Origin of the sequence: Actinoplanes siamensis, assembly GCF_016862395.1 — a bacterium.
In the GTDB taxonomy this organism is placed as follows: domain Bacteria; phylum Actinomycetota; class Actinomycetes; order Mycobacteriales; family Micromonosporaceae; genus Actinoplanes; species Actinoplanes siamensis.
The window spans coordinates 1-55,205 of sequence record NZ_BOMW01000032.1; the positions used below are offsets into that span (position 1 = coordinate 1).

Below are 55,205 nucleotides of genomic sequence, written 5' to 3' on the forward strand. Positions count from 1 at the left end.
GAAGCCCGGCCAGGCATGCCCAGCCGGCAGTCGAGGTCCCGCAAGCCGCGCGAGGCGCCTCCCGGCGCCGGCGGCGACATGCGCGGCCGGCCGTCCGGGGTGTCTCGCCCCGCGCAAGGCGCCTATCCGGGCCGGCCGGGCGTGTGCGGCCGACGGTTCATCGGGACTCGTCGAGGAAGTCGGTGATCAGGGACGCCAGCACACCCGGCTGCTCGATCACCATCGCGTGCGAGGCGTCCGCCAGCCGGACATGCCGCAGATGCGGCGCCGCCTGCGCCTGAGCGAGCAGATACCGGCGGTACGCGGCATAGAGATCCGCGAACGGCTGCTGCTCCGGCAGATCCCGGGTGGCCAGCACGAGCAGCGCCGGGCACCTGATCGCGGCGTACACCGAAGACAGGTCCAGCTCGGTCAGCAGAGCGCGCAACCGGGTGGTCGCCTCGAACGACGGCCGGAACGTGGTCCGACCGTTCTTCCCGTGCACCAGGTTCCGCCGGAAGCTCTCGATCCACACCTTCTCGTTGGCGCCCATGTCCCGCGCCGCCATCCGCTGCCGCTCCACCAGGTCGGCGAGTTCGTCCGCCGGCACGGTCTGCCCGGCCGCGGCCTCCATCATGTCGAACACCGCCCCGAGCCGTTGCAGCTCGCCGGAGGCGTCGTCGAGGCCGGGCAGCTGGGACGGCCGGGTGGGCGGCGGGTTGCCGTCCAGGCTCACCACCCCGCGCGACTCCGGGTGCCGCTCGCCCCAGAGCGCGGCGAGCATGCCGCCCAGCGAGTGCCCGACCACGGCCGGCCGCTCCAGCTCCAGCTTCACGCAGACGGCGGCCAGGTCGCCGAGTGCGGCGTCCCAGCTCCACGGCCCGTCCGCGGACCGGCCGTGCCCGCGCAGGTCGAGCGTGACCACCCGGTGGTGTGGTCGCAGCTCGCGGGCCAGCGTGGTCATCTGCGCCAGGTTGCCACCCGCGCCGTGCAGGAGGAGCAGCGGAGGCCGGTCGCCTCCGAAGTCACGAACGGCGATCTGCACGTTCCCCACGTCGACAAGACTGTCGTTGATCATTGCCCCTCCTCCGGGGAAGAAAAAGATCGAAGCAGGCGTTCCCGGACCGCGCTCACCGGCACCCCGCCGTCCGGATGCCGCGGGAGCTTCCCCCGCCGCACCAGGTCGTGCACGCCCTGCCGGCTGATCCCGAGCATCGCCCCGGCGGTGGCCAGCGTGACCGACTCGGCGAACGGGTGCCCGACCCGCCGCGCCACCGCCTGCCCGAGCGGAGTGCCCCACCACTGCGCCGGCGGCGCGAACGCGTGATCGTCGGGGTACAGCGTGGCGATCAGCCGCGCGATGGTGCCGACGGCCTCCCGGGACGGCCCCTGCTCGATGACGAGCGCCCAGTCCAGCGCCCTGCGGCGGAGCCGGTCGCGGACCTCGTCCACGCAGCTGTCCCCGTCCAGCAGGATCTCCAGCGGGTCGGCGAGGCGCACGTCGAGCAATCGCACGATCTGTTCGGCCAGCGACTCCACCCCCCGATCCTGGCGATACTTGACAGCAGTTGTCAAGAACGAATCAATTACTGTGCGTACGGGCTGAGCCCACCACTTCCGCGAACCGCCCCGGGGCAATAAGGTGTGCCCGAACCCGGGAGGATCACAAGTGCGAACCGTCGTCGCCGCCCTCGGCGTCGTCACGTTGCTGGCCGTCGCCGGCTGCAACGAGAAGGACGACGCGGCCACGGTCACGCTGCCCCCGGTCGAGATCGCCGAGGCCCCGGCCGCCTCCGCGGGCGGCGCCTGCATCCTCTGGGACTGGGCCTTCATCGAGCAGAAGATCGGCGTCCGGTTCTCGGTCGCCGCCTCCGACCAGGTCGACGACACGTCCACCTGCGTGGTGCAGACGATGGACGGCTCGTGGCCCGATCTGTCACTGTCCGTGGTCGAGCAGACCACCGCGGACGCCAAGGTCTTCCTGTCCGACCGGATGCCGAAGAAGTCGGTCCAGCTCAGGGGCCTGGGCAAGGCGGGCTACCGGCTGAACGCGGCGGCGAGCGGCGGGCACGGCCCGTCCGTGGAGATCGGCTGGCTGAGCGAGGCCGAGCAGCTCCAGACGCTGAAGTTCACCTTCGCCAAAGGCGCGTCGAACTCGTCGGTGTCGCAGATGAACAGCCGGCTGCTGGAGCTGGCGAAGGCGATGGACACCACCGACGGCTGAGTGCCGGTGGTGTCCCACCGGAGAGCTAACGAGCGGCGACGAACACCCGCGACGCCACTTCACGCGGCAGCCGGATCCGGTCACCCGACTTGTCGATGGTGACCCCGTCCCGCTCCTGGGCGACCGTCACGGTCGTACCCGGATCGATGCCGGCGGCATGCAGCTGCCGCAGCACATCCGAGTTCGTCTGGACGCTCTCGCAGATCCTGGACACCACGACGCTGCCGGTCAGGCCCGGGAACGCCAGGTTGCGCTCACTGATCCCGATCTGCGGGACGTTGTTGTCCTCCGGCAGGCCCAGCTGCTCCAGACCGGGAATCGGATTCCCGTACGGCGAGCGGGTCGGCTTGTTCAGCAGCTCGTAGACCCGGCGCTCGACCGAGTCGCTCATCACGTGTTCCCACCGGCACGCCTCCTCGTGGGCTTCCTCCCAGGGCATGCCGATCACGTTGACCAGCAGTAGTTCGGCAAGGCGGTGCTTGCGCATGACGGAGATGGCGCTGCTGCGCCCCTCCTCGGTCAGCACCAGGTGACGGTCGCCCTCGACGGTGAGCAGACCGTCCCGCTCCATGCGGGCGACCGTCTGGCTGACCGTGGGCCCGCTCTGGTGCAGGCGCTCGGCGATCCGAGCCCGAAGCGGAGGCACGCCTTCTTCTTCGAGTTCGAGAATGGTCCGGAGATACATCTCGGTGGTATCGACAAGGTCATTCACGATGCGGTCCTCCCAGCAGCGATGTTACCGCGTGGCGGGGGGTTGACATCCGCCCCGAGCGAGTGCCAGGAGACCCTACCGGAGGGACCGTGGGAGCATGTCGGCATGGCGGACGACACGACGGCGGTGGTCTGGGACGAGGCTCTGCTCGGCTACGACATGGGTGATCACCCGATGAACCCGGTGCGTGTCGAGTTGACCATGGCCCTCGCCCGTGATCTCGGCGTCCTGGACCGCCCCGGAGTGCGGTTGATCACGCCCCAGCCGGCCACCGAGACCCAGCTCACCCGGGTGCACCGGGCGGACTACCTGGATGCGGTGCGCCAGGCCCCGATCGATCCGTTCTTTCTGGGCTGGGGGCTGAACACCCCGGACAATCCGGTCTTCGACGGCATGCACGACTCCTCGGCGCGGATCTGCGGGGCGAGCATCGCGGCCGTCGAGGCGGTCTGGCACGGCTCGGCGCGCCGCGCGGTGAACGTGGCCGGCGGCCTGCACCACGCCATGCCGGCGCGGGCGGCCGGCTTCTGCGTCTACAACGACCCGGCGGTGGCGATCGCCTGGCTGCTGGACCACGGCGCGCAGCGGGTGGCCTACCTGGACGTGGACGTGCACCACGGCGACGGGGTGCAGGCGATCTTCTACGACGACCCGCGGGTGCTCACGGTCAGCCTGCACGAGACCCCGCTGGCGCTCTTCCCGGGCACCGGGTTCTGCGACGAGACCGGCGGGCCGGGGGCCGAGGGCACCGCGGTCAACGTGCCGCTCCCGCCGGGCACCGGGGACGCCGGCTGGCTCAAGGCGTACCACGCGGTGGTCCCCTCGGTCGTCCGGGCGTTCGCCCCGGAGATCATCGTGAGCCAGTGCGGCGCGGACGCGCACCGGCTGGACCCGCTGGCCGATCTGACCCTCTCGGTCGACTGCCAGCGCGCGGCGTACCTGGCGATGCGCGAACTGGCCGACGAGCTCTGCGACGGCCGCTGGGTGGCGCTCGGCGGCGGTGGGTACGCGCTGGTCGAAGTCGTGCCGCGGGCCTGGTCGCATCTGCTGGCGGTGGCCACCGGTGAGCCGTTGGACCCGGCCACCCGCACCCCGGGGTCCTGGCGCAAGCTGGCCGCCGGCCGCCGCCCGGGCGTCCCGGTACCGGAGACGATGGGGGACGGGCCGCCGTCCGGGGAGATCCCGCAGTGGTCGCCGGGCCTGGCGAGCGACCCGGTGGACCGCGCCGTGCTGGCCACCCGCCTGGCGGTCTTCCCCCTGCACGGGCTCGACCCCTACGACCCCCGAGACTGACGATGGAGCGCAGCGCAGACGTCCTGCTGGCCGACGGCAGCACCGTGCACCTGCGGCAGATCCGCCCGGAGGACGCCCCGGCCATCGTGGAGTTTCACTCCCGGATGAGCGACCGCACCCGCTACCTGCGGTATTTCTCGCCCTATCCGCGGATCCCGGAACGCGACCTGCAGCGGTTCGTCAACGTGGACCACCGCGACCGGGAGGCGTTCGTCACGGTCGCCGCGGACGGCCGGATCACCTCGGTCGGGCGGTACGAGCGTCTCGGCGCCGGCTCCCCGGAGGCCGAGGTCGCCTTCGTGGTGGAGGACGCGCAGCAGGGCCGGGGGATCGGCTCGGTGTTGCTGGAGCACCTGGCCGACGCGGCCCGCGACCACGGCGTCACCCGGTTCGTCGCCGAGGTGCTCCCGGAGAACGGCGGCATGCTGCGGGTCTTCGGCGACTCCGGGTACCAGGTGCAGCGCCGCTACGCGGACGGCGTGGTCCACCTGGGCTTCCCGATCGCGCCCACCGAGAAGTCCCGCGAGGTCCAGGAGTCCCGGGAGCACCTGACCGAGGCGCGCTCGATCGCCCGGCTGATCGCCCCGCGAGGCATCGCCATCTACGGGGCCAGCGCCAGCGGGCACGGGATCGGCGCGGCCATGCTCGGCAACCTGCGCGACGGCGGGTACACCGGCGCGGTGGTGCCGGTGCATCCGAGCGCCGAGCGGGTGGCGGGGCTCCCGGCGTACCGGACGGCGTCGGATGCCGGCACCCCGATCGACCTGGCCGTGATCGCCGTGCCCGCCGACCGCGTCGCGCAGGCCCTGGCCGACGCGGCGTCGGCGGGCGCCGGAGGCGTGGTGATCGGCTCCGCCGGATTCGCCGAGTCCGGGGCCGAGGGCGCGGCCCGACAGCGGCAGCTGATCGAGAGCGCGCACGCGGCCGGCCTGCGGGTGATCGGCCCGAGTAGTTTCGGGATCGCCAACACCGACCCGGCGATCCGGTTGAACGCGACCATGGCGCCCCGGCTGCCGGCCGCCGGCCGGGTCGGCTTCTTCGCCCAGAGCGGCGCGCTGGGCGTGGCGCTGCTCGCCGAGGCGGACCGGCGCGGCCTGGGCCTGTCGAGCTTCGTCTCGGCCGGCAACCGGGCCGACGTGTCCGGAAACGATCTGCTGCAGTACTGGCGCGACGACCCGGGCACCGACGTGGTGCTGCTCTACCTGGAGACGTTCGGCAACCCGCGCAAGTTCGCCCGGCTGGCCCGCCGGATGAGCCGGGTGAAGCCGGTGGTCGCGGTGGCCTCGGCGACCCGCCCGCCGGGGCTGGCCGGCGACCTGCCCGGCCCGGACGCGCACGCGGTGACCGCGCTCTTCGCCCGCTCCGGGGTGATCCGGGTGGACACCGTGCAGGAGCTCTTCGACGTCGGCATGCTGCTCGCCCACCAGCCGCTGCCGGCCGGGCGCCGGGTGGCGGTGGTCGGCAACTCGTCCGCGCTGGCCGCGCTCGCCGAGGTGGCCTGCCGGGCGGCCGGCCTGGTGGTGGCCGAGGGCTATCCGCGTGACCTGAGCCCGATGGCGTCCGCGCAGGAGCTGGCCGACGCGCTCGCCGACGCCGCTGTCGACGAGCAGGTGGACGCGCTGGTGGTGGTGTCCGCCCCGGTGGTGCCCGGCCAGCAGGTGCACGAGGAGGACGCGGACTTCGCGTCGGCGCTGGCCGGTGTGGCGCTGGCCGGGGAGAAGCCGACAGTGGCGACGCTGGTCTTCGGCAAGGTGCCGCCGCGTGTGCCGGTCTATCCGTCGGTGGAGGAGGCGGTCCGCGCGCTGGCCCGGGTGGTGAACTACGCGGAGTGGCTGCGGCGGCCGCCTGGTGTCCTGCCGGTGATGTCCGATCTGGATCCAGCCGCCGCGGAGGCCGCGGAGACCGCGACCGAGCTGCTGGCCGCCTACGGCATCGAAGTGGTGCCCTCGACGCTCGCCCGCTCCACGGACGAGGCCGTCGCCGCCGCGGCCGAGCTGGGCTTCCCGGTCGCGCTCAAGGCGGCCGGCGGCGGATTGCGGCACCGGATCGACCTCGGCGCGGTCCGGCTGGCACTGCAGAACCACGACGACGTGCGTACGGCGTACCGCGACCTGGACACCACGTTCGGCCCCGAGGTGCTGGTGCAGACCATGGTCGCCCCGGGCGTGGCCTGTGTCGTCGAGGTGGTCGAGGATCCGGCGTTCGGCCCGGTGGTCGGTTTCGGGCTCGGCGGCGTGGCCAGCGAACTGCTCGGCGACCTGGCCTGGCGAGCCGCCCCGCTGACCGACCGGGCGGCCGAGGCGCTGGTCGGCGAGCCGCGGGCGGCGCCGCTGCTGCACGGGTACCGCGGGTCCACGCCGGTGGACCGGGCCGCGCTGATCGATCTGCTGCTGCGGGTGGGCCGGCTCGCCGACGACCACCCGCGGGTGCGGTCGCTGCTGCTCAACCCGGTGCTGGTGCGGCCGGACGGCTTCTCGGTGCTGCACGCCGCCGCGGAACTGGGCGAGCCCGGCGTCCGTCCGGACACCGGGCCGCGCCGCCTCAACTAGAAGGCCGTGGCGGGGTCAGACCGCGTACGCCTCGAGGCGGGACGCCCGCTCCGGGTCGCGCAGCTTGAGCATCGTCACCTTCTCGATCTGGCGGATGCGCTCGCGGCTGAGGCCGAACTCGCGGCCCACCTCGTCGAGGGTGCGCTGGCGGCCGTCGTCGAGGCCGAAGCGCAGCCGGATCACCGCGGACTCCCGCTCGGAGAGCGTGGCCAGCACGATCTCCACCTCGTTGCGCAGCTCGCCCTGGGCGACGCCCTCGCCGGGCTGGTTCGGGTCGACAGCGGCGACGAAGTCACCGAGGGCGCTCTCGCCGTCCTCGCCGACCGCCTGGTCCAGGCTGACCGGCTCCCGGTCGTACGAGATGAGCTCGATGACCTGGAACTCCGGGACGCCCATGGCCTGCGCGATCTCGGTGATGCCGGGTTCCCGGCCGAGCTGGGCGGACAGGTCGCGCCGGGCCCGGACCATCCGGTTGACCTGCTCGACCATGTGCACCGGAATGCGGATGGTGCGCGCCTGGTCGGCCATCGCGCGGGTGATCGCCTGCCGGATCCACCAGGTCGCGTAGGTGGAGAACTTGTAGCCCTTGGTGTAGTCGAACTTCTCGACCGCGCGGATCAGGCCGAGGTTGCCCTCCTGGATCAGGTCGAGGAAGGCCATACCACGCCCGGTGTAGCGCTTGGCGATGCTGACCACCAGCCGCAGGTTCGCCTCGAGCAGGTGGTTCTTCGCCGCCCGCCCCTCGGCGACGATGATCTCGAAAAGCGGCGCCAGGTCGGCGCCGGCGGTCGGCAGCTTCTCCTCGGCGTAGAGGCCGGCCTCGATCCGCTTGGAGAGGGTGACCTCCTCCACCGCGGTGAGCAGGCGGGTGCGGCCGATGCCGTTGAGGTAGGCCCGGACCAGGTCGGCGGAGACGCCGCGCTCGTCCGTCGCGTCGAGGTCGGCCACCGGCTCGATCTCGTCGGTCATGCTGTCCTCAACCGTCGCCTTCGTCGTCTCCAGGACCACTTGAGTCCCCTCCCCGTAATCGTGCCTGCCAGCCACTTCCGTGCCGGTGACGAGAAGCTTCGTCGCAGACGCGTTAAGCGGAGGTGAGGCCAGCGTCCAGGTGGCATGAATCAGGGAGAACCCTGACGTCGGCAAGCCGACAAGGGCGGTCGAAACGGGATAATGTCCGGGCAGGGCGAAGGGGCGAGGGAGGGGTGCGGAATGGTCTTCCGGAAGATGCTGCAGGCGCTGGGGGTGGGTGGCCCGTCCGTCGACACCGTGCTGACCGATCCGAACTGCCGCCCCGGCGGGGTGCTGGAGGGCCGGGTGCACGTGCTCGGCGGCGACCACGCCGTCGACGTGGAGTACGTCGCGATCGGCTTGACCACCAAGGTGGAGGTGGAGAGCGGCGACAACGAGTACCAGACCGATCAGGAGTTCCACAGGCAGCGGCTGACCGGCTCGTTCCGGCTGGAGCCCGGCGCGCGTCACGACGTGCCGTTCCGTTTCGAGGTGCCGTGGCAGACCCCGATCACCGAGCTGTACGGCCAGCATCTGCACGGCATGACGATGGGCCTGGCCACCGAGCTGGAGGTGGCCCGCGCGGTGGACAAGTCCGATCTGGACGCGGTGCGGGTGCACCCGCTGCCGGCCCAGGAGCGGATCCTTCAGGCGCTGCTGCGGCTGGGTTTCCGCTTCCACCGGGCCGACGTGGAGCGTGGCCGGGTCTACGGCGTCGAGCAGCAGCTGCCGTTCTACCAGGAGATCGAGTTCTACCCGCCGGCGCAGTTCGCGAGCGGGATCAACCAGCTGGAGCTGACCTTCCTGCCCACGCCGCGCCGGCTGCAGGTGGTGCTGGAGCTGGACAAGCGCGGCGGCCTGTTCACCGAGGGCCACGACGCGTTCGGCAGCTTCGACGTCGACTACGCCACCGTGGACCAGGTGGACTGGACCGGCAGGCTGGACGACTGGCTGCGCCAGTCGGCACAGCGCCGCGGGTTGTTTTTTTGATCCACTAGCATGTGCCGATGCGTAAGGCTTTGACTACTCTCATGACGCTGGCGCTGGCCGGGGTGGCCGCGATCGCGCCGTCTCCGGCGATCGCCGCGGAGCCCGATCCGGCGATCGGGTCGGCGGTCTTCAACAATCCGTCCGGCTCGGTGTCCGCGCAGTATGCGATCTTCCAGCAGATCGCCCGGATCATCGACCGGGTGCCGGCCGGCGAGACCATCCGCATGTCCTGGCTCGACTTCACGCTGCCGGGCGCCGTCGGGCAGGCCGACACGGCGGAGACGCCGGACCTCGTGGAGCGTCTGAAGGCCGCGCACCAGCGTGGCGTCAACGTGCAGATCATCCTGAACTACTCCTCGTACGACGACGCCGCCGGCAACCGGTTCTACCCGGGCGTCGCGCTCACCGCGGAGCTGGGCTCGAACACGTCCGCCCCGTCGTTCCTGATGTTCTGCCGCGACAACGCCGGCTGCATCGCCAAGCGGTCGGTCTACGACGTGCTGGCCTACAACCACAACAAGTTCCTGCTGGCCTCCAAGGTGGTGCTGAACAGCGGCGCCGCGGTGAGCAACGTGACGTTCCAGTCGTCCGGCAACCTGACCAAGTGGGACGCCGACACCGCGTACAACAACTCGATCACCTGGAGCGAGGCGAGCTCGTACACGAACTACGTGAACTACTTCGCCGACCTGAAGAAGTACGGGCCCTCGGCGACCGGGGTGGACAACTACTACAAGACCGGGTCCACCAACGATGTCTACAAGACGCACTTCTTCCCGCGGATGGAGACCGACGGCAACCCGGGCCAGACGTCCACCGACACGATGATCTCGGTGCTCAACTCGGTGACGTGCTCGTACAAGGGGACCTCCGACGGGCTCACCCACCAGACCGACATCCGCGTGGTGATCTGGGGATTCACCCGCACCGAGGTGGCCAAGAAGCTGGCCGCCCTGGCCAAGGCCGGCTGCTGGGTGGACGTCGTGTACGCGGCCGGTCCGTCGTCCAACCCGTACGCCTACACCAGTGAGAACGTGGTCAACGCGCTGAAGGCGGGCGGCGCCAACGTCGGACTGCACAGTTGCGCGGTGGCGTACGACGGGCGAACCCTCAAGCCGCACAGCAAGTACCTGCTGATCGACGGCCAGTACGACGACGACCAGATCCCGCGGGTCTTCACCGGAAGCGCGAACCTCGCGTTCTCCTCGCTGCGCAACGCCGACGAGACCATCGTCCGGGTGCGCAGCGCGGCCCTCCACGCGCAGTACCTGTCCAACTTCTACAAGGTCCGGGACACCTGCAGCGGGAAGATCCCGCCGTCCTGATCAGAGTTCCAGCAGGACCGTGCGCGGTCCGACGTTGACGCTCTCCACCAGCATGTGCGCCCGGAAGCGGCCGGTCTCCACCGTCGCTCCCCGGGCGCGCAGCGCTTCGGTGAACGCGGTGACCAGCGGCTCGGCCACCTCGGCCGGGGCCGCCGCGGTCCAGCTCGGGCGGCGGCCCTTGCGCGCGTCGCCGTAGAGCGTGAACTGGCTGACCACCAGCAGCGGGGCGCCGTTGTCGGCGGCCGACCGGTCGCCGTCCAGGATGCGCAGCTCCCACGTCTTGCGGGCCAGTTCGGCGGCTTTCGCCGGGGTGTCGTCGTGGGTGACCCCGACCAGCACCAGCAGCCCGTCCGTGATCTTCCCGGTCACCTCGTCGCCGACCGTGACGCTCGCCCGGCTGACCGTCTGCACCAGTGCCCGCATGCCGTTCCCGTCGTCCCGGCCGCCGCGCCGCTCGCGGCGATCCGGGTACGGACGGTAGCGGACCGCTCAGCCGGCGGCGTCGCTGGTGTACTCGTCGGCAGGGGTGCGCAACGCCCCGGTGGTGGCGTCACCGGTGGTCGTGTTCGCCACGCCCGGCCCGGTCCGCGCCCGGTTCGGGAAGCTGGCCGGCCCGGCGGTGCCACCGGTCGTGGTCATCACCCCGCCGGTCGCCGGGCCGCCGTTGCGCAGCTCCTCCGGGTCGGTGCCGGCCTCGATCGTGCTGGACAGGCCGGGATCCTCGTCGCCGCCCTTCTCCGGCCGGTAGCTGTTCGGTTCGAGCACCGCCTCCGAGGCGAAGTCGCTCCCGGGTCGTGAGTCGCTCATCGTCCACCTCCGTGTCAGGTCGTCCCGAAATGCCCACCGGAGCCGCTGCCAAACACCCGTGAAGTCTTACCTAAATGCGTCGAAAGCTGGTCGGCAGCGGTCCGAACAATGCCAGGATTTGCCTGGTCGGAGGCGGCATCAAGCCCGGTGGTCCGACCGGGGTGGTGCGCTCTGCGATCGAGGTGGACCTGGACCCGTGCGCCGTCATGCGCCGGACCGACCGTACCCAGACGGGAGAAACACCCATGCCCCTCACCAGCACCACCGGCGGGCGTACCAGCGAGGCCACCCGCCCGGCCCGGCCGGCGGCCGCGGCGACCGCGACCCGGGCGGCGCGTCCGGGCGCGGACGGCGACGCGACCCGGCGCCAGGCCCGCTCGGTGGCCAAACAGCAGCAGGCGGCGGAGCGGATCGCCGCGGCGACCGCCGAGATCTCGGCGCAGAACGCCGAGGCGGCCGAGGCGTCCCGCCAGCTCACCGAGGCGATGCAGCAGATCGCGGCGGGCGCCGAGCAGGCGTCCGGCGCCACCCAGGAGAGCCTGGGCGCGATGAACCAGATCGAGGACCGGGTGGGCCGGCAGGAGCAGACCACCCGGCAGGTGGCCGAGCTGAGCCAGACGCTGCAGGGCCTGCTCAACGAGACGCGGAACGGCATCAACGCGCTGCTGGCCAACGTCGACCAGGCCTCGGCCCGCCAGACCACCTCCGTGGTGACCATCACCGAGCTGGAGAAGCAGGCGGACGAGATCGGCGAGATCGTCAAAACGGTCGCGCACATCGCTGACCAGACGAACCTGCTGGCGCTGAACGCGGCGATCGAGGCGGCCCGGGCCCGCCAGCACGGCAAGGGTTTCGCGGTGGTGGCCGACGAGGTCCGCACGCTGGCCGAGACCAGCGAGCGCAGCGCCCGGCAGATCCGCGACCTGATCGACGAAGTGCGCAACAGCGTCACCGAGATCGCCGCGGCGGTGCAGGGCTCCGCGGAGACCGCCCGCGGCGAGGTCGAGAAGGGCAAGACGATCACCAGCCAGCTGGAGACCGTCCGGGCCGACATGGGCACCATCATGGCCGGCGCCACCGAGATGGCCGCCACCGCCGTGCAGGCCAAGCGCGCCGCGGGTAACGCCAAGCAACGCTCCGAGGAGATCGCCGCGGCCGCCGAGCAGCAGTCCGCGGCCTGTGAGGAGTCGCTGCAGACGGTCGGTCAGCAGACCCAGGCGCTGCGGCAGAGCGAGGAGGCCGCCGAGGCGCTCGCCGAGGTCGCCGAGACGTTGCGCAGCAGCACCGACATCGCCAAGAGCGCGGAGGACGTGGCCTCCACGGCGGAGCAACTGTCCGCGGCGGTGGAGGAGATCAACCGTGCGGCGGCCCAGATCAACACCGCGATCAACGAGATCAACACGGGCGCCCGGACGGCCGCCGAGAAGGGCCAGCAGACCGCCGAGGCGGTCAATCAGATCGAGCAGGGCGCCCAGCTCTCGGCCGAGCGGGGCGGCACCGCTGTGGAGCGCGCCGACACCATCCTCGAACTGCTCGCCACCAACAAGGAGGCGGTCGACTCGATGATCGAGGCGATCGGCCGGGCCGCCCGGGAGGGCATCGACAACGTCCGGAAGGTCACCGAGTTGGAGCAGATCTCCCGCCGGATCGACAAGATCGTCGATGCCATCGCGAACGTCTCGATCCAGACGAACATGCTCGCGGTGAACGGCTCCGTCGAGTCGGCCCGGGCCGGCGAGTTCGGCAAGGGCTTCGCCGTGGTCTCCACGGACATCCGCAACCTGGCCCGGGACTCGGCGGACAACGCCGACCGGATCAAGGACCTGGTCAAGGCGGTGCAGGACCGGATCGTCGAGGTCCGCGGCGACCTGGAGGAGACCAGCCGCATGTCGCTGGCCGAGGTGGAGGCGGCCAAGGTCACCACGGCCCGGCTGGTCGAGATCGAGCGGGACATGCAGCAGGTGCGCAGCGGCAACGACGAGGTGCGCCTGTCGGCCGAGGAGATCGCGAAGGTGCTCGGCGAGGTCAAGATCGGCCTGGAGCAGATCGCCGCCTCGGCCAACCAGGCCGAGCAGTTGGCCGGTCAGGCCTCCACCGCCGCGCGCGAGCAGGCCCAGGGCGCCGAGCAGCTGGCCGCCGCGGTCGAGGAGATCGCCGCGCTCGCCGACGAGTTGCAGAACGCGGGGTGACCATGGACGAGATCGAGCTGGCCGAGGACGAGGAGTCCTCCGACTACGTCACGTTCGACATGCTGGGGGAGCGGTACGCCTTCCCGATGCGCCGGGTGCAGGAGATCATCCGGATGCCCTCGGTGGTGCGGGTGCCGCTCGGCCCGCCGTCCCTGGAAGGGCTGGCCAACCTGCGCGGCCGGGTGCTGCCGGTGGTCAACCTGCGGCAGTGCTGCGCGATGGAGCAGGCCGAGCACGACGAGACCACCCGGGTGATCGTGGTGGACAGCGGGGTGCCGCTCGGCTTCGTGGTGGACCGGGTGGCCAGCGTGATCAGCATCGACCCGCAGGCCCTGGAGCCGGCCGACGCGGTGCAGTCCACGGTCCGCTCCGACGTGCTGGTCGGAGTGATCAAGTCGGGCGAGGGCGAGATGACCACGGTCCTCGACGTGGACCAGCTGATCGGCAGCCAGTTCGCCGGTCTGGCGGAGCGGCGGCCCGGCGGCGGCCGCGAGGCGGCGTCCCGGCCGACCGGCGAGCCGGATCCGGAGGCCGAGTCCGACGACACCCTGGAGCTGGTCAGCTTCGCGGTCGAGGGCCAGGAGTACGCGCTGCCGATCGACCAGGTGCAGGAGATCGTCCAGGCGCCCGAGTCGGTCAGCCACGTGCCGAACGCCGCCGGCCAGGTGCTCGGCGTGATCGACCTGCGTGGCCGGCTGTTGCCGGTGGTGAGCATGCGCCGGGTCTTCGGGCTGCCGGTGACGCCGCTGGAGCCGCAGAACCGGATCGTCGTCGTCTCGTTGAAGGACGGCGTGGTCGGTGTGGTGATGGACACCGTGCGCGAGGTGCTGCGGGTGCCGCACCAGCTGGTCGCCCCGCTGCCCGGCGTGGTGGCCGGGGAGGGCCGCAAGACCGAGGTCGAGTCGGTGTGCCGGCTGGAGGACGGCAAGCGGCTGGTGTCGGTGCTCAGTGTGAACCGGATGTTCGACTCACCAGAGGTGCGCGACGAGATCGCCGGATACCGGGAGGACGACGAGGAGATGACCAGTGAGAGGCCCGGCGAGGCCGACGACGGCCGGGGCGGCGAGGAACTGTTCGTCGTGTTCCGGCTCGACAAGGAGGAGTACGCGGTAGACGTCGACGCGGTGCAGGAGATCATCCGGGTGCCGGACGCGCTGATCCGCGTGCCGAAGTCCTTCGACTTCGTGGAGGGCCTGGTCAACCTGCGCGGCACGGTGTTGCCGGTGGTCGACCTGCGGACCCGGCTGGGCCTGGCCCGCGCCCCGCGGGACGAGCGGCAGCGGATCGTGGTGCTGATCATCGGCGGGGTCCGGACCGGTTTCATCGTCGACTCGGTGGCCGAGGTCGCCCGGGTCGGGCGCAACGTGCTGGAGCCGGCCCCGGAGCTCTCCGAGGAGCAGGCACGCGTGGTGTCCCGCGTGGCCAACCTGCCCGAGCAGCAACGGATGCTGCTGCTCGTACAGGTGGATCAGTTGCTCGCGGCCGATCAGGCCGCCGTGGCCGCCGGCCTGTGCGAGGAGATCGTCGACGAGGCCCTCGCCGGGGTGTAGGGGGATGGCTACCTCGGTCCTGGTCGTCGACGACTCGGCGTTGATGCGCCGGGCGCTCAAGGGCATGCTCACCGAGGCCGGCGACTTCGTGGTGCACACCGCCCGCAACGGGGTGGACGCGCTCGAACAGCTGGAGCGCGTCCATCCGGACGTGGTGACGCTGGACGTGAACATGCCGGAGATGGACGGGCTCACCTGCCTTTCCAAGATCATGGAACGGCGCCCGGTGCCGGTCGTCATGGTCTCCTCGCTGACCGAGCACAACGCCCTGGTCACGCTGGAGGCGCTGCAACTGGGGGCGGTGGACTACGTGCCCAAGCCGGGCGGCACCGTCTCGCTCAACATCGACGAGGTCTCCGCCGAGCTGGTCAGCAAGGTCCGTGGCGCGGCGCAGGCGAAGATGAAGCGGGCCGGCACCCTGAGGGCCCGGATCCGGGCGGCCGCGCCGCCGCCACCGCCGGCGGGCGAGGCCGGCCCGGTCGACCTCGTGCTGATCGGCTCCTCCACCGGTGGCCCGCACCTGCTCTCCGAGCTGCTCCCGCAGCTGCCCGGGACGCTGGCCGCCCCGGTCGTGGTGGCCCAGCACATCCCGGCCTCGTTCACCGCGCCGCTGGCCCGCCGGCTGGACGACACGTGCGCGCTGCGGGTGCACGAGGTCGACCGGATCATGACGATGAGCCGCGGCAACATCTACGTCGGCCGCGGGGGTGCCGACGTGGTGGTGGCGCGGCGCACCGACGGGTTGATCGTGAAGCCCGCGCCGGCCGCCGCGGAGTACCGCTGGCATCCGAGCGTGGACCGGATGGTGGCCTCGGCCAGTCGCTACGTCGACCCGAAACGGCTGGTCTGTGTGCTGCTGACCGGGATGGGCGACGACGGCGCGACCGAGATGGCGATGGTTCACAAGGGCGGCGGCCGGACCATCGCCGAGGCCGAGGAGACCGCTGTGGTCTGGGGCATGCCCGGCGAGCTGGCCCGCCGGGGCGGGGCCACCGAGGTGCTGCCCGCGTACGAGATCGCCGGTCGCCTGGCCGACTGGGTGCGCTGAGGAGGGGTGATCATCATGGGACTGGTCCGTAAACAGCAACCCGAGCCGGAGACGGCGCCACCGCTGGACACCGGCGAACTGATCCGCAAGCTCGACGACCCGGACCCGGAACAGCGCCGGGAGGCCGCCCTGGAGCTGGCCGGCGAGCCGGACGCGGTGCCCGAGCTGCTGGCCCGGGTCGGGCTGGAGACCCAGCCGCGGGTCCGCGACGCGATGCTCACCACGCTGGCGGGCCACGACACCGAGGCGGTGGCGGCCGGCCTGGCGGTGCATCTGGCCAGCGACGAGGCGGGCCTGCGGACGGCGGTGGCCGAGGCGCTGGCGACCATGCCGCTCTCGGTGCCGGGGCTGCTGCCCGACCTGCTCGCGGCGCCGGACCACGACGTACGCGTGATGACCGCGATGGTCCTCGCCGATCTGCCGACCCCGGAGGCCAGGTCCTGGCTGGTCCGGATGATCACCGACGACACGCATCCGAACGTGGTGACCGCCGCGATCGACGCACTGCTGCCGGCCGCCACCGCCGAGCACGTCCCGGTCCTGGAGGCGGCCGCGCGGCGTTTCCCGGACGATCCGTTCCTGCAGTTCACCGTCCGCGCGGCGCTGCCGGGGCTGGCCGGTACGCAGTGATGGCCGGCGCGACCTCCGCGGGCGCCGGCCTCTCCGACGCCGACTTCGACAGGTTCACCGAGTACTTCTACAAGCGCACCGGCATCCATTTCACGCACGCCAAGCGCTACTTCGTCGACAAGCGGGTGGAGACCTGCATCCGCTCCTCGCCGTACGACACGTTCGCCAGCTGGTTCGCGGCGCTCCGGATGGACAAGCCGGACATGCTCCAGGAGCTGATCAACGAGCTCACCGTGAACGAGACGTACTTCCTGCGCGAGGACTACCAGTTCGACGCGATGCTGAACACGGTGCTGCCGAAGGCCCTGGCGGCCCGCGGCGGGGTGAACCGGATCGCCGGCCCCATCAAGATCCTCTCGTTGCCCTGCTCGACCGGCGAGGAGCCGTACTCGATCGCGCTGCGCCTGCTGGAGGAGTGGGACCAGATCGACCACGTGGACGTGGAGATCCACGGCGCCGACATCGACTCCGACGTGCTGGCCAAGGCGGCGCACGCCAGTTACGGCGCGCGATCGCTGGCACGGGTGCCCAAAGCCTGGGTGAACAAGTACTTCACCCCGGTGGGCTCCGGCCGTTACCAGGTCGACGAGGGCATCCGCAGCGCTGTCACGCTGCACAAGGTGAACGTCTGCGACACCGCCGCGATGCGCGCGTTCCGCGACTTCGACGTGATCTTCTGCCGCAACGTGCTGATCTATTTCGACGAGCTGTCCAGCCGCCGGGCCGCCGAGAACCTGTACGGCGCCCTGCGCCCGGGCGGACATCTGTTCCTCGGGCACTCCGAGTCGATGAGCCGGATCTCACCGATCTTCACGCCGACCCGCCTGCCGGAGGGCATCGTCTACCAGCGACCGACCGGAGCGAAGTGATGACCCGGGTTCTAGTAGTGGATGACGCCGCGACCGTGCGGCTCTATCACACCAGTCTGCTCCGCGAGGCCGGTTTCGAGGTGGCCGAGGCGGCGAACGGCCTGGAGGCCGTGGAGGCGGCCATGATCGACTCGTACGACCTGTTCGTGGTGGACGTCAACATGCCGAAGATGAACGGCTACACCTGCGTGGAGACGCTGCGCTCGGAGACGGTCGGGACGGCCGCGCCGGTGCTGATGATCAGCACCGAGGACCGGCCCGGGGACGCCGACCGGGCGTACCAGGCGGGGGCGAACCTCTACCTGGTGAAACCGGTGAGCGCCGAGCGGTTGGTCCGGGTCGCCACGATGCTCACCACGGGGAAGGGCCCGGACGCATGAATCCGCTGTTGGCCCAGTTCCTCGCCGAGGCGAACGACCTGCTCGCCTCGGTCGACGACGGCCTGCTGCAGCTGGAGCGCAACCCCGGCGACCCGGAGCTGGTCAACGAGGTCTTCCGGGCCGCGCACACGTTCAAGGGCTCGTCCGGCCTGTTCGACTTCCCGGAGCTGACCCGGCTCACCCACGCCGCCGAGGATCTGCTGGACGCGGTGCGCGGCGGCCGGCTCGCGCTGGACTCCGGCATGGTCGACGACCTGCTGGCCGCGTTCGACCTGATCCGCGGCTGGCTGGCGCACGTCACCACGCACGAGCGCCTGCCCGCGACGGCCGGCAACGACGCCGCCGGGCTGATCACCAAGCTGCGGGCGCCGCTGGGCGGCGGCCCGGAGGCCGCCGATCAAGATCAAGGTCCGGCGGTGGTACGGCGGATCGACCCGCCCCCGGACTGGTTGGCCGAACTGGGCACGCAGTGGCTGATCGAGACCGCGACCTGGCTCGACACCACCTCGTCCACCCTGCGGTTCCTGCGCTACCTGCCGGACCGGGACTGCTTCTTCCGCGCCGAGGACCCGTTGCACCTGGTCCGCCAGGTGCCCGGCCTGGACAAGCTAGTGGTGATCCGGCCCGACGAGTGGCCCTCGATCGAGGACTACGACGAGTACGCCTGCCTGCTCTCCTTCGTGCTGGCCACCCGCGCCTCGGCAGGCGAGCTGGACTACCTCTTCCGCTACGTCCCGGACCAGGTCGCCGTCGTCGAGCTGGACGCCGCCGCGATCAACCGGCACCTGGCCGGCGAGGACGAGGAGGAGGCCGCCCCGGTGGCCGAGGCGGGCGCCGAGCCGCTGCACGTCGACGCCGAACTGGCCGCCGACGCCCGCGCCGTGCTCACCGCGGCGCACCGCACCCTGGCCGTCGGCGAGCCGTCCGGCACCCAGCTGCTCGCCCTGACCGGCTCGGTGGTCTCGGCCGCCTACGCGCTCGGCGTCCCGCTGGACCTGACCGGCGCCGACCGGGAGGCGGTGAACGCCGCGATCGAGGGCGTGCTGGGCCGCGCCCCGGCGGAGGGCGCCGCGCAGCCGCCGGGCGTCGACCCGCCGGTGTTGGAGCAACTGGCCGCCCGGCCCGCCCCGGAGCCGGCCGGCCGCGCCGACGACGCGGGCGGCCAGGTAGGCACCCGGGTGCTCAAGGTCGACCAGGAGAAGGTGGACCGGCTGATGGAGCTGGTCGGCGAGCTCAACGTGGCCAAGAACGGGCTGACCTTCCTGGCCGCCGCGGCCGAGGAGGAGTTCGGCAGCCGCGCGCTCAGCCGCCGGATCAAGGACCAGTACGCCGGCCTGCACCGGATCGCCGAGGAGCTGCAGGCGGCCGTGATGGACGTCCGGATGCTGCCGCTCTCCGTCGCGTTCAGCCGCTTCCCGCGGCTGGTCCGCGACCTCAGCCGGCGGCTCGGCAAGACCATCGAGCTGGTCACCGAGGGCGAGGACACGATGGCCGACAAGGACGTCATCGAGGCCCTCGGCGACCCGTTGGTCCACCTCGTCCGCAACAGCCTCGACCACGGGATCGAGACGTCCGGCGAGCGGGTCGCCGCGGGCAAGCCCGCCACCGCCCGGCTCACCCTCGCGGCGGTCGCCGACGGGGACGCGGTGCTGGTCGAGGTCTCCGACGACGGCCGTGGCGTGGATCCGGAGCGGGTCAAGCGCAAGGCGTACGAGAAGGGCCTGATCTCCGAGGAGGAGCTGGAGTCGCTGACCGACACCGAGGCGGTCGACCTGGTCTTCCGCCCCGGCTTCTCGACCGCCGACCAGGTCTCCGACCTGTCCGGCCGGGGCGTCGGCATGGACGCGGTGCGGGCCAGCGTGGAGAAGCTCGGCGGCAGCGTGACCATGCGCTCGCAGCTGGGCTCCGGCACCACCACCCGGCTTCGGCTGCCGCTGTCCATGGCGGTCACCCAGGTGATGGTGGTCAGCGTGGGCGGGCAGCGGTTCGGCATCCCGGTCGACCTGGTGGTGGAGACGGTCCGGGTGCCGGCCGCCGAGATGGGCCGCGTCCTGCACCAGGACGTGGTGGTGATGCGCGGCGAGGTGGTGCCGGTGATCGACCTGGCCCGCGCCCTGGAGATGCCCTGGTCGCAGGAGGAGAGCCGGGACCGCGCGGTGCTCGTGGTGTCGGTCAACGGCCAGCGCGTCGGCCTGCTCGTCGAGCAGTTCCACAGGGAGGTAGACGTGATCCTCAAACCGATGGAGGGCCTGCTCGCCCACGCCGCCGAGTTCTCCGGCACCGCGCTGCTCGGCGACGGCCTGGTGCTGCTGGTGCTGAACCTGAAGGAGGTGCTCGGTCTTGCCGCTCGAGTTGCATGACGAGAATGCCACGCTGATCGGGGTGGTCACCGTCGACGAGGTGGAACAGCTCGTCGGCTGGCTGCGGGGTTGCCAGAAACCGCGGGTCAGCCTGCGTAGATGCAACCATTTGCACACCGGCGCACTCCAGGCCCTGCTGCTTTTCCGGCCGAAGATTTCTGCAGCACCGAAGGACGCCTTCCTGGCGACGCAGGTGCTGCCGATGCTCAACGGGGGCAACGGCGAGAACGGCCGACAGGGGACCGAACCACCATGACCACCGTGATGCTCGTCGACGACTCCGCCACCATGCTGATGAGCCTGAAGTCCATCCTGACCAAGGCCGGCTACGCGGTGGAGACCGCGGCCCACGGCAAGGAAGCCCTGGACAAGCTGGGCAAGGGAGTCAAGCCCAACCTGATCATCAGCGACGTCAACATGCCGCAGATGGACGGGATCACGTTCGCCCGTGAGGCCCGCAAATCCCCGGGTATGCGGTTCACGCCGATCCTGATGCTGACGACCGAGTCGGAGCAGTCCAAGCGCGCCGAGGCGAAGAGCGCCGGCGCCACCGGCTGGCTGGTCAAGCCGGTCGGCCCGGACCAACTGCTCGGCGTGATCAAGCAGGTGCTCCCCGGGGCCTGAGGCCCGTCCCATCGCAACGGAGGTATCGCATGCCAAGCCTTCTCCGCAGGCTCTCGCTTGCCCCGGACCAGCCGGAGGAGCAGGGCGTACGGGGGGACGTCGTGGCCGGTGCCCTGGCGCCGATCCCGGCGTACTGCGAGGTGATCGACGGCCATGTGCGGGACGTGATCGAGCTCACCGGGGAGGCCGCGCACGCCATCATCCAACAGATGGTGAAGGTCGACTCGCTCGCCGAGGTGATGACCAGTGACGTCTCGCAGCTCGCCGGCACGCTCAGCCGCACCGAGCAGGAGCTGAGCCAGGTCAGCTCCTCCAACGACCAGTTGGTCGGGCGCCTGATCTCGTACTTCCTCTACCGGGACCACCAGATCCGGGCCCTGGTAGACCAGATGCGTGAGCTCAACCAGCACGTCACCCAGATCGAACAGGTCAGCCGGGCCACCAACATCCTGGCGCTGAACGCCATGATCGAGGCGGTCCGGGCGGGTGAGGCGGGTGAGGGCTTCTCGGTCGTCGCCGACGAGGTGCGCAAGCTGGCGCACCGCTCGTCGGAGGCGGCGCAGGGCATCGGCAGCAGCATCGCCGACCTGACCGCCAAGCTGGACGCGGTCCTCTCCGACGACACCCAGTTCGACCGGGCCCAGGAGTTCCCGGCGAACGACGAGGAGACCGCGATGACCCGCCGCCTGGGTGGCATCGCCAACGCCCAGCGGGAGATGTCCGAGATGGTGAGCGGCATCCTGCGCGACACCATCGAGGCCGCCCGGCAGGTGCAGAGCAGCTCGGACTCACTGGTCACGGAGACCTCCGGAGCCGTCGGCCATGTCCAGTTCCAGGACATCAGCCGGCAGATGCTGGAACATGTGGCGGACGCGGTCGCCGACGTGCGCCGGCAGTCCGAGTCCGTCGCTGGTTACGCGCGTGGTGAGGTCAGCGCCGAGGAGGTCCAGGAGCGGGCCATCGACGTCGACGATCTGCGGGCGAAGCACGTGATGGCCCGGCAGCGGTTCACGCACGCGGCGCAGACCGGCGAGGACGCGCAGGGCGCGGACGAACCGTTGATCGAGTTGTTCTGACAGTTGTCACGGGGGAAGGCGTCGCGATGGCTCGCATGGAGGATTACGGCCGGGAGGTGCCGACCGAGAAGGACGCCGTCAAGGCGCTCGCGGAGCTGGTCGGCCCGAAGATGGCCGAGGGTCTGTGGGGCCTCGCGGTGCAGTCGCTCGGCCTGCAGCGGCCGGTCACCAGCTCGGCCGACCTGCGGCGCGTCGCCGAGCTCGTGATGGAGGTGGGTGAGCTGAGCCGGGTGGCCGGCCGGTCGCTCAAGGTCCGGCTGATCACGTACGAGGCGCTGGCCCGGACGGTCCAGTCGTGAGGTTGCCGGAGTATCCGCAGCTGTACGACCCGGCCCGGATCCGCGAGATCGCCCGGCTCGGCCTGGACCAGGAGGAGCACCGCGCCGAGCTCACCGAGGTGGTCGAGGACGTGGCGAACCGGCTCGACACCCCGTTCGCGGTGCTGGACATCCTGCTCGACGACGCACAGGTGTTCCTGGCCGGGCACGGGCCGGTGCCGGGCTGGCTCGCCGAGGCGGGCGGCACCCCGATCGAGTGGGCGTTCTGCACGCCGATGCTCGGGCACCGCCGGCCGCACGCGGTCGAGGACTTCACCACGCACCCGGTGTTCCAGGAGAACCCGCTGGTCACAGTCGAGGGCTTGCGGTCGTTCGCCGGCGCCCCGCTGATCTCCTCGGGCGGTTTCGTGCTGGGCGGCCTGTGCGCGCTGGACCTGCGCCGCCGCCGCTTCAGCGACATCGACCTGAAATACCTCTCCGAGATGGCCGACGAGACGGTCCGCACCATCGAGAGGCACGCCGAAGCGGCATCATGATCCCATGAGTTTCTCCCTGCCCATCCCCGCCGAGGCCAACGCGCTGCTGGACCATGACCCCTTGGCGCTCTGCCCGGTGCGGTCCTGGACAGGCTGATCCTGGAACTACCGAGAAGTCGCGAGGACGGGCGCGGGCGCCGGGGGAAGCAGCCCGTTCCGCGCCAGGTGTCGAGCCGCGACGCGGATGTGGCGATCAGTGAACATCCGCGCCTTGCGGATGCTCCATCGGCTCACTCGTTGAGCCAGGATCTCCGTGTCCGAGGTGACCGAGCCCTGGGTTGCCGCGAAGTGCACAGTCGCCAACAGTTCGAGGCTGTACGGAGTTTCGAATCCGTCGACCAGAGACAGCAGCGACTCGAGAGCTTGCAGTTGGGCAGGGTGCCCGCTCAGCTCCGCTTCAGCCGCCTCCGCGCTGCCGGGCGTCAGGTTGACGGGCGCAAGATCGGTGACTGCCGCAGAACGGTCACCGATGCCGCTCAGATAGTGGCCCTCCAGGGTGTCGAGAGCTCCGTTGAGACCTACGGAGTAAGGGCCGTACGTTCCTCGGACGAATTCCAGCCGCAGCGGCGCACCGAGTACCTGAAGAAGATAGGCCAGTTTTTGTATTTCCAGTTCGCTGACGCCTTCGCGTGCCTCATGCGTGGCGGCACGGCTGAGGTATCGAGCGATCGACGCCAGCAGCAGGGCCCTGTTGGCGGTCAGGTTCGGGCGAGGTGTCGCATTCGGCATCGATGCGGCTGCGGGAGCCCCCTCAGGGGCGAAAACCAGGGCACGAACATCGGGCATCCGGGAGCATGCCTGCTCTATCAGCGGCCGCACCTCGGCCCAGTCGAGCCCGCCGTTTCCGCACCCCAGGGCCGGTATCGCGAGCGACCGGATGCGGTGCTCGTGAACCAGAGACACCAGTGAATCCAAGCCGGCGGCGATGTCGGAGAGTTGCGAAGCGTTGCGCCAGTGCTGCTTGGTGGGAAAGTTGAGGATGTAGCGTCTCGGCCCCAGCACTCCGGTGTCGAAGAGCCAGACCTGGCCCAATTGGATCTCTCCGCGAGCGCATGCGGCCCGGTAGGCGCGGAAGTTGGCGGGGAAGGCCCTCTTGAACTGTAGGGCGATGCCCTTTCCCATCACACCCACCGTGTTCACCGTGTTGACGAGTGCTTCGACCTCTGAGGTCAGGAGGTTGCCATGGCCCACTTCGATCATCTTCCTGACCCCCGCTCGAATCCGTAGTACCAACGTGGTCTTGCGATGACCTTGTCGGCGAGTGGGCTTCCCTTCACGAGCTTTGCGACCTGCGCTTTGTAGTCGTCATCGTAGGTCGCGACCCAGCGGATCAACGACAGGGGAACGGGCCGTGCACGAGGAACTCCGCCAGGCGGCGACGTTGCCGGTCCGGATCGTCCTGGGTGTTGTTCCAACGTTCGGCATCCATGAGGGGCCAGTCCACCAGCGTTTCCAACGACTCGGGGGCAGAGGTGAACTCGGTGGTGGCAGTGGCGGCGTTACCGTCGGTCGCGACCCAGTCAAGTGTCGCTCCCAGCATCGCGTCGGTGGTTGTGACCAGGTACACCAGCGGGCGGTCGCCGCCCTGGTAGCGATCGGGTATCGCATCGCGATGGTCGCACGCGATGCGATACAGCATGGGTGAGCGGGGCGCGAAATAGAACGGGACGTAGTCGCCGACGTGAGCTCCAGGAGCGATGGGCACGGCGCGCCGTCGTCGTCGCTCCTTGATGTCCGTTGCGCCCACCTCGGTCCCCATAAGTCCGGAACGCGCTTCGACATCACAGGCGAGGTGTCGCGTCTCCGTTATCGAGGCGAGGTTGTCCAGATGGGTGAAGTGGTAGAGCCAGTGATTCCTCGATGTCCCTGCTTCCTCCTGGGTCATGCTGTCTTGACCACCTGAACTCGTCGTGACCGCTGCGGCCGGAGGACCATACCGCCGGGGTACGACAGAAACGGGCCATCCGCTTGACCCTCATAGCTCACCGGCGGGCAGGATGGCTTCATGGTAATTGCGCTTCCCGTGCCGGCCGAGGCCAACGATCTTCTCAACCGTGACCCGCTGGCGATCCTGCTCGGCCTGGTCCTGGACCAGCAGATCACCATGGAGAAGGCGTTCACCTCGCCGCTCGTGCTGGCGCAGCGGCTGGGCCACGAGCCGGCCGCGGCCGAGCTCGCCGACTTCGACCCGGACGCGCTGCTGGAGATCTTCGCGGCGCCGCCGGCGCTGCACCGTTTTCCGAAGGCGATGGCCGGCCGGGTCCAGGAGGTCTGCCGGGTGATCGCCGATCAGTACGACGGCGACGTCGCCGCGCTCTGGTGCGACGTGCCGACCGGCGCCGAGCTGTACCGTCGGATCCTCGCGCTGCCCGGCTTCGGCAAGCAGAAGGCGCAGATCTTCGTGGCGCTGCTCGGCAAGCAGTGCGGGGTGCGGCCGTCCGGCTGGCGGGAGGCGGCCGGTGGATACGGCGACGAGGGCGCCTACCGGTCGGTCGCGGACATCGTCGACGATGAGTCCCTGGGCAAGGTCCGGGAGTACAAGAAGGCCGCGAAGGCAGAGGCCAGAGCGGCAAAGGCGTAGACCAGGTGGCCGGCACCGGCTGACCGGTGCGAGGATGGCGGGGTCGAACGGGAGACCCCTGTGAAGAAGCAGCCCTCGGTGTTGATCACCGATGCCGCGCGGAGCCCCAGCGATCAACTGCGTAGCCGGGAGATCCGCTACGTGACGATGATGAGCGTCCGGGCCGGCTGTCTGATCCTCGGCGGGGTGCTGATCAGTCTCGAGGTGCCGCTGCTGCCGCTCTGGCTGATCCTGTGCGCGGCCGGGATGGTGTTTCTGCCCTGGGCGGCGGTGCTGATCGCCAACGACCGCCCGCCCAAGACCAAGGAGGAGCGGGCCGCCGACGCGGCGGCCCGCGAGCGCCGGCAGCGGGCCCTGGCCGAATCGGCGGCGGTGGAGACGCCGGAGCCGATCACCATCGACGCGGAGATCGTCGAGCCGGACAAGAACCCGTGAGAAGCACGTTCCTGTTTCGTACGTCCGCTGTGGTCCGGGCCGCCGCTTCCGCCGGGACCCTTGCGGGCTGAGCCGGCCGCCGGCGCGCCCGGCCGGGAGGGCGGCGTCCGTGGTGGGCGCGCTCAGCCCGCGAGATTCGGCCGGGCGGCGTCCGTGGGTGGGCGTGATCAACCCGCGGGATGCGGCCGGGCCCCCAACCGCTGGACGGCGGCGGCGCCCAGGGCCGCCCCGGCCGCCAGCGCGTCCGGCGGTTCCGCGCCGGTCAGCCACGCGCCCAGCAGACCGGCGGCGAAGGCGTCGCCCGCCCCGGTCGGGTCCAGCACCCGCACCGGCGTCGCCGGAGCCGACCAGGTGGCCCCGTCCCGGGCCGCCCACACCGCGCCGCCGGCGCCCTGTTTCACCACTGCATGCTGAACGAATCCGGTCAGGTGGGTCGCCTGTGACGTGGCGTCGCCCGGTCCGGCCAGCACGTCGGCCTCGTCCGCGTTGCACAGGAGCAGGTCCACATCCCGTACCCAGGCGAGGAAGTCCCCGGCCCCGGCGTCGCGCAACGGGGCGGCGGACGCCGCGTCGACGCTCACCGTGAGCCCGAAGTCGCGGGCGGCCGTCAGGGCCGCCCGGCCCGCCGGCCGGGACCCGGCGTGCAGCAGCGGATATCCGGACAGATGCAGGTGGCCGCCGGGCGCCGCGGCCGTGAGCACCGCTGTCACGTGCCCCGGGTCGAGCAGCAGGCAGGCGCCCCGGTCGGTGATCATGGTGCGCTCGCCGGCGCCGGTGAGCACCACCACGCTGCCGGTGGCCGCGCCCGGGCACACCTGGATCGCGTCGCCCACCCCGGCCGCGGCCAGCTCGGCCACCCGGTCCCGGCCGGCCTGGTCGTCGCCGACCGCCGCGACGAGCGTCGCCGCCCGCCCGGCATGGGCCAGCCAGGCAGCGGTGTTGGCCGCCTGGCCGCCGCCGCTCACCCGGATCGCGGCCGCGGTGTCCGAACCCGGCCGGATCGGGCCGTCGTGCTCCACCAGCACGTCGGTGACCAGATCACCGACGACGATCACCGGGCCCACGGCTCAGGCCGGCACGGAGAAGCCCACCGGCGCGGCGGTCCCGGCGCTCTCGGCGGCCGCGATCCGGGCCGCGAGGGCGGCGTTGCGCAGGATGATCCGCACGTTGGTGGCCAGACTCCGGCCGTCGGTGCTGGAGTGGAAGTGCGCCAGCAGGAACGGGGTGACCGCCTTGCCGGTGACGCCCTGTTCGGCCAGCAGCGCGAGCCCCGAGGCCAGGGTGCGGTCGTGCAGCTCCGGGTCCAGCTGCTCGTCCGTGGGCAGCGGGTTGGCGAGCACCAGCGCGCCCTCGGTGACCTCCTGGTCGCGGCGCGCCCGGATGAAGTCGGCCACCTGCTCCGGCGAGTCCAGCTGCCAGTCGACGTCGAAGCCGCCGTCGGTGATGAAGAAACCCGGGAAGCGCCGGGTGCCGTACCCGGCCACGGAGACGCCCAGCGTCTCCATCCGCTCCAGGGTGGCGCCCACGTCGAGGATCGACTTGACCCCGGCGCAGACCACCACGATCGGGGTCCGGGCGAGCGCGGTCAGGTCGGCCGACTCGTCGAACGTCACATTCGCCTCGCGGTGCACCCCGCCGAGGCCGCCGGTGGCGAACACGCCGATCCCGGCCGCCGCGGCGACCGCGCTGGTGGCGGCGACAGTGGTGGCGCCGTCCGCCCGCCTGGCCGCGGCGATCGCCAGGTCCCGCACGGACAGCTTGGCCACGTCGCCGGCGAGCGCCAGGTGCTCGATCTGCGCGTCGTCCAGCCCGGCGATCAGCTCACCGCCGATCATCCCGATGGTGGCCGGGACGGCGCCGTTGTCCCGGACGGTCTGTTCGATCTCCCGGGCCACCCGCAGATTGTCCGGGTGCGGCAGGCCGTGCGAGATGATCGTGCTCTCCAGGGCCACCACCGGCCGGCCCTCCCGGCGCGCACGGGTCACGTGGTCGCCGTAGCGAATAGCGAAGTCAGTCACGATCACCAAGGTACGGCCCCAGGCAGGCCTGTTGTCGTTGGACCGGTCAGGCGTGAGGTGCAAGACTTGTCGGCTGGAGGTTTTCCTCTCCGACCTTTAGTGAACTCCCGAAGGGCAGATACCTGTGAGCACCCAGATCCTCGAGCGTCCGGAGACCAAGGACGCCGACACCGGTCCGGAGATGTTCCACTACGTGCGCAAGGAGAAGATCGCGGAAAGTGCCGTGATGGGCACCTACGTGGTGGCGCTGTGCGGGGAGACCTTCCCGGTGACCAAGACCCCCAAGCCCGGCTCGCCGGTCTGCCCGCAGTGCAAGGAGATCTACGAAGCCATGAAGGCCTGATCGGGGCGTGACGGGCGGATACGCACTGCTCGTCGCGGATCTGATCGGGGTGGCGGTGTTCGCCGCCTCGGGCGCCTCGGCCGGCGTCGCGAAACGCCTCGACCTGTTCGGTGTGGCGTTCGTCGGCTTCGCGGCGGCGCTGGGCGGGGGCATCCTGCGCGACCTGACGATCGGCGCGGTCCCGCCGCTGGCCTTCGCGGACTGGCGGTACGCGATGACCGCGGTGCTCGCCTCGCTCGCGGTGTTCTGGCTGCACCCGAGACTGAACCGGGTGCGGCGGACGGTGCTCGTCCTGGACGCCGCCGGGCTGGGCCTGTTCACCGCGACCGGCACGCTCAAGGCGATCGGCGCCGGGGTGCCGCCGGTCGGCGCCTGCCTGCTCGGCATGCTCACCGCCATCGGCGGTGGACTGACCCGCGACCTGCTGACCGGGGAGATCCCGATCGTGCTGCAACGCGACATCTACGCGAGCGTCGCCCTGGGCGGGGCGATTCTCGTCACCGTCCTGCACCGGCTCGGCTGGACCGGGCTGGTTCCGCTGGTCACCGCCGCGGCATTGATGACCGGGCTGCGCCTGCTCGCGCTCTACCGCCGCTGGTCGGCGCCCGTCGCGGTGCCGTAACCGGCGCGTCGCACCGGTCCACGGCTATGCTGGAACCTCGCCTCCGCGACCTGCGCCGCGGAGGTTTTTCCATGGACTGAAGGGATCACCGGAGCTTGAGCCCGTCTCTGCCCAATCTGGAGATCTTCCCGCCCCTGCGGGCTTGGCAGCGCAAGGCGATGGTGGAATACCTGCGCCGCCGGTCCGAGGACTTCATGGCCGTGGCGACCCCCGGCGCCGGCAAGACCACCTTCGCGTTGCGGCTGGCCGCCGAGATGCTGGTCGACGGCACGGTGGAGGCGGTGACCGTGGTCTGCCCCACCGAGCACCTGAAGACCCAGTGGGCTCAGGCGGCGGCCCGGGTGGGCATCCAACTCGACCACAGGTTCCGCAACGCCGAGGTCCACTCGTCGCGGGACTTCCACGGCGCGGTCGTGACGTACGCCCAGGTCGGCATGGCCCCGCAGGTGCACAAGCGGCGCACCGTCACCCGGCGCACCCTGGTCATCCTGGACGAGATCCACCACGCCGGCGACTCGCGCAGCTGGGGTGACGGGGTCAAGGACGCGTTCGAGCCGGCTGAGCGGCGCCTGCTGCTGACCGGGACGCCGTTCCGCTCCGACGAGAACCCGATCCCCTTCGTGCAGTACGAGCGGGGCATGGACGGCATCCAGCGCTCGAAGGCCGACTCGGTGTACGGCTACGCCGACGCGCTGCGGGACCGGGTCGTGCGGCCGGTCATGTTCATGGCGTACTCCGGCGAGACCCGCTGGCGCACCAACGCCGGTGACGAGTTGGCCGCACGCCTGGGCGAGCCGATGACCAAGGACCTGATCGCGCAGGCCTGGCGGACCGCCCTGGACCACCGCGGCGAGTGGATGCCGCAGGTGATGCGGGCCGCCCACAACCGGCTGCTGCGGGTCCGGGAGGGCATGCCGGACGCCGGCGGGCTGGTCATCGCCAGCGATCAGACCGCCGCCCGGGCGTACGCGAAGCTGCTGCACGACCTCACCGGCGAGGCGCCCACGGTGGTCCTCTCCGACGACGACGGCGCCTCCGGCCGGATCGCCGAGTTCGCCGCCTCCGACAAGCAGTGGATGGTGGCGGTCCGGATGGTGTCCGAGGGCGTCGACATCCCGCGCCTGGCCGTCGGGGTCTACGCCACCAGCGCCTCCACGCCGCTCTACTTCGCCCAGGCGATCGGCCGCTTCGTCCGGTCCCGCCAGCCCGGCGAGACCGCCACGGTGTTCCTGCCCAGTGTGCCGCACCTGCTCGGGCTGGCCAGCGAGATGGAGGCGGAGCGCAACCACGTGCTCGGCGCGCCCAAGGAGTCCGACGGCCTGGACGACTCGCTGCTGGAGCGGGCGCAGAAGTCCGAGGACGCGATCGGCGACCTGGAGAAGCAGTTCGAGGCGCTGTCCGCGACCGCGGAGCTGGAGCAGGTCATCTACGACGGCACGGCGTTCGGCCTGCCGGCCCGGACCGGCACCGCCGAGGAGGCCGACTACCTGGGCCTGCCCGGCCTGCTCACCCCGGACGAGGTGTCCATGCTGCTCAACAAGCGGCAGTCCGAGCAGCTGGCCGCGCAGAAACGGCAGGAACGGAACACGCCGGAGCCGCCTCCGGTGGAGAAGGTGGTGCCGATGAGCGCGGGGGAGCGCCGGGCCACCCTGCGACGCCAGCTGAACACCCTGGTCGCGGCGCACCACCACCGGACCAACCTGCCGCACGGCAAGATCCACGCCGAGTTGCGCCGGCTCTGCGGCGGGCCACCCAGCGCGCAGGCCACCATCGAGCAGCTCGAGGAGCGGATCGCCACCATCCAGACCCTCTAGCGCTCGCCTCCCGCGTCGTACGCGGCCTCCTGGTTCCGGCCCTGCTCTCCCTCGCCTCCCGCGTCGTACGCGGCCTCCTGGTTCCGGCCCTGGTTTCCCTCGCCTTGCGGCGCTTCCGGCCGATCAGAGCGTCCGGAGGTGACGCCGGTGCGGGATACCACACAGCACGCGGTACGCCTGCTGGAGCGCGCCCAGAGCGGCGATCCGGCCGGCGCCCTGGCCGAGGCCGAGACCGTCCTGCGGGCCGTCACCGGGGACCTGGTGGACGGGCCGGCCTGCATGCACTTCGTCCGGGTGGTGGCGCACATCGCCCAGACCGACCCGCGCGGCGCCATCGCCGCGGTCGAGCCGATGCTGGTGGCGGCCGTCCGCGAGGGCAGCGGCGGCTGGCAGGCCTGCGCCCTGGCCAGCCGGGCCTGGCAGCGCCTGCGGCTGGGCGAGGTGGACGCCGCCGAGCACGACCTCGACGGCGTGCTGCGCGACCTGGTCTCCGCCGAGATGCTGGCCGCCGGCGAGACCGATCCGGTGGCCGCGGTGAACTCGCGGGTCGCGGTCGGTATCGGCTACTACGAGCTGCGCCTGTACGAGCTGGTCGAGCCCCAGTTCCGCGGCGCCTACGAGATGAGCGCCGCGGACTGCGGGTCCAACGGCAACCGGGCCATGTGGCTGCTGAACCTCGCCGAGATGCATCTGCGGTGGGCCCTGGAGCTCTACCAGGTCCACCGGGCGGACGAGGCCGAGTCACACACCGCCGAGGCCGAACGGCACGCGGTACGGGCCGCCGCCGAGGTCTCCGGCGACGACGCGTCGGTCTGGCGCGACAACGCCCTGCTCTACGCCGCCTGTGCGCGCGCCGACCGCCACGACCCGGCCGGCGCCGCTGCCGACATCGAGCGGTACACCGCCCGGCTGCGGGAACGCGACTTCACCCCGGAGGCGCTCGCGCTGAGCCGCCCGTTCCACGCGGTGGCGCTGCTGCGCTCCGGCCACCCGGAGGCGGCCGTGGACGTGTTGACGGCGGCCGTGGAGCTGCTGCCCCCGGACGCCGACTGGCTGGTGTCGGCCAGCACCCACCGGACCCGCGCGGTGCTGATGGCCCATCTGGGCTCCCGGGACACGACGTCGACCCTGGCGTACGGCGACAGCCTGGCCGCCGCCCTCTGGCGGCAGCGGCTCAACACGCTGCACGCCGCCCGGACCATGCACGATCTGGCTGTGCTGCGGGCGCAGCACGAGCAGGTGGCCCGGGCCGCGGACCTGGACCCGCTGACCGGCATCGCGAACCGGCGGGCCTTCGACCGGGCGGTGGAGCTGGCCGCCGGCCGGCCCGGCGAGATCGCGGTGCTGCTGGTGGACACCGACAACTTCAAGACGATCAACGACACCCGTGGTCATGCCGCCGGCGACGAGGCTCTCCGGGCGATCGCGGCGGCGCTGGCCGGCCAGGTCGCCCCCGGTGATCTGATCGCCCGGCTGGGCGGGGACGAGTTCGCGGCTCTGCTGGCCGGCGCGGACACCACGGCGGCGGTGGGGGTGGCCTCGCGGATGGTCCGGGCGGTCCGCGACATCCCGGACTGCATCGCGACGGTCAGCGTCGGGATCGCTCTCGCCCCGGGCGCGGCCGTCCGCTCCGCCGTCCACCGGGCGGACATCGCCATGTACCGCGTGAAACGCCACGGCGGCGACGGCATCGAGGTGGACCCCGTCCCAGCCCTCCGTCCAGCCGCCTGATACACCCCCCAGCCACCGGTCTCCGGCTGGCCCCCGGCGGTGCCTCGCGCGCCCTGAGCCCCGGCCGCACGCTCGGAGCTGGCACACAGGGGTGTCTCGCGCGGCTCGAGCCACCGCTCGGTGCCAGCCGGGTAGGTTCGGCTGGGTGGAAGTGTCTCGGGGGCGTTGAGAGGCTTGTGGAGGCCAGCTGGTGGGCCGGCCGCCGCCTACACAGGTGCCGGGCCTGCCAGACGTGGGCGGCGGGCCACTGGGCGTGGTCGGCGGGGCATGGCTGACGTGGTCGGCGGGGTGTGGGGCGTGGCTGACGTGGTCGGCGCGGTGCCGGGCGTGCCTGACGTGGTCGGCGCGGTGCCGGGCGGCGTGTGGTCGCGTCGGCCGGGGACGGGAGGCGCCCGCGGTGCTTTCCGCGGCGCGGTGCGCATGCTGAAGGGGCGCCCCGCGGGAGGCGCCCCTTCAGTACCGCGTCTTCAGTTGGGGACCGCTGTTGCTTCTAGTTGCTGGAGTTCGACATCATGTCCGCGCCGCGCCAGGTGAACTCCGGATCGGCGGAGAACTGCACCGCGATCTTCACCAGGTCCTCGGCGTAACGGTTGGCGTGGTGGCCACAGAACACCAGTTCGCCACCGCCAGCGAGGGTCAAACGGAGCTTCCCGGCTGCATTGCAGCGGTCGCACCGTTCATCGGCTGCTGGGCCGGCCAGATTTCCCGCCGGCGGCGTGAGAGTCGGGGTCATCGCCTTCCTCCTCTGTTCGTCACCGATGAACATGTTCCTCGGCTACTGCTCACACATCGTGCAACACCCTGCGCCACTGCGGCCTTCCCAGAGTGCCCCGGGGGGACCGACGTCACACCGGTTCCGCCTAGTGTGCCGTGATCCCAGGGTGCCACGTCAACGATCACTTCTGCACAACGGTCTGATCACCACCCATTGATGAACGGGTGGTGACCAAACGGACACGGAAAGTTGACTGAAAGTTCTAGTCGAGGTAGTCGCGCAGGACCTGCGACCGCGACGGGTGCCGCAGTTTCGACATCGTCTTGGACTCGATCTGGCGGATCCGCTCGCGGGTCACGCCGTACACCTGGCCGATCTCGTCCAGCGTGCGCGGCTGGCCGTCGGTGAGGCCGAACCGCAGCCGGACCACGCCGGCCTCCCGCTCGGAGAGCGTCTGCAGCACCTGCTGGAGCTGGTCCTGCAGCAGCGAGAAGGAGACCGCGTCGACCGCGACGACCGCCTCGGAGTCCTCGATGAAGTCACCGAGCTGGCTGTCGCCCTCGTCACCGATCGTCTGGTCCAGGGAGATGGGCTCACGCGCGTACTGCTGGATCTCCAGCACCTTCTCCGGCGTGATGTCCATTTCCTTGGCCAGCTCCTCCGGGGTGGGCTCGCGGCCCAGGTCCTGGAGCAGCTCGCGCTGGATGCGGCCGAGCTTGTTGATGACCTCGACCATGTGCACCGGGATGCGGATGGTGCGCGCCTGGTCGGCCATCGCGCGGGTGATCGCCTGCCGGATCCACCAGGTCGCGTACGTCGAGAACTTGTAGCCCTTGGTGTAGTCGAACTTCTCGACCGCGCGGATCAGGCCCAGGTTGCCCTCCTGGATCAGGTCCAGGAACGCCATGCCACGCCCGGTGTACCGCTTGGCCAGGGAGACCACGAGCCGCAGGTTCGCCTCGAGCAGGTGGTTCTTCGCCCGCTCGCCGTCCCGGTTGATCCACTTGAGGTCGCGCTCGAAGTTGCGCTCGAGCACCTCCTCGCCCTCCTCCGCGGCGCGCAGCCGCTCGGCGGCGTAGAGACCGGCCTCGATCCGCTTGGCGAGCTCGACCTCCTGCTCCGCGTTGAGCAGCGGAACCTTGCCGATCTGCTTGAGGTAGGCACGGACCGAGTCGGCCGAGGCGGTCAGCTCCGCGTCGCGGCGGGCCTGCTTGAGGGCCTCGGACTCCTCGTCGTCCCATTCGAAGTCGCCGTCGGTGGCCGAGCTGGCGGCGTCGGAGACGGCGGCCGCCACCATCGCGGCCGGCTCCTCGACCACCACGTCCTCGATCTCGGCGGCGAGCTCCTCGGGATCGATCTCCTCGCCCTCGGGACCCTCCTCGCCGGGCTTGGCGGCCTTGGCCGGCGTCGCCTTGGCGCCCGCGGCCTTGGCGCCCTTGGCCGCCGTGGCCGCCTTGCGGACCGGAGCGGACTTCTTGGCCGGCGCCGCCTCGCCGCCGGCCGCCGGAGCGGCCTGCTTCGGGGCGGGCGTCGCCTTCTTGGCCGGCGCGGCCTTGGCGGTGGTCGCCTTGGAGGCCGGGGTGGCGGACCGGGCGGCCGCGACCTTGCGGCGGGTGCTGGCCGAGCCGTCGACGACGACGGTGATGCCGGCGTCCACCAGGCCGCGCAGGATCTTCTTGGCCTGTGCCGGGTTGACGGCTGCGGACTCGAGCGTGTGCGCGACCTGGGCCGAAGTGAGCTGCCCGCCCGCACCCTGAGCATGGGTGATCAGGGCCTCGGTGAGAGAGCGAACGTCGGCACCGTTCTGGTGGGCTTCTGTCACGAATGACCTTCCGGAGGCGATGAGTTGGGCACGGCCATGGTCCAGCGCAGCACGCGGGGGCGAGTCTCGCCGGAGTCGATTTGGGAGCCCCCGGGCCACGGATCGTCGCCGCAGTGAGTGTCCGTGAACGTGGGCAGGGGTGAATTGTAGCGCCGTCTCACGGGATCCTCCCCCCGCAGCACGCCGCCGGGGGCCGACGACCTCGTCGGAGACCCTCCGGGCGAGAATCGTAATCGGCGGAAAGGACCCATACGTGAGCGAGATTTCTCCAGAGCGGTTGCTGTCGATCGCCGTCCGCGTGGCCCGGGAGGCGGCGGCCACCGCGCAGCGGATGCGCGACGAGGCGATCGGCGACGTGCAGACCAAGAGCACCAGCACGGACGTCGTCACGGCGGCCGACAAGGCGGTCGAGCGCCAGGCGGTGGCGGCGCTGACGGCGGAGCGGCCCGGGGACACGGTGCTCGGCGAGGAGTTCGGCGGTGCGGCGGGCGCGGAGCCGGGCGCGGTCCGCTGGATCCTGGACCCGATCGACGGCACCGTCAACTACCTGTACGGCCTGCCGCAGTACGCGGTCTCGCTGGCCGCCGAGGTGGACGGCGAGGTGGTGGCCGGGGTGGTGCGCAACGCCGCCACCGGCGACGAGTGGACCGCGACCAAAGGCGGCGGCGCCTGGCGCGACGGGAGACGCCTGAGCTGTTCCACGGAGACCGACCTGGGTCAGGCGCTGATCGGCACCGGCTTCGGCTACGACGCCCGCCGGCGGGCGCATCAGGGGCGCGTCCTGGCCCAGATGATCACCCGTGTGCGCGACATCCGGCGACTGGGTGCGGCATCCCTCGACCTCTGCCTGGCCGCGGAGGGCAGACTGGACGCGTACTTCGAGAAAGGTCTCAACCCGTGGGATCACGCGGCCGGTGGGCTGATCGCGGCCGAGGCCGGGATGGTGGTGACCGGCCTGGACGGCGCCCCGGCCGGTCCCGAGATGGTGCTGCTGGCCCCGCCTGCGCTTCACCCGGTGCTGCACGACCTGTTGGTGGAGGTGGACGCCGCGGGCGGCCCGTGAGGGGCACGGGCCGCCCGCGAGGCTCAGCCGTCCTCGGGCTTCTTGGCGGCCGGCTTGACGCAGGCGCCGGGCGGCAGGGTCGGCTCGCCGATCTCGACCAGCGACTGGTTGACCTCGGTGGTCGTCGCGAGCGACTGGAACTGGTTCCCGATCACGATCTCGACGACCTCGCCCTTGCGCTTGGCGCTGTAGACCAGCTTCGACTGGGCGAGGAAGTACGCCTGGACGAGCTGGGCCTTGCCGACCGCGTCCGGGCCGTACCGGATCTCCGCGACGCCCTTGTACTTGGTCTTGCTCTTGCCGGGCTCCTGGACGGTGAACCGCCGGTTCTTGAACTCGGTGGACACGCTGTCGGCCAGGCCGGCGGTGTTGGTGCCGTTGAGGACCTTGAGGGTCACCTCGGCGGGATCGTCGGGCAGTCGCACGTCCGCGAGCGGGGCGCCGTCCGGGCAGTTGGCGCCGTTGGCGATGTCCGCCTGCTTGTCGCGGACCAGCGCGACGATGACGAAGACGATCGCGGCCACGGCGAGCACGCCGACGACGACGAGCGCTCGGACGCGCGCAAAGCTCATGGGTTTTGCTCCAGGATCAGGCGACAGGTCCCGGTGAGGTCGCCGGGCCTGTCGAGAGGTTAACGTCTGTCCGCCAGGCGCGCGGAAACAGGGAATGCTTCCGGCGTGCCGACGATGATCCAGAGGCTGGTACCCCTACTTTGATGTCGCCTCAGTCACATCGGGAACAATGTGCCGCCAGTGGGCGTACAACTCTGCCGCGACAGCGGTAAGGTTCCGCGCTCGCCAGGCCCCGTCCTCGGTGTCCGAACGAGTGTCAGAAATCGTCTGGCGGAACCGGGAACCGAAACCATGTCACCGGCGTTACTAACGCCAAGTGACACATCGATACAGGAGAGTGAAGACCGATGGCCACCGACTACGACGCCCCGCGTCGCGATGAGGTCGACCTCGGCGAGGACAGCCTCGAGGAGCTCAAGTCCCGCCGTGCAGACTCCCAGTCCGGCTCGGTGGACGTGGACGAGGTCGAGGTGGCGGAGAGCTTCGAGCTGCCCGGCGCCGACCTCGCCGACGAGGAGCTGACCGTCAAGGTCCTGCCGATGCAGACCGACGAGTTCCGTTGCTCGCGCTGTTTCCTCGTGCACCACCGCAGCCAGCTGGCGACCGAGCGGAACGGTGAGCTGATCTGCCGCGAGTGCGCCTGACCGGCGCGCTCGTGCGCGGAGCAGCTCCGCCCGGCGCCCGCCGCCGGGTGGTGAACGGGGATTGACACGGGGTTTGACCCTGAGGCGGAACCGGGCACAGTACCGGCGACGACGACGGGGAGGACGACGATGAGTGAACCGGACCGCGTGACCGGCTCGGAGCCGCCCGCGATCGGCGCCGACCCGCTGGAGACGCCGGAGGAGGCCCGCGCCGACGAGGAGCTGGGCCGCACCGTCGCGGCTCTGACCGCCGACGACCTGGAGTCGTCCGGCCGGCGGCGCCTGCTCGGCCGGCTGGTCGGCGACGTGCGCCGCCGGGGCGTGGGACAGCTGTTCAAGCCGAGGGCAGCCCTGCGCTGGATGGCCGACGTGGTCGCCGATGTCGCGCCGCACATCCCGGTCCGCGACCGGGAGACGCTGCGCCGGCACTTCCCCGGTCTGGACGACGACGCCCTGGCCGAGCGGCTGGTCCGCAACGCGGCCCGGGCCACGGCCGGCGTGGGCGCGGCCGGCGGCGGGGTCGCCGCCGTCGAGTGGGCCGCGGCGCCCATCCTGCTCTCCGCGCCCGTGCTGCTGTCCGCGGAGACGATCGCCGTGGTGGCGATCGAGATGAAGCTGATCGGCGAACTGCACGAGGTGTACGGCGAGCCGGTCCCCGGCAACGGCACCGAGCGCGCGCTCGCCCTGATCCAGTCCTGGGCCGGCCAGCGCGGGGTCAACCCGCTGGTGCCCGGAACGGGGGTGGCCACCGTGCTCGGCACCGCCGCGCGCGGGGAGCTGCAGAAGACGCTGTTGCGCCGGTTCGGCCGCAACCTGACCTCGATGGGCCCGCTGCTGACCGGCGCCGCCGTCGCCGGTTACCTGAACCGGCGGGCCACCCGCGCGGTCGGCGAGAAGGTCGCCGCCGACCTGCGCAAGCGCGCGCTCAAGAGGCCTGACCGGCGCGCGCTCGGCGGCTGACGGCGAGCAGCGTGGTGGCCAGCTCGACCGGCCGCCGGGTGCTGACCACCCAGAACGGGGTCGGGTCGGCCGGGTCGTCGAGCAGCACCTGCACGGCCGTGCCGATCCACGGGCGCTGGACCACGAAGGCGAGCGGATGCGCGCCCACGCCCAGCGCCTCCCGCTTGCCGGCCGCGTCCAGCGCGACCACGTCGGCGATCGCCGAGACCGGCAGCCGCGCGTCGTCGACCAGCAACTCGCCGTCGCGCACCGCGACCCGCAGCCGGCCCAGCGGCAGCAGGAGCAGGACGGCGAGCGGGAGGAACACCGCCCACGGCGCCCAGCCGGGCAGATCCGGCAGGCCCAGGCTCAGCTCGACGGCCACGACGGCGCCGGTCAGCAGGGCCGCCGGCCACGCCCACCACGGCAGACCGAGGCGCTCCTCAAAGGTTTCCGGGGGCGTGGGTGTCACCCTCGAAGGGTACGGCGTGCCTCCGTGGCGCGACGCGGCAGGATGGCAGGGTAGGCACCGACCTTAGGCCGTACCAGTGTGAGGAACCCTTCCGTGACCGACCCCGTGATCCAGGTCCGCATGATCGACCCGGACCTCCCGCTCCCGGCCTACGCGCACCCGGGTGACGCCGGCGCCGACCTGGTCGCCGCGGAGGACGCGGAGATCGCGCCGGGGGCCCGGGTCAAGGTGCGGACCGGCATCGCGGTCGCCATCCCGGACGGCTTCGTCGGGCTGGTCCACCCGAGGTCCGGGCTCGCCGCTCGCCTCGGGGTGACGGTGCTCAACGCGCCCGGTACGGTCGACGCCGGTTACCGTGGCGAGATCCTCGTCAACCTGATCAACCACGACCGGGCACAGACGGTGAAGATCTCTCGTGGTGACCGGATCGCCCAGCTCGTCGTCCAGCGGGTGGAGCGGGCGGTGTTCCACCTGGTGGACGCCCTCGACGACACCTCCCGGGGCGCGGGCGGGCACGGCTCGACCGGCGGCCACCAGGCCCTCTGAGTGATTCGAAGAAGGAAAGGCTGGCAGTGATGTTCTCCCGTAAGCGTGGTGGCGCCAAGCACGTTCGCGCGGCCGACGCGCCGCCCTCCGAGGCGCTCGCCCAGAGCCTGGCGGCCGACGGGGAGCCCCCCGCGCCCGAGTTCGGCCCGTGGGACGTCCGGCACGCCCCGGGCGACGTGCAGCGGCTCGACCTGGGCAGCCTGCAGATCCCGGCGATCGAGGGCGTGGAGGTGCGGGTGCAGGCCAACCCGGACGGCGGGGTCGAGCAGGTCGTCCTGGTGGACGGCGAGAGCGCCCTCCAGCTCGGGGTGTTCGCGGCGCCGCGTACCGAGGGCATCTGGGACGAGGTGCGCGAGGAGATCGCCACCGCGATGGCCGCCGACGGCGTCCAGCCGCGCGAGGTCACCGGGCGGTACGGCACCGAGCTGCTCGCCCGGGTGAACACCCCGGACGGTCCGGCCGACGTGCGCTTCGTCGGGGTGGACGGCCCGCGCTGGATGGTCCGGGCGCTCTACCAGGGCGCGGCGGCCGCCGACCCGTCCCGGGAGGGCGTGCTCGGTGTGGCGCTCCAGGGCCTGGTCGTGGTTCGCGACGACGAGCCGCGCCCGGTGCGCGAGCCGTTGCCGCTGCGGCTGCCCAAGGAGATGGCCGAACAGAACCCCGCACAGCAGGTGTGAGGCCCGATCGGGTTACCGTGAAGTCATGACCACCGACGAGCGCACCGGCCTGCGCCGGTTCCTGGACCGGTTGACCGCGACCGACTCCGAGCTCGACGCCCGGGAGCTGCAGCGTGACGCCGCCAAGTGCGGCGCCGTGCCGGCCGGGGAATGCCGGCGGGGACAGGTCGTTTCGGTGTCCGGGCGACTGCGCACCGTGGCGTACACTCCACGCACCAACCTGCCCACCCTGGAGGCCGACCTCTGGGACGGCAGCGACGTGGTCACGCTGGTCTTCCTGGGCCGCCGGTCGATCGCCGGCATCGAGCCCGGGCGCCAGATCACCGCGCGCGGCCGGGTCGCGATCCGGGATGACCGCAAGGTCATCTACAACCCGCACTACGAGCTGGAGGCGCCGCGGTGACACCCGGCAACGAGCCGCGCCACGTGGCGCACGAAACCGTCGAGGAGCGGCTCGCCGAGGACATCGTCGAGGAGCTCGACCTGCACCCGGTGCCGGACGAGAAGGCCGGCGAGGACGAGCCGCTCCCCTCGATGAGCGAGCAGATCGCCGAACAGCTCGGCGGTGTGCGGGGGCTGATCGAGTCGAGCATCCCGGTGCTCGCCTTCGTGGTGCTCAACGTGCTGTTCGGCGATTCGGTGCTGGGCCTGGAGAAACGCAGCGCGCTGCTCTGGGCGATCGTCGGCTCGGTCGGCTCGGCGGTCGCCATCGGCGCCGTCCGGCTGGCCCGCAGGCAGCCGGTCCGCCACGCGGTGAACGGGCTCTTCGGCATCGCGGTCGGCGCCTGGCTGGCCTGGCGGACCGGGGACGCGAAGAACTTCTACCTCCCCGGCATTCTGCTCACCTTCGGGCAGGCCGCGGTGCTGCTGCTCTCGGTCGTCTTCCGCAAACCGCTGATCGGGTACGCGTGGGGCATCATGGCCAACAAGGGCCGCCAGGACTGGTTCGGCAACACCCGGCTCTTCCGGACCTTCCAGTGGCTCACCCTGGTCTGGGTGGCGTCGCTGAGCCTGCGCGCCGGCATCCAGTACTACCTGTGGGCGATCGGCGAGGCGAACGCGCTCGGCATCGTCCGGATCCTGGTGAGCTGGCCGATCTACGCCGCCACGTTCGCCCTCACCGCCTGGGCCATCCACCGGGTGACCTCCGCCCAGCAGGCCGGCCTCGAAGAGGCCTAGGCCCTTGGGCGGACCCGGCAGCCCGCGCTGAAAGCAGCCCAGGGCCTAGGCGGAGCCCAGCACCACGGCGCGGATCTGGTCCTCCACCTCGCTGGTGCACACGAAGATCAGCTCGTCGCCGGCCTCCAGCGGGTCGTCGGGCGTCGGGACCACGACCCGCTTGCCGCGCAGGATGGCGACGAGCGCGGCGTCCCGTGGCATCGGCACCGCGCGCAGCGGCTGACCCTCGTACGGCGCGTTCCTCGGCAGGGTGATCTCCACCAGGTTGGCCTCACCCTGCCGGAAGGTCATCAGGCGGACCAGGTCCCCGACCGTGACCGCCTCCTCGACCAGCGCGGCCATCAGGCGCGGCTTGCTCACCGCCACGTCGACGCCCCACTGCTCGGTGAACAGCCACTCGTTCTCCGCCCGGTTCACCCGGGCCACCACCCGGCCGACCGCGAACTCGGTCTTGGCCAGCAGCGACACCACCAGGTTGGCCTTGTCGTCGCCGGTCGCCGCGACCACCACGTCGCAGGACGCGACGTCGGCCTCCTCCAGGCTGCTCAGCTCGCAGGCGTCGGCCAGCACCCACTCCGCCTCGGGCACCCGTTCCGGGCAGAGCTGCCGGGGCTGCCGTTCGATCAGCATCACCTGGTGGCCGTTGCCGATCAGTTCCTGAGCGATGGAGCGGCCCACGTTGCCGGCTCCCGCGATGGCGATGCGCATGTCAGTGCCCCTCGTTCCCGGCGCGTCCGGCGATGTCCATGACCTTGCCCACGGTCTCGTCGGTGACCAGCATGAAGACCTGGTCGCCGTCCTGCAGCACGGTGGACGGCTGGGCCAGCGCGCCGACCCCGAAGCGCAGCAGGTACGCCACCCGGGCGCCGGTCTGCTCCTCGAGGGTCTTCACCGTCCGGCCCACCCAGTCGGAGTGCAGCGGCACCTCGACGATGCTGACCACACTGGTCGGGTCGCGGAACACCTCGTTGAGGTCCTCGGGGACCAGGAAGCGGAACATCCGGTCGGCCGCCCAGCGGATGGTGGCCACCGTGGGGATGCCCAGCCGCTCGTACACCTGGGCCCGCTTGGCGTCGTAGATCCGGGCGACGACCCGGGAGACGCCGAACGTCTCGCGGGCCAGCCGGGCCGAGATGATGTTGGAGTTGTCGCCGCTGGAGACGGCCGCGAAGGCGTCGGCCCGCTCGATGCCGGCGGCCCGCAGCACGTCCCTGTCGAAGCCGATGCCGTTCACCGTGATGCCGCCGAAGTCGGAGCCCAGCCGGCGGAACGCGTCGGCGTTCTGGTCGATCACGGCGACCTGATGGCCCCGCGCGTCGAGATTCTGTGCCAGCGTGGAACCGAGCCGGCCGCACCCCATGATCACCACGTGCACGGTTCGTGCCCTCCCCGATCGCCTACCATCCCTGATGAGCGTGCCATGCCCCTCTGCGGCACGTTGTCCGGGGCGGGCAACAGCCGCACGCGTGCGGCCGTACCCTTGGCACTCGTGGCAAGTACCACCTCCTTAGCCAAGCGGCTGCTGCTCGGCCGGCCGTTCCGCTCCGACAGGCTGCAGCACACGCTGCTGCCCAAGCGGATCGCCCTGCCGGTGTTCGCCAGCGACGCCCTGTCCAGCGTGGCCTACGCGCCGGACGAGATCCTGCTGACCCTGTCGATCGCCGGGGCCAGCGCCTTCGCGATCTCGCCCTGGGTGACGCTCGCGGTCGCGGTGGTGATGGTGACAGTGGTCGCCAGCTACCGGCAGAACGTGCACGCCTACCCCTCCGGCGGTGGCGACTACGAGGTGGCCACGGTCAACATCGGGCCCCGCGCCGGTCTCGCCGTGGCCAGCGCGCTGCTGGTCGACTACATCCTGACCGTCGCGGTGTCGATCTCCTCCGGGGTCAGCAACCTCGCCTCGGTGGTGCCCTGGGACTCGATCGGGGTGCACAAGGTCGAGATCGCGGTCGGCGCGGTGCTGCTGCTGACCGCGCTGAACCTGCGGGGCCTGCGCGAGTCGGGGACCGCCTTCGCCGTACCGACGTACCTCTTCATCATCGTGATCGTCGGCATGATCCTGACCGGGCTGTTCCGCGTCTTCGTCCTCGGCGAAGATCTGCGGGCGCCCAGCGCCGGGCTGACCATCACCGCCGAGGAGAGCCATCTCACCAGCTTCGCGTTCGTCTTCCTGCTGTTGCGGACGTTCTCCTCGGGCTGCGCGGCGCTGACCGGGGTGGAGGCCATCTCCAACGGCGTGCCCGCGTTCAAGCCGCCGAAGAGCCGCAACGCCGCCACGACGCTGCTGCTGCTGGGCGGCACCGCGATCGTGATGCTGTTCGGGATCGTCTCGCTGGCCCGGATGACCCGCCTGCAGTACGTGGAGGACCCGACCACGCAGATCCTGGCCGGCCCGCCGAACTACGAGCAGAAGACGGTCACCGCGCAGCTCGCCGAGACCGTCTTCGGCCACGGCTCCTGGCTGGTCGTGCTGGTCGGCGGGGTCACCGCGCTGATCCTGTTCCTGGCCGCGAACACCGCGTTCAACGGCTTCCCGGTGCTCGGCTCGATCCTGGCGCAGGACCGGTACCTGCCCCGCCAGTTCCACACCCGGGGCGACCGGCTGGCGTTCAGCAACGGCATCGTCTTCCTGGCCGGCGCCGCGATCGTGCTGATCGTCGCGTTCCAGGCGGAGACCACCCGGCTGATCCAGCTCTACATCGTGGGCGTGTTCGTGTCGTTCACGCTGTCCCAGGCCGGCATGATCCGGCACTGGAACCGCCTGCTGCAGATCCACCGCGATCCGGAGCGCCGCCGCCAGATGATCCGCTCCCGGGCGATCAACGGGTTCGGCATGGGGCTGACCGGGGCCGTGCTGATCGTCGTACTGATCACCAAGTTCCTGCTCGGCGCGTGGATCGCGATCGCCGCGATGATCGTGATCTACGCGCTGATGCTGGCCATCCACAAGCACTACACCCGGGTCGCCGAGGAGCTGCGGCCCACCGAGGAGCGCCCGGTGCTGCCCTCCCGCAACCACGCCGTGGTGCTGGTCAGCAAGGTGCACATGCCCACGCTGCGGGCGCTCGCCTACGCCCAGGCCACCCGCCCGGACACGATCACCGCGGTCACCGTGAACGTGGACGACAAGGACACCCGGGTGATCCAGGGGGAGTGGGAGCGCCGGGAGCTGCCGGTCCCGCTCACCGTGATCGACTCGCCGTACCGGGAGATCACCAAGCCGATCATCGACTTCGTGAAGAGCGTGCGCCGTGCCTCGCCCCGGGACGTGGTCACCGTCTTCGTCCCGGAGTACGTGGTCGGCCGCTGGTGGGAGAACCTGCTGCACAACCAGAGCGCCCTGCGGATCAAGGGCCGGCTGCTGTTCGAGCCCGGGGTGATGGTCACCAGCGTGCCCTGGCAGCTGCGCTCCAGCCAGGACCGCGACCTGGACCGGCTGGACCGCGGGCTGAGCCGGGCCCCGGCGCGTGGTCCGCGGACCAGGCCGGCCGCGCCGGTAGCCGAACCGAGTGGTGGGGAGAGGCCGTGACCGTGCCGTTCGAGGACGACCTCGTCGAGGGCGACCGGATCGAGCTGACCGTCGGCGCGCCGGCCCACGGCGGGCACTGCGTGGCCCGGCACGGCGGGCCGCACGGCCGGGTGGTCTTCGTCCGGCACGCGCTGCCCGGCGAGCGGGTCACCGCCGAGATCACCGAGCGGCACCGGGGGTACCTGCGCGCCGACGCCGTCGAGATCCACGAGGCCTCGCCGGACCGCGTCCCGCCGCCCTGCCGCTACGCCCATCCGGGTGGCTGCGGCGGCTGCGACCTGCAGCACGTCGCGGCCGACGCGCAGCTGCGGTGGAAGACCCAGGTGGTCCGGGAACAGCTGGGCCGGCTGGCCGGGCTGGCGCCCGAGGACCAGGACAAGATCTTCGCCGGTACGGAGCCGCTCTCCGCCGATCTGCTCGGCTGGCGCACCCGGGTGCGGTACGCGGTCGACGCCGCCGGCCGCCCCGGCCTGCTCCAGCACCGTTCGCACCAGGTGGTCCCGATCGACAGGTGCCTGATCGCCCATCCGGCGATCCAGGAGCTCGACCTGCTGCAGCGCTCCTGGCCGGACTCGGCCGCGCTGCAGGCGGTGGCCTCCGGCGACGGCGACGTCGTCGCGCTGGAGCGCCGGGCCGGCACGTCCCGGCCGTCCGGCGACGACCCCACCGAGGACCCGGGCGGATCCGAGCTGGTCCGTATCGCCGGCCCGGAGCGGGTCACCGAGGTGGCCGGCGGGCGCGCCTGGGAGCTCCCGCCGGAGGGCTTCTGGCAGGTGCACCCGGAGGCCGCGGCCACGCTGATCGCCGCGGTGCTGGACATGTTGCGGCCGACCGCCGGCGAGATCGCCTGGGATCTGTACGGCGGAGCCGGCCTGTTCGCCGCCGCGGTGGCCGAGCGGACCGGCGCCCGGACCACGGTGGTCGAGTCGTCGCCGCTGGGCGTCCAGGCCGCGCGGGCGAACCTGGCCGACCTGCCGCAGGTCGAGGTGGTGCAGGCAGCGGTCGAGACGGCTCTGAGCCGCCGCCGGATCACCGGCCCGGTCGACCTGATCGTGCTGGACCCGCCCCGGGCCGGAGCGGGCGCCCGGGTGGTCCGGGGGATCGCGGCGGCCGGGGCGCGGGCGGTCGCCTACGTCGCCTGCGATCCGGCGGCGCTGGCCCGGGACGTGAAGACGTTCCGGTCGCTGGGCTGGGAGCTGGCGGAGCTGCGCGCCTTCGACTGCTTCCCGATGACCCAGCACGTGGAGTGCGTCGCCCTGCTGCTGCCGGCGTAGGGCTGGTCCGGTCGGGCCGGATCCCGGCGCGCCTGGGGAGCGGCGGAACCGGGCGCAGAGCCCTTTGCGGTGCTCGGCGTACCGGTACGCGGCGTGAACCCGCGCCGGCCCACCGGAGGGTGGGCCGGCGTCCGGTCACGGGTTGGCGCGCTCCGCGGCGGCCACCGCGTTGCGGAACAGCATGGCCACGGTGGTCGGCCCGACCCCGCCCACGCGCGGCGTGATCGCCCCGGCCACCGCGGCGCACGACTCGTCCACGTCGGGCAGCAGCCGGCGGCCCTCGTAGCGCACCCCGCCCCCGATCACCACGGCCCCCGGCCGCACGTGCTCCGGCTGGATGATCCCGGGCACGCCGGCCGCCGCGATCAGGATCTCCGCGCGCCGGGTGTACCGCGGCCAGTCCCGCACTCCGGTGTGCACCACTGTCACCGCGGCGTTCGCGGTCGGCCGCTTCTGCGCCAGCAGCATCGCCAGGGGCCGGCCGAGCGTGGCGCCGCGACCGAGAATGACCACCTCACGGCCGGAGACTTCCACCCCGTGGTGGGCCAGCAGCGCCTCGATCCCGGCCGGCGTGCAGGGCAGCGGGCCGGGCAGCCCCACCGCGAGCCGCCCCATGTTGAGCGGGTGCATCCCGTCGACGTCCTTGTCCGGGTCGAGGGTCTGCAGCGCGGCGTCGTAGTCCAGGTGCGCGGGGATCGGGTACTGGATGAGGACGCCGTGCACGCTCTTGTCGTCGTTGAACTCACGGATCACCGTCAGCAGGTCGGCCTGGGTGACGTCGCCGCCCAGATGCCGGTGCGGCGACTCGAAGCCCAGCTCACCGGCCTGCTTCTGCTTGATCCGGATGTAGCCGGCGCTGGCGTCGTCGTCGCCCACCAGGATGGTCGCCAGGCTCGGCCGGATCCCGCGCTCCTTGAGCCGCGCGACGCGCTCGCGCACGTCGGCCAGCACGGCCTCGGCGACGGGCGCGCCGGGCAGGAGGCGTGCTGTTGTCTCGGTGGTCATGTCTTTCGCTCCTCGGCCGGGGAGCCCAGGCGGTCGACTCCCGTGACGAGCTCCCCGATGGTTCGACCATCCCCGTGCCGCCAGTCGCTGCGTCCCTCCAGGATGCCGGACGCGCGTCCGCGGCGGGCCGCCGGGGTCCGGCCGGCTCGCCGCGCCTGCCGGCGGCGGTTCCCGAACCGTGCCGGCGTGGACGGGCCGGCGGCGGCCGGGTGTGCCTGCGGGTGCGCGTCGCCGGTCTCGGGGATGACCGCTCGCAGCCGGCACGAGGCACGCCTGCGTGTGCTTCGGCGCAGGTTGCCGGGATGACCCGCTCGCAGCCGGCACGAGGCACGTGCGGCGGAGCGAGGACCGCGCCGTCAGGCGAACAACGCCGCGAGGCCGGCCACCAGCACCGGAAGCAGCAGCAGGGCGGTGAGCAAGTGCCAGCTCGCCGAGTGACCGAAATTGAGCGTCCAGCCGAAGCCGTTGCGCCGGGGGACGAGCAACGCCGGGTCGGCGCGGTTCACGTAGAGGAAGCCGTGCCAGCCCGGCGCGAGGTCCCGGGCCTGGTTCGCCACTTGGCGGACGGCCAGGACCAGCAGCGTCAGCGCCAGGGCCAGGACGACCAGCCCGGCCAGCACGGGAGGCACGATCAAACGGTAGCCCCGGGGCCGGTCCCGGGACCAGGGGCGGCCGGCGTCCCGGCGGCATGCGGATCGTCGTCGAAGCTGGACTCGTCGAACGGGGCCTGCCCGGAGAGCACCCGGGCGGCCTGCTCCCGGTCGATCTCCCGGGTCCACGTGCCGACCAGGACGGTGGCGACCGCGTTGCCGGCGAAGTTCGTCAGGGCCCGCGCCTCGGACATCAACCTGTCGATCCCGACGATCAGCCCCACCCCGGGGACCAGGTCGGGCCGGTGGCTCTGCAGCCCGCCGGCCAGCGTGGCCAGCCCGGCGCCGGTGACCCCCGCGGCGCCCTTCGAGGCCACGATCATGAAGAGCAGCAGGCCGATCTGCTGCCCCACGGAGAGCGGCCGGTCCAGCGCGTCCGCGATGAACAGCGACGCCATGGTCAGGTAGATGGCGGTCCCGTCCAGGTTGAACGAGTACCCGGTCGGCACCACGATGCCGACCACCGGCCGGCTCACCCCCAGGTGGCCCATCTTGGCGATCAGCCGGGGCAGCGCCGACTCCGACGACGAGGTGGACAGGATCAGCAGGAACTCCCGGGCCAGGTAGCGCAGCAGCCGGAGGATCGACATCCGGGCGGCCAGCCGGAGGATCAGCCCGAGCACCACGAAGACGAAGATCGCGCAGGTGACGTAGAAGCCCACCATGATCGTGGCCAGGCTCTTCAGCGCGTCGAAGCCGGTCGCGCCGACCAGCGCCGCCATCGCCCCGAACGCGCCGATCGGGGCCAGCCACATGATCATCGCCAGGATCCGGAAGACCACCCGCTGGGCCAGCGCGACCGCGTGGATCACCGGCTCGCCGCGCTCGCCCAGCGACTGCACGGCGAACCCGACCAGCAGGGCCACCAGCAGCGTCTGCAGCACCTGGGTGCTGGTCAACGCGGAGACCAGGGTGTCCGGGATGATCCCGAGCACGAATTCGACGCCGCTCGGGGCCTGTTCGCTGACCTGCGCCGTGCCGGTCCTCGCCAGTTCCCCGCTCAGGTGCAGGCCGGCGCCGGGGTGCAGGATGTTGCCGACCACCAGGCCGATCGCCAGCGCTACCGTCGACATCAGCAGGAAGTAGCCGAGCGCCAGCCCGCCGACCCGGCCGACCTGGGCGGCGCGCCGGATCGAGCCGACGCCGAGCACCAGGGTGCAGAAGATCACCGGGGCGATCATCATCCGGATCAGGTCGACGAACCCGGTGCCCAGTGGCTTGAGCTCGACAGCGAGGTCCGGGACCAGGAAGCCCACCGCGATGCCGAGCCCCATCGCGAGCAGCACGGCCAGGTACAGGAAGTGGCTGCGGTCCCGCCGCCGCGGGGCCTGCGCATCGACAGACATGGGTACCGGTTACCCGTTGACGTGAACCGAATCACAGACCTCCCCCGATCGCGGAATGTGGAGGTGGTGTGGAGGATTCGGCCTGTCCGTTCGCTCCAGGTCGCGTGCGCGCGTCACCCCGATAGACTTCTGCCTCATGAGCGACTCCCCCTCGATCCCGGCCGGCCTGCTGGCGAGCGTCACCGATCCCGCTGCTCTCAAGCGACTCTCCGCCGAGCAGCTCACCCTGCTGGCGGCCGAGGTTCGGGACTTCCTCGTGGCCAAGGTGTCGCGGACCGGGGGCCACCTCGGCCCGAATCTCGGCGTCGTCGAGACGACGCTCGCGCTGCACCGGGTCTTCGACTCGCCCCGTGACAAGATCCTCTTCGACACCGGCCACCAGGCGTACGTGCACAAGATCCTGACCGGTCGCCAGGAGGGCTTCGACCTGCTCCGCCAGCGGGGCGGCCTGACCGGCTACCCGAGCCGGGCGGAGAGCGAGCACGACCTGGTCGAGAACTCGCACGCCTCCACCGCCCTGTCCTACGCCGACGGGCTGGCCAAGGCGTTCGCGCTGCGCGGCGAGGACCGGCACGTGGTGGCCGTGGTGGGTGACGGCGCGCTCACCGGCGGCATGTGCTGGGAGGCTCTCAACAACATCGCGGCCACGAAGAACCGGCTGGTCATCGTCGTCAACGACAACGGCCGCTCGTACGCGCCGACCATCGGCGGCCTGGCCGACCACCTCTCCACGCTGCGCCTCAACCCGGGCTACGAGAAGGTGCTCGACCTGGTGAAGGACGCGCTCGGTTCGACCCCGGTGGTCGGCAAGCCGGTCTTCGAGGTGCTGCACGCGGTCAAGCGCGGCATCAAGGACGCGGTCAGCCCGCAGCCGATGTTCGAGGATCTCGGCCTGAAGTACATCGGTCCGGTCGACGGCCACGACCAGCAGGCGATGGAGTCCGCTCTGCGCCGGGCCAAGGGCTTCAACGCGCCGGTCATCGTGCACGCGGTCACCCGCAAGGGCTACGGCTACCGCCCCGCCGAGCAGGACGAGGCGGACTGCTGGCACAGCCCGGGCGCCTTCGACCCGCAGACCGGCGCGCTCACCGCGAAGCAGTCGCTGAAGTGGACCAAGGTCTTCTCCGAGGAGCTGGTGCGGATCGCCGACGAGCGCCCGGACGTGGTGGGCATCACCGCCGCGATGGCCGAGCCGACGGGCATCGCCGAGCTGGCCAAGAAGTACCCGGAGCGGACGTACGACGTCGGCATCGCCGAGCAGCACGCCGCCACCAGCGCGGCCGGCCTGGCGATGGGCGGCCTGCACCCGGTGGTCGCGGTCTACGCCACGTTCCTCAACCGCGCCTTCGACCAGGTCCTGCTGGACGTGGCGATGCACGGGCTGCCTGTCACGTTCGTGCTGGACCGGGCCGGCATCACCGGTCCGGACGGCCCGAGCCACTACGGCATCTGGGACATGAGCGTCTTCGGGGCCGTCCCCGGCCTGCGGATCGCCGCGCCGCGCGACGCCGCCACCCTGCGCGAGGAGTTGCGCGAGGCGGTCGCGGTCAGCGACGGCCCGACCATCGTGCGCTTCCCGACCGGCACTGTCGCCCCGGAGACCCCGGCCCTGCGCCGGGCCGGTCAGGTGGACGTCCTGCGGGAGGACGAGCGCAAGGACATTCTGCTGGTGGCGGTGGGCTCGTTCGCCGGCCTGGGGCTGGACGCCGCCGAGCGCCTGGCCGAGCAGGGCTACGGCGTGACGGTGGTGGACCCGCGCTGGGTCCGTCCGGTGCCGATCGAGCTGACCGGCCTGGCCGCCCAGCACCGCCTGGTGGTGACCATCGAGGACGGCATCCGTGCCGGCGGCGTCGGCGACGCGGTGGCCGCCGCGCTGCGTGACGCCGGGAGCCTCGTGCCGCTGCGCGACTTCGGCGTCCCGGCCGGCTTCCACCCGCACGGCACCCGCGCCGAGATCCTCGCGTCGCTCGGCCTGACCGCGCAGGACATCGCCCGGGACGTGACCGAGTGGGTGTCCCGCCTGGACGCCGTGGACACGGTCGAGGAGCCGCAGGCAACGATCTGACAAAAGCTGGGAAGTCGACGAGCGTCTTCGTTACTCAACCGTTATTTTGGATGGATGGGCGCGGAGACGGTCGTCATCGACCTCGGCCTCGGCCGGGGTGAGCCGGAGTCCTACGAGCGGCTGCGGCGGGGTGCCACCCCGCAGTGGTTCGCCCCTGTCGTGGTGGCCATGCTCCTGCTGCTGAGCTCGGGGGCCTCGGCCGCTCCGCCGCAACCGCCGCTCAGGGCGCTGCTGCGGATCCCGATGAGCCCCGCCGACCCGTATCTGATCACCGGCGCCGGCCTGCTCACCCAGGCCGGCGGTCAGCTCACCTCGTACGACCTGGAGTCCGGCGCGCTGCGCTGGCGCACCCCGCAGCCGATCCCGGTCTACCGGCTGCGCACCGGCGGCGGCCTCCTGCTGCTGCAACCGTGGACCACCGCCTACCAGTCCGGCGGCACCACCGCGATCTCGGTCACCACCGGCGCCCTGGCCTGGCGGAACCCGCGCAACGTGGTGTCCATCGGCGGTGGCGTGGCATTGGCCGCGGTCACCGGCACGCGCAGCCTCTCCGGCAGCGGCCGCCGGGTGCAGGGTGCGATCGACGTGCTCGACCCGGTCACCGGGTCGACCCGCTGGCAACTGCGGGTCCCGTCGACGGCTGTGGTGCTGAGCGTGCCCGGCCCGGCCGGCGCTCACCTGCTGACCGTCCGCGACGACCGCACCGCGAACCTGTACGACCTGGCCGGCGGCCGCCTACTGGCCACCCGGGAACTTCCCACGGCCAACTACGGCCCGGAGAACCCGGTGGTGGCCGGCGGGGTGGTGCTGCTGCGGCACCCCGGCCAGTCCGGGATGGAAGTCTCCGCGTACGACCCGGCCACGCTCCGCCCGATCTGGACCGAGCCGGCCGGCGGCACCTACGAGGTCCAGCCCTGTGGCCCGCTCGCCTGTCTCCTCGGACAGGCCGGGGTGGTCGCGGTCGACCCGTCCACCGGGGACCGGCGCTGGGCGCGGGCCAACTGGCAGGCCGTCGACGAGCAGGGCCCGGATCTGCTGGCCTACCCGGACGACGACATCAGCCGGCCGGTCGGCCTGGTGGACAGCGCCACCGGCCGGGTCCTGGTCGACCTGACCGGGTGGCTGCCGGTGGCCGGGGCGGACGGGTCCGGCGATCTGCTGGTCACCCTGGAGGCCCCGCCCGGCGCGCGTACCATGGTCGCGGTCGCCGACCGGGACACCGGCCGCCCGCGCCCGATCGCCCAGCTCCCCGCCGGGACGGGGCAGTGCGAGGCCGCGCCGGGGCGCCTGATCTGCCGGTCCACGGCCGGTGAGCTGGTGGTGTGGGCCTATGACGAGGCGGCCGGCGCGGGCTGACCCTCGTACCGGAAAGGGTGTCCTGTGGCGCTGATCGAGCTGGACCGCGAGGCCCGCCCCGGCCCATCGCCCGCCTCGCGTCCCCCGCTCGCCGCCCGTCGCCGCGCCGGCCTGCTGGTCTGCCTCGCCCTGCTCGCGGCCCTGGGCGGCGCCGCGCCGGCGGCCGGCATCCGGTGGCGCTACCTGGGCGCGATCAGCGCCCCGGACGGTCCCGTGCAGCTGGCCGGCGGCCGGCTCTACACCGTCGACACCAGCGGGACCGAGCCCTCGGTGACCGCCTGGGACCCGGCCGGACCGCCGGTTCCGCGGTGGACCGCCCGGGTGCCGGTCGGCGACGACCGGGGCGTCATCCCGGTCGCCTCGGTGACCGTGCGGCAGGCCGGCGACGTGGCCCTGCTGACCGCCGGCGCGCGGACCACAGCGGTGGACAACGCCACCGGGCGGATCCGCTGGTCCTCGCCGATCGCGGTGACCGTGCTGGCGGGCAGCGGCATCGGCGTCACGGTGGACCGGGTGTTCCGTCCCGGCACCGGGTACGACCAGGACTCCGGCGATCCCGGCCCGCTCTACTTCTCGGCCACCGGCGAGCCGCACACCGAGCCGCCGCTGCGCACCGAGGTCCGCGGCCTGGACCTGAGCGACGGGCGGACGATCTGGACCAGCACGCCGGGCGGCTCGGTCACCGTCGACGAGGTGCCCGGCGACGAGCCGGCGGTGCTGATCACCTCGTCCGAGCGGCTCAGCCTGGTGGCCGGCCGCACCGGCGAGCTGATCCGGCAGGCCGAGCTGCCGCGGTTCGCCGGGCACGGGCCGGTCAGCGGCTCGCTGCTGGGCGATGTGGCGCTGGTCAGCTATCGGAACCCCGGCCGGCAGGTGGCCTTCGACGCCCGCACGCTGCGACGGCTGTGGATCCGCGCGGTCCGTGACCTGGTCGCCGACCCGGCCGACTGTCAGGGCGTGCTCTGCGACGGCGAGCACGGTGACCTGCGGATCCTCGACCCGGTCAGTGGGCGGCCGCGCTGGCGGGTGCAGGAGGACGTGGACCTGGCGGTCCGCGCGGGCTACGTGCTGCAGACCGACGCGGCGTCCGGCGAGCCGGTGCGGCTCAGCGACCCGCACACCGGCGCGACCCGGGTGGACCTGACCGGCTGGACCGCTCCGGTGGCCGGGGCGTCCCACGAGCCGCTGCTGCTGCGCCGCGCGGAAGCAGACGGGCAGGCGTTCGCGGCGGTGGTGCCCGGGCACGCCGAGATCCGGCGGCTCGGGGTGACCGGCACCGGTCCCGGCGACTGCGACTCGGACGGTCACCATCTGGTCTGCCACTCGGCCGGCGGGCTACGGATCTGGGCGTACCGCATCTAAGTTGTTCTCTGTGTCTGACGCGGTGATCGATCTCGGTGAGATAGAGGACGAGGAGCAGCCGGCGACGCCGATGCCCGCGCGCCGCTTCCGGCCGCCGCTCGCGGCCGTCGCCCTCGCGCTGCTGGCGCTGCTCGGCGGCGCCGCGCCGCGCCCGCCGCAGGCGCCGCCGGTGACGGTGCCGGCCATCTCCGACGCCCGGCTCCAGGTGCTGCCGGACCGGTTCTACGTGATCGACCTGGGTGAGCTGGTCGGCACGTCGGAGCGGCGGCAGACGATCCGGGCGTACACGCTGCCCGGGGTGCGCCCCCTCTTCGCGCACACGCTGACCGTCCCCGGGGAGATCATCCGTGTCCAGCCGGCCGGGGACGACCTGCTGCTGATCAACGTGCGTGCCTACAGCGCGGCCGCGCAGACCACTATCGCGGTGCGTCCCGGCGGGCCGGAGCTCTGGCGGCACCGGGGCGAGCTGGTCGGCGTCACGCCCGGCGGGCCCGCGGTGTTCGGCTCGAACAGCCTCGAGGTCGACGACCTCGACCGGGAGGTCGACTGGCACGGGGTGGACCTGGCGACCGGCGAGGTCCGGTGGCGGGTCCGGAAGGAGCCCGGCGAGCGCAGTGTCACCGACCTGCGTCGCGGCGTGCTCCGGCGGCTCCACGTGTTGCGGGCCGGGCGGCTGTCCGCCTACGACACCCGGGACGGCCGGCGCACGGCGCAGGTGCGGCTGCCCGGGTTGCCGCCGCCGGCCACGGCGCTCTGGCCGGTCGGCGACCGGGTGCTGATCAGCGGCGACACCACCGGGACCACGATCTTCGACCCCGGCCTGATCGCGCTGGCGCACACCGCCCGGAGCCTGGGCGACAGCGTGGCGGGCTCCTCCTGCGGAGACCTGATCTGCGTGTACGCCCCCGACGGCCGGGTCACCGGGATCGACCCGGCCACCCTGACGGAACGCTGGTCGAGGCCGGACGGGGCGTACTCGCTGTGGGAGGACGGCTGGCTGATCGGCATGGAACAGCAGGACGGGACCCGGCCCCGGATCGTGCGCTCCGACCCGGTCACCGGCCGGGTGACGGACCGCGCCGACGGCTGGCAGTTCGCGGCCGGCCACGACTCGGCCCTCTACGTCGAGCGCATGGAGTCCGGCGGGGCCACGTTCGGCGTGCTCGAGGTGGACCCGTTCCGGGTCCGGCCGCTCGCCACCGCCGCCGGCGTCACCGGCGAGTGCACGGTCGCCGCCGAAGCGCTGGTCTGCCGCCGGAGCGACGCGGCCGTCGGGGTTTGGCGGCTTCGGTAGCCTTCAGCTACGGCCGCCGGGGCCGGCCGGTGCCGAGGAGGTCTGCGATGCGCGTACTGGTGGTGGAGGACGAGCGGACGATGGCCGACGCGATCGCGCGCGGGCTGCGGCGGCACGGGATGGCTGTCGACGTGGCGTACGACGGCCTGGAGGGCCACGAGATGGCCTACGTCACCCGCTACGACGTGGTCGTGCTGGACCGCGACCTGCCCGGCATGCACGGTGACGAGATCTGCGCCGCCCTGGTCGAGTCCGGCGCGCTGACCCGGGTGCTGATGCTCACCGCCAGCGCCTCGGTCGCCGACCGGGTCGAGGGACTCCAGCTCGGCGCCGACGACTACCTGCCCAAGCCGTTCGCCTTCGACGAGCTGGTGGCCCGGGTGCAGGCGCTGGGCCGGCGGGCCACCCCGCCCGCCCCGCCGGTGTTCAGCGTCGGCAACCTGGTGCTCGACCCGGGCCGCCGGGCGGTGACCCGCGGACAGACGCCTGTCGACCTGACCAACAAGGAGTTCGGCGTCCTGGAGGTGCTGCTCAAGGCGAGCGGCGCGGTGGTCTCCAGCGAGGAGCTGCTGGAGCGGGTCTGGGACGCGAACACCGACCCGTTCACCACCACGGTCCGGGTGACCGTGATGACCCTGCGGAAGAAGCTCGGGGATCCACCGCTGATCGAGACAGTGGTCGGCGCCGGCTACCGGGTCGTGACCGGTTGACCGTCTATCAGGGG

General features: G+C 71.9%; 57 protein-coding genes and 1 riboswitch (1 of these 58 running past the window's edge). Of the genes, 38 read left to right on the plus strand and 19 right to left on the minus strand.

Features of this window, described 5'->3' with window-relative positions; all coding sequences use genetic code 11:
• Window positions 1-157: 157 nt before the first annotated feature.
• On the minus strand, window positions 158-1,057 hold the full coding sequence (locus Asi03nite_RS16790) for an alpha/beta fold hydrolase (protein WP_203680806.1): 900 nt from the start codon (window positions 1,055-1,057) through the stop codon (window positions 158-160).
• Window positions 1,054-1,518, minus strand: coding sequence for a helix-turn-helix domain-containing protein (locus Asi03nite_RS16795; protein ID WP_203680808.1), 465 nt, complete (start codon window positions 1,516-1,518; stop codon window positions 1,054-1,056). The genes Asi03nite_RS16790 and Asi03nite_RS16795 overlap by 4 nt, the downstream gene beginning before the upstream one ends.
• A gap of 130 nt (window positions 1,519-1,648) precedes the next feature.
• On the opposite strand from Asi03nite_RS16795, the gene Asi03nite_RS16800 reads away from it, so the two are divergent.
• Entirely contained in the window at window positions 1,649-2,203 is a 555-nt protein-coding gene (locus Asi03nite_RS16800; RefSeq protein ID WP_203680810.1) for a hypothetical protein, read from the plus strand.
• 25 nt (window positions 2,204-2,228) lie between these two features.
• Here the strand turns inward: Asi03nite_RS16800 and Asi03nite_RS16805 are convergent, their stop codons facing one another.
• Window positions 2,229-2,918, minus strand: coding sequence for an iron-dependent transcriptional repressor DtxR (locus Asi03nite_RS16805; protein ID WP_275409440.1), 690 nt, complete (start codon window positions 2,916-2,918; stop codon window positions 2,229-2,231).
• A 102-nt stretch (window positions 2,919-3,020) separates the two neighbouring features.
• On the opposite strand from Asi03nite_RS16805, the gene Asi03nite_RS16810 reads away from it, so the two are divergent.
• Together Asi03nite_RS16810 and Asi03nite_RS16815 are read left to right on the plus strand one after the other, a co-directional pair.
• A complete protein-coding gene (locus Asi03nite_RS16810; RefSeq protein ID WP_203680812.1) occupies window positions 3,021-4,208 on the plus strand; it encodes an acetoin utilization protein AcuC in 1,188 nt (395 codons plus the stop codon).
• Between the two features lie 2 nt (window positions 4,209-4,210).
• The gene (locus Asi03nite_RS16815) at window positions 4,211-6,757 is read left to right on the plus strand and encodes a bifunctional acetate--CoA ligase family protein/GNAT family N-acetyltransferase (RefSeq protein WP_203680814.1); all 2,547 of its coding nucleotides are present in this window, start codon (window positions 4,211-4,213) and stop codon (window positions 6,755-6,757) included.
• 15 nt (window positions 6,758-6,772) lie between these two features.
• On the opposite strand, the gene sigB is transcribed toward Asi03nite_RS16815, so the two are convergent.
• Complete coding sequence (gene sigB, locus Asi03nite_RS16820) at window positions 6,773-7,726, minus strand: RNA polymerase sigma factor SigB (RefSeq protein WP_203680816.1); 954 nt, start codon at window positions 7,724-7,726, stop codon at window positions 6,773-6,775.
• Window positions 7,727-7,966: 240 nt separating this feature from the next.
• Between sigB and Asi03nite_RS16825 the strand changes: the two genes are divergently transcribed.
• Together Asi03nite_RS16825 and Asi03nite_RS16830 are read left to right on the plus strand one after the other, a co-directional pair.
• On the plus strand, window positions 7,967-8,755 hold the full coding sequence (locus tag Asi03nite_RS16825; RefSeq protein WP_203680818.1) for a sporulation protein: 789 nt from the start codon (window positions 7,967-7,969) through the stop codon (window positions 8,753-8,755).
• A gap of 17 nt (window positions 8,756-8,772) precedes the next feature.
• Entirely contained in the window at window positions 8,773-10,080 is a 1,308-nt protein-coding gene (locus tag Asi03nite_RS16830; RefSeq protein WP_239102737.1) for a phospholipase D-like domain-containing protein, read from the plus strand.
• Here Asi03nite_RS16830 and dtd read toward each other — a convergent pair whose 3' ends face one another.
• Together dtd and Asi03nite_RS16840 are read right to left on the minus strand one after the other, a co-directional pair.
• Complete coding sequence (gene dtd / locus Asi03nite_RS16835) at window positions 10,081-10,503, minus strand: D-aminoacyl-tRNA deacylase (protein ID WP_203680820.1); 423 nt, start codon at window positions 10,501-10,503, stop codon at window positions 10,081-10,083.
• 66 nt (window positions 10,504-10,569) lie between these two features.
• Window positions 10,570-10,887, minus strand: coding sequence for a hypothetical protein (locus tag Asi03nite_RS16840; RefSeq protein ID WP_203680822.1), 318 nt, complete (start codon window positions 10,885-10,887; stop codon window positions 10,570-10,572).
• A 245-nt stretch (window positions 10,888-11,132) separates the two neighbouring features.
• On the opposite strand from Asi03nite_RS16840, the gene Asi03nite_RS16845 reads away from it, so the two are divergent.
• The 12 genes from Asi03nite_RS16845 to Asi03nite_RS16900 are packed head-to-tail and all read left to right on the plus strand — an operon-like array spanning window position 11,133 to window position 22,427.
• Window positions 11,133-13,076: a methyl-accepting chemotaxis protein gene (locus tag Asi03nite_RS16845; RefSeq protein ID WP_203680824.1), complete on the plus strand. Its 1,944-nt coding sequence runs from the start codon at window positions 11,133-11,135 to the stop codon at window positions 13,074-13,076.
• Between the two features lie 2 nt (window positions 13,077-13,078).
• Window positions 13,079-14,626 carry a chemotaxis protein CheW gene (locus Asi03nite_RS16850; protein WP_203680826.1) on the plus strand — a complete coding sequence of 516 codons (1,548 nt, stop codon included), beginning with the start codon at window positions 13,079-13,081 and terminating at the stop codon, window positions 14,624-14,626.
• A 4-nt stretch (window positions 14,627-14,630) separates the two neighbouring features.
• A complete protein-coding gene (cheB, locus tag Asi03nite_RS16855) occupies window positions 14,631-15,674 on the plus strand; it encodes a chemotaxis-specific protein-glutamate methyltransferase CheB (protein WP_203680828.1) in 1,044 nt (347 codons plus the stop codon).
• 15 nt (window positions 15,675-15,689) lie between these two features.
• Entirely contained in the window at window positions 15,690-16,304 is a 615-nt protein-coding gene (locus Asi03nite_RS16860) for a HEAT repeat domain-containing protein (RefSeq protein WP_239102738.1), read from the plus strand.
• Window positions 16,304-17,173, plus strand: a complete 870-nt coding sequence (locus tag Asi03nite_RS16865; protein ID WP_203680831.1) for a CheR family methyltransferase — start codon at window positions 16,304-16,306, stop codon at window positions 17,171-17,173. The genes Asi03nite_RS16860 and Asi03nite_RS16865 overlap by 1 nt, the downstream gene beginning before the upstream one ends.
• Before the next feature lie 17 nt (window positions 17,174-17,190).
• On the plus strand, window positions 17,191-17,553 hold the full coding sequence (locus Asi03nite_RS16870; RefSeq protein WP_239102739.1) for a response regulator: 363 nt from the start codon (window positions 17,191-17,193) through the stop codon (window positions 17,551-17,553).
• Window positions 17,550-19,913, plus strand: coding sequence for a chemotaxis protein CheA (locus tag Asi03nite_RS16875; RefSeq protein ID WP_203680835.1), 2,364 nt, complete (start codon window positions 17,550-17,552; stop codon window positions 19,911-19,913). Before Asi03nite_RS16870 ends, Asi03nite_RS16875 begins: the two co-directional genes overlap by 4 nt.
• Window positions 19,894-20,169, plus strand: coding sequence for a hypothetical protein (locus Asi03nite_RS16880; protein ID WP_203680837.1), 276 nt, complete (start codon window positions 19,894-19,896; stop codon window positions 20,167-20,169). The genes Asi03nite_RS16875 and Asi03nite_RS16880 overlap by 20 nt, the downstream gene beginning before the upstream one ends.
• Window positions 20,166-20,537 (plus strand): response regulator, encoded by a 372-nt coding sequence (locus Asi03nite_RS16885; protein ID WP_203680839.1) that lies wholly within the window; start codon window positions 20,166-20,168, stop codon window positions 20,535-20,537. The genes Asi03nite_RS16880 and Asi03nite_RS16885 overlap by 4 nt, the downstream gene beginning before the upstream one ends.
• Window positions 20,538-20,566: 29 nt before the next feature.
• A complete protein-coding gene (locus tag Asi03nite_RS16890) occupies window positions 20,567-21,613 on the plus strand; it encodes a methyl-accepting chemotaxis protein (protein WP_203680841.1) in 1,047 nt (348 codons plus the stop codon).
• Window positions 21,614-21,639: 26 nt separating this feature from the next.
• Window positions 21,640-21,912, plus strand: coding sequence for a hypothetical protein (locus tag Asi03nite_RS16895; RefSeq protein WP_203680843.1), 273 nt, complete (start codon window positions 21,640-21,642; stop codon window positions 21,910-21,912).
• Window positions 21,909-22,427 (plus strand): GAF domain-containing protein, encoded by a 519-nt coding sequence (locus tag Asi03nite_RS16900; protein WP_239102740.1) that lies wholly within the window; start codon window positions 21,909-21,911, stop codon window positions 22,425-22,427. Before Asi03nite_RS16895 ends, Asi03nite_RS16900 begins: the two co-directional genes overlap by 4 nt.
• Before the next feature lie 105 nt (window positions 22,428-22,532).
• On the opposite strand, the gene darG is transcribed toward Asi03nite_RS16900, so the two are convergent.
• Window positions 22,533-23,627 (minus strand): type II toxin-antitoxin system antitoxin DNA ADP-ribosyl glycohydrolase DarG, encoded by a 1,095-nt coding sequence (gene darG, locus Asi03nite_RS16910; protein ID WP_203680845.1) that lies wholly within the window; start codon window positions 23,625-23,627, stop codon window positions 22,533-22,535.
• A gap of 130 nt (window positions 23,628-23,757) precedes the next feature.
• Entirely contained in the window at window positions 23,758-24,312 is a 555-nt protein-coding gene (darT, locus tag Asi03nite_RS16915; RefSeq protein ID WP_203680847.1) for a type II toxin-antitoxin system toxin DNA ADP-ribosyl transferase DarT, read from the minus strand.
• A 120-nt stretch (window positions 24,313-24,432) separates the two neighbouring features.
• Between darT and Asi03nite_RS16920 the strand changes: the two genes are divergently transcribed.
• Together Asi03nite_RS16920 and Asi03nite_RS16925 are read left to right on the plus strand one after the other, a co-directional pair.
• On the plus strand, window positions 24,433-25,008 hold the full coding sequence (locus tag Asi03nite_RS16920) for an HhH-GPD-type base excision DNA repair protein (protein ID WP_203680849.1): 576 nt from the start codon (window positions 24,433-24,435) through the stop codon (window positions 25,006-25,008).
• Between the two features lie 60 nt (window positions 25,009-25,068).
• On the plus strand, window positions 25,069-25,443 hold the full coding sequence (locus Asi03nite_RS16925; RefSeq protein WP_203680851.1) for a DUF3099 domain-containing protein: 375 nt from the start codon (window positions 25,069-25,071) through the stop codon (window positions 25,441-25,443).
• Window positions 25,444-25,610: 167 nt separating this feature from the next.
• Here Asi03nite_RS16925 and Asi03nite_RS16930 read toward each other — a convergent pair whose 3' ends face one another.
• Together Asi03nite_RS16930 and Asi03nite_RS16935 are read right to left on the minus strand one after the other, a co-directional pair.
• Window positions 25,611-26,498 (minus strand): carbohydrate kinase family protein, encoded by an 888-nt coding sequence (locus Asi03nite_RS16930; protein ID WP_373872123.1) that lies wholly within the window; start codon window positions 26,496-26,498, stop codon window positions 25,611-25,613.
• A gap of 12 nt (window positions 26,499-26,510) precedes the next feature.
• Window positions 26,511-27,461 (minus strand): pseudouridine-5'-phosphate glycosidase, encoded by a 951-nt coding sequence (locus Asi03nite_RS16935; protein WP_203680854.1) that lies wholly within the window; start codon window positions 27,459-27,461, stop codon window positions 26,511-26,513.
• Window positions 27,462-27,579: 118 nt separating this feature from the next.
• Here Asi03nite_RS16935 and Asi03nite_RS16940 point away from each other — a divergent pair, with 118 nt between their 5' ends.
• The 4 genes from Asi03nite_RS16940 (at window position 27,580) to Asi03nite_RS16955 (ending at window position 31,971) form a co-directional block, all read left to right on the plus strand.
• Window positions 27,580-27,804, plus strand: a complete 225-nt coding sequence (locus Asi03nite_RS16940; RefSeq protein ID WP_203681005.1) for a DUF3039 domain-containing protein — start codon at window positions 27,580-27,582, stop codon at window positions 27,802-27,804.
• A 7-nt stretch (window positions 27,805-27,811) separates the two neighbouring features.
• The gene (locus Asi03nite_RS16945) at window positions 27,812-28,426 is read left to right on the plus strand and encodes a trimeric intracellular cation channel family protein (protein WP_203680855.1); all 615 of its coding nucleotides are present in this window, start codon (window positions 27,812-27,814) and stop codon (window positions 28,424-28,426) included.
• 95 nt (window positions 28,427-28,521) lie between these two features.
• Window positions 28,522-30,240 (plus strand): DEAD/DEAH box helicase, encoded by a 1,719-nt coding sequence (locus tag Asi03nite_RS16950; protein WP_203680856.1) that lies wholly within the window; start codon window positions 28,522-28,524, stop codon window positions 30,238-30,240.
• A gap of 147 nt (window positions 30,241-30,387) precedes the next feature.
• Complete coding sequence (locus tag Asi03nite_RS16955; RefSeq protein WP_203680857.1) at window positions 30,388-31,971, plus strand: GGDEF domain-containing protein; 1,584 nt, start codon at window positions 30,388-30,390, stop codon at window positions 31,969-31,971.
• A gap of 490 nt (window positions 31,972-32,461) precedes the next feature.
• Here Asi03nite_RS16955 and Asi03nite_RS16960 read toward each other — a convergent pair whose 3' ends face one another.
• Together Asi03nite_RS16960 and Asi03nite_RS16965 are read right to left on the minus strand one after the other, a co-directional pair.
• On the minus strand, window positions 32,462-32,704 hold the full coding sequence (locus Asi03nite_RS16960) for a DUF7455 domain-containing protein (protein ID WP_203681007.1): 243 nt from the start codon (window positions 32,702-32,704) through the stop codon (window positions 32,462-32,464).
• A gap of 244 nt (window positions 32,705-32,948) precedes the next feature.
• A complete protein-coding gene (locus Asi03nite_RS16965; RefSeq protein ID WP_203680858.1) occupies window positions 32,949-34,508 on the minus strand; it encodes an RNA polymerase sigma factor in 1,560 nt (519 codons plus the stop codon).
• 253 nt (window positions 34,509-34,761) lie between these two features.
• On the opposite strand from Asi03nite_RS16965, the gene Asi03nite_RS16970 reads away from it, so the two are divergent.
• Complete coding sequence (locus tag Asi03nite_RS16970; RefSeq protein WP_203680860.1) at window positions 34,762-35,571, plus strand: inositol monophosphatase family protein; 810 nt, start codon at window positions 34,762-34,764, stop codon at window positions 35,569-35,571.
• A 23-nt stretch (window positions 35,572-35,594) separates the two neighbouring features.
• Here Asi03nite_RS16970 and Asi03nite_RS16975 read toward each other — a convergent pair whose 3' ends face one another.
• Window positions 35,595-36,143 carry a LytR C-terminal domain-containing protein gene (locus Asi03nite_RS16975; RefSeq protein WP_203680861.1) on the minus strand — a complete coding sequence of 183 codons (549 nt, stop codon included), beginning with the start codon at window positions 36,141-36,143 and terminating at the stop codon, window positions 35,595-35,597.
• Between the two features lie 347 nt (window positions 36,144-36,490).
• Here Asi03nite_RS16975 and Asi03nite_RS16980 point away from each other — a divergent pair, with 347 nt between their 5' ends.
• Both Asi03nite_RS16980 and Asi03nite_RS16985 read left to right on the plus strand, forming a co-directional pair.
• Window positions 36,491-36,787, plus strand: a complete 297-nt coding sequence (locus tag Asi03nite_RS16980) for a DUF4193 domain-containing protein (protein WP_067689470.1) — start codon at window positions 36,491-36,493, stop codon at window positions 36,785-36,787.
• Window positions 36,788-36,916: 129 nt separating this feature from the next.
• A complete protein-coding gene (locus Asi03nite_RS16985) occupies window positions 36,917-37,747 on the plus strand; it encodes a hypothetical protein (protein WP_203680863.1) in 831 nt (276 codons plus the stop codon).
• Here Asi03nite_RS16985 and Asi03nite_RS16990 read toward each other — a convergent pair.
• Window positions 37,713-38,198: a DUF3093 domain-containing protein gene (locus Asi03nite_RS16990; RefSeq protein ID WP_203680864.1), complete on the minus strand. Its 486-nt coding sequence runs from the start codon at window positions 38,196-38,198 to the stop codon at window positions 37,713-37,715. The two genes, Asi03nite_RS16985 and Asi03nite_RS16990, sit on opposite strands and share 35 nt — an antisense overlap.
• Before the next feature lie 120 nt (window positions 38,199-38,318).
• On the opposite strand from Asi03nite_RS16990, the gene dut reads away from it, so the two are divergent.
• From dut to Asi03nite_RS17010, 4 genes are read left to right on the plus strand one after another with little or no spacing between them, the layout of a single operon-like run.
• Window positions 38,319-38,744 (plus strand): dUTP diphosphatase, encoded by a 426-nt coding sequence (dut, locus tag Asi03nite_RS16995; RefSeq protein ID WP_203681009.1) that lies wholly within the window; start codon window positions 38,319-38,321, stop codon window positions 38,742-38,744.
• Window positions 38,745-38,773: 29 nt separating this feature from the next.
• Complete coding sequence (locus tag Asi03nite_RS17000) at window positions 38,774-39,421, plus strand: DUF3710 domain-containing protein (RefSeq protein ID WP_203680865.1); 648 nt, start codon at window positions 38,774-38,776, stop codon at window positions 39,419-39,421.
• A gap of 25 nt (window positions 39,422-39,446) precedes the next feature.
• A complete protein-coding gene (locus tag Asi03nite_RS17005; RefSeq protein ID WP_203680866.1) occupies window positions 39,447-39,824 on the plus strand; it encodes an OB-fold nucleic acid binding domain-containing protein in 378 nt (125 codons plus the stop codon).
• A gap of 23 nt (window positions 39,825-39,847) precedes the next feature.
• Complete coding sequence (locus tag Asi03nite_RS17010) at window positions 39,848-40,600, plus strand: DUF3159 domain-containing protein (protein ID WP_239102741.1); 753 nt, start codon at window positions 39,848-39,850, stop codon at window positions 40,598-40,600.
• A 45-nt stretch (window positions 40,601-40,645) separates the two neighbouring features.
• On the opposite strand, the gene Asi03nite_RS17015 is transcribed toward Asi03nite_RS17010, so the two are convergent.
• On the minus strand, window positions 40,646-41,308 hold the full coding sequence (locus Asi03nite_RS17015; RefSeq protein ID WP_203680868.1) for a potassium channel family protein: 663 nt from the start codon (window positions 41,306-41,308) through the stop codon (window positions 40,646-40,648).
• 1 nt (window position 41,309) lies between these two features.
• Window positions 41,310-41,975 carry a potassium channel family protein gene (locus Asi03nite_RS17020; RefSeq protein ID WP_203680870.1) on the minus strand — a complete coding sequence of 222 codons (666 nt, stop codon included), beginning with the start codon at window positions 41,973-41,975 and terminating at the stop codon, window positions 41,310-41,312.
• Between the two features lie 114 nt (window positions 41,976-42,089).
• Here Asi03nite_RS17020 and Asi03nite_RS17025 point away from each other — a divergent pair, with 114 nt between their 5' ends.
• Both Asi03nite_RS17025 and Asi03nite_RS17030 read left to right on the plus strand, forming a co-directional pair.
• Window positions 42,090-44,129 carry an APC family permease gene (locus tag Asi03nite_RS17025; RefSeq protein ID WP_203680872.1) on the plus strand — a complete coding sequence of 680 codons (2,040 nt, stop codon included), beginning with the start codon at window positions 42,090-42,092 and terminating at the stop codon, window positions 44,127-44,129.
• Window positions 44,126-45,403: a class I SAM-dependent RNA methyltransferase gene (locus Asi03nite_RS17030; protein WP_373872124.1), complete on the plus strand. Its 1,278-nt coding sequence runs from the start codon at window positions 44,126-44,128 to the stop codon at window positions 45,401-45,403. Before Asi03nite_RS17025 ends, Asi03nite_RS17030 begins: the two co-directional genes overlap by 4 nt.
• Before the next feature lie 135 nt (window positions 45,404-45,538).
• Here Asi03nite_RS17030 and Asi03nite_RS17035 read toward each other — a convergent pair whose 3' ends face one another.
• The 3 genes from Asi03nite_RS17035 to Asi03nite_RS17045 form a co-directional block, all read right to left on the minus strand.
• Window positions 45,539-46,408, minus strand: a complete 870-nt coding sequence (locus Asi03nite_RS17035; RefSeq protein WP_203680874.1) for a bifunctional 5,10-methylenetetrahydrofolate dehydrogenase/5,10-methenyltetrahydrofolate cyclohydrolase — start codon at window positions 46,406-46,408, stop codon at window positions 45,539-45,541.
• A gap of 16 nt (window positions 46,409-46,424) precedes the next feature.
• Window positions 46,425-46,506: riboswitch (ZMP/ZTP riboswitch) on the minus strand.
• A gap of 258 nt (window positions 46,507-46,764) precedes the next feature.
• Entirely contained in the window at window positions 46,765-47,037 is a 273-nt protein-coding gene (locus Asi03nite_RS17040) for a DUF5808 domain-containing protein (RefSeq protein WP_203680876.1), read from the minus strand.
• A 2-nt stretch (window positions 47,038-47,039) separates the two neighbouring features.
• Complete coding sequence (locus Asi03nite_RS17045; RefSeq protein WP_203680877.1) at window positions 47,040-48,404, minus strand: cation:dicarboxylate symporter family transporter; 1,365 nt, start codon at window positions 48,402-48,404, stop codon at window positions 47,040-47,042.
• A 136-nt stretch (window positions 48,405-48,540) separates the two neighbouring features.
• Here Asi03nite_RS17045 and dxs point away from each other — a divergent pair, with 136 nt between their 5' ends.
• The 6 genes in view from dxs to Asi03nite_RS17075 are tightly spaced (at most 54 nt apart) and all read left to right on the plus strand, a layout consistent with a single transcriptional unit that may run on beyond the window.
• Window positions 48,541-50,469 carry a 1-deoxy-D-xylulose-5-phosphate synthase gene (gene dxs, locus Asi03nite_RS17050; protein ID WP_203680878.1) on the plus strand — a complete coding sequence of 643 codons (1,929 nt, stop codon included), beginning with the start codon at window positions 48,541-48,543 and terminating at the stop codon, window positions 50,467-50,469.
• Window positions 50,470-50,523: 54 nt separating this feature from the next.
• Window positions 50,524-51,825 (plus strand): outer membrane protein assembly factor BamB family protein, encoded by a 1,302-nt coding sequence (locus Asi03nite_RS17055; RefSeq protein ID WP_203680879.1) that lies wholly within the window; start codon window positions 50,524-50,526, stop codon window positions 51,823-51,825.
• Between the two features lie 24 nt (window positions 51,826-51,849).
• Window positions 51,850-53,187 carry an outer membrane protein assembly factor BamB family protein gene (locus tag Asi03nite_RS17060; RefSeq protein ID WP_203680880.1) on the plus strand — a complete coding sequence of 446 codons (1,338 nt, stop codon included), beginning with the start codon at window positions 51,850-51,852 and terminating at the stop codon, window positions 53,185-53,187.
• A 10-nt stretch (window positions 53,188-53,197) separates the two neighbouring features.
• Window positions 53,198-54,481, plus strand: coding sequence for an outer membrane protein assembly factor BamB family protein (locus Asi03nite_RS17065; RefSeq protein WP_203680881.1), 1,284 nt, complete (start codon window positions 53,198-53,200; stop codon window positions 54,479-54,481).
• 47 nt (window positions 54,482-54,528) lie between these two features.
• The gene (locus Asi03nite_RS17070; RefSeq protein ID WP_203680882.1) at window positions 54,529-55,191 is read left to right on the plus strand and encodes a response regulator transcription factor; all 663 of its coding nucleotides are present in this window, start codon (window positions 54,529-54,531) and stop codon (window positions 55,189-55,191) included.
• On the plus strand, window positions 55,188-55,205 hold the beginning of the coding sequence (locus Asi03nite_RS17075; RefSeq protein WP_203680884.1) for a sensor histidine kinase. Its footprint extends 1,200 nt past the window's final position; only the first 18 of its 1,218 coding nucleotides appear in the window; the start codon lies at window positions 55,188-55,190; its stop codon lies beyond the right edge, outside the window. Before Asi03nite_RS17070 ends, Asi03nite_RS17075 begins: the two co-directional genes overlap by 4 nt.

Bases quoted from the DNA above. Each gene is read 5' to 3' on its own strand.
- Asi03nite_RS16790 (WP_203680806.1), bottom strand. From the start codon at position 1,057: ATGATCAACGACAGTCTTGTCGACGTGGGGAACGTGCAGATCGCCGTT.
- Asi03nite_RS16810 (WP_203680812.1), top strand. From the start codon at position 3,021: ATGGCGGACGACACGACGGCGGTGGTCTGGGACGAGGCTCTGCTCGGC.
- Asi03nite_RS16815 (WP_203680814.1), top strand. From the start codon at position 4,211: ATGGAGCGCAGCGCAGACGTCCTGCTGGCCGACGGCAGCACCGTGCAC.
- sigB (WP_203680816.1), bottom strand. From the start codon at position 7,726: ATGACCGACGAGATCGAGCCGGTGGCCGACCTCGACGCGACGGACGAG.
- Asi03nite_RS16825 (WP_203680818.1), top strand. From the start codon at position 7,967: ATGGTCTTCCGGAAGATGCTGCAGGCGCTGGGGGTGGGTGGCCCGTCC.
- Asi03nite_RS16830 (WP_239102737.1), top strand. From the start codon at position 8,773: ATGCGTAAGGCTTTGACTACTCTCATGACGCTGGCGCTGGCCGGGGTG.
- dtd (WP_203680820.1), bottom strand. From the start codon at position 10,503: ATGCGGGCACTGGTGCAGACGGTCAGCCGGGCGAGCGTCACGGTCGGC.
- Asi03nite_RS16840 (WP_203680822.1), bottom strand. From the start codon at position 10,887: ATGAGCGACTCACGACCCGGGAGCGACTTCGCCTCGGAGGCGGTGCTC.
- Asi03nite_RS16845 (WP_203680824.1), top strand. From the start codon at position 11,133: ATGCCCCTCACCAGCACCACCGGCGGGCGTACCAGCGAGGCCACCCGC.
- Asi03nite_RS16850 (WP_203680826.1), top strand. From the start codon at position 13,079: ATGGACGAGATCGAGCTGGCCGAGGACGAGGAGTCCTCCGACTACGTC.
- cheB (WP_203680828.1), top strand. From the start codon at position 14,631: ATGGCTACCTCGGTCCTGGTCGTCGACGACTCGGCGTTGATGCGCCGG.
- Asi03nite_RS16860 (WP_239102738.1), top strand. From the start codon at position 15,690: ATGGGACTGGTCCGTAAACAGCAACCCGAGCCGGAGACGGCGCCACCG.
- Asi03nite_RS16865 (WP_203680831.1), top strand. From the start codon at position 16,304: ATGGCCGGCGCGACCTCCGCGGGCGCCGGCCTCTCCGACGCCGACTTC.
- Asi03nite_RS16875 (WP_203680835.1), top strand. From the start codon at position 17,550: ATGAATCCGCTGTTGGCCCAGTTCCTCGCCGAGGCGAACGACCTGCTC.
- Asi03nite_RS16885 (WP_203680839.1), top strand. From the start codon at position 20,166: ATGACCACCGTGATGCTCGTCGACGACTCCGCCACCATGCTGATGAGC.
- Asi03nite_RS16890 (WP_203680841.1), top strand. From the start codon at position 20,567: ATGCCAAGCCTTCTCCGCAGGCTCTCGCTTGCCCCGGACCAGCCGGAG.
- Asi03nite_RS16895 (WP_203680843.1), top strand. From the start codon at position 21,640: ATGGCTCGCATGGAGGATTACGGCCGGGAGGTGCCGACCGAGAAGGAC.
- darG (WP_203680845.1), bottom strand. From the start codon at position 23,627: ATGATCGAAGTGGGCCATGGCAACCTCCTGACCTCAGAGGTCGAAGCA.
- darT (WP_203680847.1), bottom strand. From the start codon at position 24,312: ATGACCCAGGAGGAAGCAGGGACATCGAGGAATCACTGGCTCTACCAC.
- Asi03nite_RS16920 (WP_203680849.1), top strand. From the start codon at position 24,433: ATGGTAATTGCGCTTCCCGTGCCGGCCGAGGCCAACGATCTTCTCAAC.
- Asi03nite_RS16960 (WP_203681007.1), bottom strand. From the start codon at position 32,704: ATGACCCCGACTCTCACGCCGCCGGCGGGAAATCTGGCCGGCCCAGCA.
- Asi03nite_RS16975 (WP_203680861.1), bottom strand. From the start codon at position 36,143: ATGAGCTTTGCGCGCGTCCGAGCGCTCGTCGTCGTCGGCGTGCTCGCC.
- Asi03nite_RS16980 (WP_067689470.1), top strand. From the start codon at position 36,491: ATGGCCACCGACTACGACGCCCCGCGTCGCGATGAGGTCGACCTCGGC.
- Asi03nite_RS16985 (WP_203680863.1), top strand. From the start codon at position 36,917: ATGAGTGAACCGGACCGCGTGACCGGCTCGGAGCCGCCCGCGATCGGC.
- dut (WP_203681009.1), top strand. From the start codon at position 38,319: ATGATCGACCCGGACCTCCCGCTCCCGGCCTACGCGCACCCGGGTGAC.
- Asi03nite_RS17000 (WP_203680865.1), top strand. From the start codon at position 38,774: ATGTTCTCCCGTAAGCGTGGTGGCGCCAAGCACGTTCGCGCGGCCGAC.
- Asi03nite_RS17005 (WP_203680866.1), top strand. From the start codon at position 39,447: ATGACCACCGACGAGCGCACCGGCCTGCGCCGGTTCCTGGACCGGTTG.
- Asi03nite_RS17015 (WP_203680868.1), bottom strand. From the start codon at position 41,308: ATGCGCATCGCCATCGCGGGAGCCGGCAACGTGGGCCGCTCCATCGCT.
- Asi03nite_RS17035 (WP_203680874.1), bottom strand. From the start codon at position 46,408: ATGACCACCGAGACAACAGCACGCCTCCTGCCCGGCGCGCCCGTCGCC.
- Asi03nite_RS17045 (WP_203680877.1), bottom strand. From the start codon at position 48,404: ATGTCTGTCGATGCGCAGGCCCCGCGGCGGCGGGACCGCAGCCACTTC.
- dxs (WP_203680878.1), top strand. From the start codon at position 48,541: ATGAGCGACTCCCCCTCGATCCCGGCCGGCCTGCTGGCGAGCGTCACC.
- Asi03nite_RS17055 (WP_203680879.1), top strand. From the start codon at position 50,524: ATGGGCGCGGAGACGGTCGTCATCGACCTCGGCCTCGGCCGGGGTGAG.
- Asi03nite_RS17070 (WP_203680882.1), top strand. From the start codon at position 54,529: ATGCGCGTACTGGTGGTGGAGGACGAGCGGACGATGGCCGACGCGATC.